Below are 53280 nucleotides of genomic sequence, written 5' to 3' on the forward strand. Positions count from 1 at the left end.
TCTCCGTAGGGCGCGTGGGCAGAATCGCCATAGAACAGGAAATGCTCGTTCGGCATTGCCTGCACCAGCTCCTTCAGCACGCTGATGCCGCCTACGCCCGAGTCGAATACGCCAATGTAGTTATCGAATTCTTTCATGGTTCAGTATCCTACCGCACCTCCTGCGCAAGCGTTTGGGTTGCGTGGCTCTGACACGAAAATTGCGTCTTGCGCAGGGCGTACGGTTGCAGTTTGTTGTCGTTGGCCCTGATGTTTGGCCATTGCACTATAATACGTACCAGCTTGATGAAGCGTTTGTTCCCAAGAAAAGGGGGTTTGCCATGGCAAATGTGAGTGAGGGTTTCAAGAACGTTTTTCTAGCTGGCATTGGCGCGATGGCCATTACGGGCGAAAAGGCTAAGGAAATGGTCGACGTCATGATCGCCAAGGGGGAAATCACCGTCGAACAGGGCAAAGACATCAATTACGAACTGAAGCGCAAGGCTGCGAATGGCGCGGCTCAGGCGCGTGATGCCGCTCTTGAAGCGCGCATGTCGTTCATGAACGAAGAAGAGCGTGCTGCGTTCGTTGCCAAGGCCGCCGAGGTCGCCGAAAAGCTCAACGCCAAGGATGCCCAGGCTCAGGCGAACGAAGTCGTCGAAGTCGAAGTAGAGGCAAGCGAAGACAAGGCCGAAGGCGCCGAATAGCCTTTCCGCTGGTAAGGTACTCCGGTGCCCGACAACACGCTTCTCAAATACATCTTTAAATCGGGGTCCGAAATGGACCCCGAGCATAAGTTCGACCTTTCCCGCAAGGCGCGTACGAAGCGTCTTCGCGAGATATACAGTCTGGTGCGCAAGCATCGCTTCTTTTCGGGGATTACGCCCGAAGAATTTCGCGCCATGCTCGAGGACCTGGGTCCGAGCTTCGTGAAGATTGGCCAGACTCTCTCCACGCGCTCTGAGATCCTCCCCAAGGTCTATTGCGAAGAGCTGGAAAAGCTGCAGGCTGAATGCGACCCGCTGTCGTATGAGCAAATGCGTCAGGCGCTCGAAGACGAATTCGGTGCCGAGCGCATGAACGAGTTGTTCGATGCCATCGACCCCGAGCCCTTGGGGTCGGCTTCGCTTGCCCAGGTTCACAAGGCCCGCCTTGTCAGCGGGGAAGTGGTGGCGGTAAAGATTCAGCGTCCGGGCGTGCGCGTGAAGATGGCCCAGGATATCGCCATTATGCGTACGCTTGCCCGCAGGGCTACGCGCATGGTAAAGGGCGACCAGATGCTCAATCTGAACGATGTCGTTGAAGAGCTGTGGTCCACGTTTCTGGAGGAAACCGACTTTCTTATCGAGGCGGATAACCTGGAGGAGTTCGCGCGTTTGAACAAGGACGTGCGCTTCATCACGTGTCCGAAGGTCTATCGTGAGCTCTGCAGCGAATCGGTCCTGGTCATGGAATACATCGAAGGCATTTCCATAGCCAATGTGTCCGAGTTGGAAAAGCAGGGCTACGAGTTGCAGGAAATTGGCGAGAAGCTGCTCGACAACTACGCAACGCAGATTTTGGACCATGGATTCTTCCATGCCGACCCGCATCCTGGCAACATTCTTGTTCGCGATGGGCAAATCGTCTACATCGACCTGGGCATCATGGGCCGTCTTTCGCCACGCGATCGAAAGGGGTTCGGCGATATCATCCATGCCGTAGGCGTGCAGAGCTCTTCCGAGCTGAAGGACGCATTGCTATCCTTTGCCGTCCAGCGCGACAATTCCGCGATAGACCATGCGCGTTTTCTGGCCGACCTCGACATCATGCTTTCCGATTACGGTTCCACGGAAGTGGCCGACTTGGATATTGGCTTGTTCCTGAGCGATGTCTTTGCGCTCACGCGCTCATCTAAGGTTACGTTGCCTGCGTCCATCACCAGCGTTTCCCGCGGCATCGTTACCATGGAGGGAACCATTTCCCCGTTCATTCAGAGTGGCAACATCATCGCCATAATCAACAACCATTTAAAGAACGCCCAGGATCCGCTTGCCACTGCCCGTGATGCGCTTGAGGATGCCGCGCTCGACATGCGTCGTGCGGCGAAGGGGCTTTCGGGTGCGGCCGCCTATTCGGGCGAAGCGCTGCGCATGCTCACGCGTGGGCAGCTTAAGGTGAACATGGAGGTGCTTGGCTCCGAAGCGCCCATGACGCACCTTTCGAAGATCATCAATCGCCTGAGCTTGGCCATTATCGTGGCGAGCCTGTTCATCGGCTCGAGTCTCATGGTGTTCGTGGGTACGTCCGTGACCATCATAGGTGTGCCCGCACTGTCGTTTTTTGGCTATCTGGGAGCCTTCGTGCTGTCCGCGTTCGTAGTTGTTGATATTATCAGGCGCGGATAAAACACGTTCTTAGGGGCGCTCATGAAAATCGGTATTATCGGCGCGATGGAAATCGAAGTCGAAACGCTTATCGGCCAGCTTTCCTCGTGCACGCGTACGCAACATGCGGGCATGGAGTTTTGCGAGGGCATGCTGGAAGGAGTGGCGTGCGTTATCGTTCGCAGTGGCGTTGGCAAGGTGAATGCCGCATTGTGTGCGCAGCTGCTCGTTAGCGTTTATGGCGTTACGCACGTCATCAACACCGGCGCCGCCGGCTCTCTTGATGCGAGCATCAACATTGGCGACATCGTGGTTTCCACCGATTGCGTGCAGCACGACGTCGATGCGACGATATTCGGGTACGAACTTGGCCAGGTGCCTGGTATGCCCGTATCGTACGAGTCGAGCGAGCCCATGGCCGAGCATATCGTTGCCTCGGCGCATCATGCTGCAACCGATATTGGCGTTCATCGCGGTCGCATTGCCTCGGGCGATCAGTTCGTGGGCAATTCGGATGCGAAGGAACGCATCATTCGCGATTTCGAGGCGCGGTGCTGCGACATGGAAGGCGCTTCCATTGCCCAGGCTTGCGCGCTCAACGGCGTTCCCTTTGTGGTTGTTCGCTCTATTTCCGACAAGGCCGATGGCAGCGATTTCGTGTCGTACGATCAGTTCGAGCGCAAGGCGGCGCGTGATAGCGCGCATATCGTGCGCGAGGCTCTTGCGGCTCTGTCTCGCGAGGCCTAGCGATTCTCTAATAGACGAGCGCCCCTTCGCCTGTATGTGGCGAAGGGGCGCTTTGCGTTGCGCTATAGCGTTTTCCGTTGGTATAGTCCGTTGTCGGCGAATCCTCGTTTGCGGTAATACTCGCGTGTTCCGATGGCGCTGATTACGTTAATGCGATCGTAGCCTTCGGCTGCTGCGATGCGGCATGCTTCCTCGATGAGCTTCTTTCCCAAGCCCAGGTGCTGCGCCGTGCCGTCGTGCCCGCTAATGTGCGCGGCGTTTCCGTATACGTGCACTTCCCTGATCATGGCTTCGTTTGGATGTGTGGGCAGGTCGTCGTTACGATACGTTTCAAATGCGCTTTCGCGGGGGAGTGAGAGGCGCAAAAAGCCTGCGATGCGTCCATCGGGGAGCGTCCATTGCAGGAAGCGCTCGCTCGTGGCGTTCGTTTCGTATCGGTATTCGTCTAGCATGAGCTTCTTCGGGTCGATATCGCTTCCCGCAATTTCTCGATAGCGAATCTCGCGGACTTCGGCATTTCGGTCTTGTAGCTCGTTTTCGACCATCTGCCGCAGGTTGGTTTTCTTGTTGCCCGCCATGATGTCGTTCGACGAGAAATCGCGGATCATGCGCGATATGCGCACGAAGGGCGGCGTGTTTACCACGTCCTGCGCCAGGACGTTTACAAGCGTCTTTTCGTCATATGGTTTCCAGGCGCCTTCTAGATAGAGTTGCTCTAACCTGGCTCCGGCAATGAGAGCGGTGGGGTAGAGCTTCACCTCGTCGGGTTGGTAGGGAGCGTCCGACACGAACGATCGATAGTCGTTGATGTCGCCTTCGGGCGTGGCCCCTACGAGGTTCACCATGAAGTGGGCGTGGATCTTGAATCCAAAGAGGCGTAGCAGGTCGAACGCGCGCGCAATCGACGAGGGCGTGAGGTTGCGATTGTTCGTTTTGAGTATGCCGGGCTGCAGGCTCTGCACGCCAATCTGCACTTTGGTGCACCCGTATGCGCGGAGCTTGCGCAACGAGTCTGTCGTAATGGCGTCGGGGCGCGTCTCTACTACCAGGCCCACCACGCGGTGCTTGGCGGTTTCGTTGCGCACGTGCTCGCGTTCGAGCTCCTGGTAGGTTGCCGTTTGCCAGCTTGCGACGCTTTGCCAGTTGGCGCCTTTCTTGTATAGCTGCGTGGCGGCTTCGTTGAAGCTCGTCTGCCGTGCGTTGATGCTGGCTTGCGCCTCTTGCGTCTGGGCGGCAAGCTCGTCGTCATCCCGGGCGATTCCCGCGTTTTGGTAGGCGCTACGACGGCTTTCCCATGCCTCGATTTCGATAGCGTGCTCGTTGAGCGCCCTAAACGCTTCCTTGATGAACCAGGTTTGGTATTCGCTTGGGTAGTCGGTAAACGTGCCTCCCAGCACGATGAGCTCTACCTTATCGGTGGCGTGGCCCATTTGCACGAGGGCCCGCAGGCGTGCACCTACCTGCAGATATGGGTCGAAATAGGCGCGTTCGGCGCGTTGGCATGCGGGTTCGGCATGCAGGTAGCTCTTCGGCATGCGAATGTCGTTGGGGCAGTAGATGCAATCGGAACCGCACGTCCAGGGCTTTGTGATCACCGTGATGGTTGCCACGCCCGAAGCGCTTCGGCGCGGCTTCATGCGCAGCGCGGCGAAGAGCGCCGTTTCCTCCTGCGGAGTAACATGCCAGGACTCCCAGAGCGCGGGCTGCGTGTTCTTTACGCCAAGGTAGTACGGGAGGATCTTCTTCTTTGCGTAGGTGCGTGATTGTTCGTGTGTGCGTGCGTTGAAGCTGCGCAGGAGGGCATCGAGTGGCTTTTGCTCCAGGCTTCCCGTTGTGCGCAGCAGGGCGAGTATTTCCGTAAAGAGTTCTTCCATGCAACGAGTATATGCGCTAATGACGCTGGGGCGTCATGGCATGCCGCCAAACCAAAGAATGTATTGACTTGTGCATGCACGCGTTCTATTCTGATGTCATAACGTATGAACAGATGTGCATATGTAGTAAGGATGAACATGGAAAACGATACCGTAAACGAATGCCCTCTGGCCGAAGGTGAAGTTCCCAGCGAGGAAATGCTCTACGACCTTGCGGACCTTTTCAAGGTTTTCGCCGACACCACGCGCATTCGCATTCTCTACGTCCTCATGGAGCGTGAGCGTTGCGTTGCCGACATCGCCGAAGCGGTTGGCGTGTCGCAAAGCGCCGTTTCTCATCAGCTGCGCATTCTGAAGCAATCCCATCTGGTGCGTTTCCGCAAGGAAGGGAAGCAGATCATCTACGCGCTTTCCGATGACCATGTGTACACCATGTTGTCTCAGGGTATGTCTCATATTTGCGAATAGCGAAAGGAATAAGCATGCGTAAGGTAATTAAGCTCGACGGGGAACTTTGCTCGCATTGCGCGGGGAAGATCCAGAATCGCATCGAAAAGATCGACGGGGTGTCGAAGGCTAGCGTGAACGCCATGACCCTGAAGTTCACCCTCGATGCAGACGACGCCAAGTTTCAGGAGATTCTTGGTCAATCTGTCAAGATTTTCAATGATATTGAGCCCGATTGCGAAGTGCTAGTCTAGGCTCGGGATACTGTACATGGCAAAGAATCTGACCAAGAAACAAACGAAGCTTCTAAAGCGTATCATTGTTGCATTTTCCCTTTTCGTGGTGCTCGAGGTGCTATCCGTTGGGTTCCACGTGTTCGACGCTATGCCGTATGGGCTGTGGGTCCAGTTTGTTTTGTTCCTCGTGCCGTATCTCATTGCCGGCTACGACGTGCTTGCGGGGGCATGGCATGGCATCACTCATGGCCAGCCGCTCGACGAGAACTTGCTTATGGTCATCGCCACCATTGGCGCCTTTGCGCTCGTCTTCTTTCCCGATGCGGAGCCTCACATGGCCGAGGGCGCGGCAGTCATGCTGTTCTTCCAGGTGGGCGAGTTGTTCGAAAGCTATGCCGTGGGCAAGACGCGTCGTTCCATCGCCGACATGATGGATATCGCCCCCGAATTCGCCAATCTAAAGAAAGATGGTCAGGTCGTTGAGGTTGACCCTGATACCGTCGAGGTTGGATCGCTTATCGTAGTTAAGCCGGGCGAGCGCGTACCCTTGGATGGCGTTGTGGAAGAGGGTTCCTCGCAGCTGGATACCAGTGCGCTTACCGGTGAGAGCGTGCCGCGCGTAGTCCAGGCGGGATCTGCCGTCATTAGCGGCTGCGTGAACATGACGGGGCTCATCACCGTCCGCACCACGAGCGTGTATGGCGAAAGCACCGTGCAGCGCATTCTGGAGCTGGTTGAAAATGCCAGCGAGAAGAAGGCACGCACCGAGAACTTCATCACGCGATTCGCCCGTTACTACACGCCTATCGTCGTTGGCCTTGCGGCCGTAATTGCGGTTGCCGGCCCGCTCCTCTTCGGCGAAAGCTGGAGCGCGAGCGTGCAGAGCGCCTTGGTCTTCCTGGTCGTGAGTTGTCCGTGTGCGCTTGTCATCAGCGTTCCCCTGTCGTTCTTTGGGGGTATTGGCGCAGCGTCGCGCAACGGCGTGCTCGTAAAGGGCTCTAGCTACCTCGAGGCGCTTGGAGATGTGGGCATCGTCGCGTTCGACAAGACGGGTACGCTTACCAATGGCACGTTTGGCGTGGTTGCTGTGCATACGCCCGAGGGCGTCGACCCGGAATACGTTCTTTCGTATGCCGCGCATGCCGAAGCCAACTCGAATCATCCCATTGCCATTTCGCTGCGCGAGAGCTATGCAGGCGTGGTGGATGAGAGCTGCATCGAGCATGTGGAAGAACATGGTGGCAAGGGTGTCTATGCGCTCGTTTCCGCTCATAAGGTGCTCGTGGGCAATGATCGCCTTATGGACGAGGCGCGCATCGAGTACCCGAATTGCGAGCTCGTTGGCACGATTCTCCACGTGGCCATCGACGGCGAATACGTGGGTCACATCGTTATCGCTGACGTCGTGAAGGAAGATGCGAAGGACGCCATCGCGGCGTTGCATGCCTCGGGTGCGAAGCGCACCGTCATGCTCACGGGCGATCGCGAGGAGGTTGCGGCCGCCGTTGCCGATGAGCTTGGCGTTGCCGAATATCGTGCGCAGCTGCTTCCGCAAGACAAGGTGTCCATTATCGAAGAGCTTCTTGCGCAGGTCGAGGGCAAGGACAAGGTTGCCTTCGTGGGCGATGGCGTGAACGATGCCCCCGTTCTCATGCGTGCCGATATCGGCATCGCAATGGGCGCCATGGGCAGTGATGCTGCTATCGAGGCAGCCGACATCGTGCTCATGGACGACCGCCCTGCGAAGATCGCCTATGCCATACGCGTTGCGCGTAAGACGATGGGCATCGTTCGTCAGAATATCGTGTTCGCCATTGGCGTGAAGGTCCTCATCATGATTCTCGCGCTGCCGTTTATTGGCATTGCTAATATGTGGCTTGCCGTGTTTGGCGATGTGGGCGTAAGCGTGCTCGCCATCCTCAACGCCATGAGGACGCTGCGCATGAAGCAGTAGCGCAGCTGCTTTTCGCACGTGAAACGCGGGGTGTGCATTTGCATGCCCCGCGTTTTGTTTTTCGGTCTGCATAAGGTCACATATTGGTGTCAATCAGCGGCCATGCTGCGAGCGCATCTTCTTTCCCACTAGTATCTTGATGCCAATCGGTCTCAACGAAAGCGTTTGTGTGCGTTCCCTTAAGTATCTAAAGCCCTATCTTGGCATTGCCGTCCTCATCGTCGTCCTTCTGGGCGTCCAGGCGGCGTGCGACCTTGCCATTCCAAACTTCACGTCGCTCATTGTCGACGTGGGCATTCAGCAATCAGGCATCGAGGCGTCGTCTCCCCAAGAGGCGGCCGAGCTGCTTGCGGAATACCAGGCGCAAGGCGTCGATACGCTTGCCATGCAGCAGGGTTACATCATTCGCATTGGCCTCCAGATGCTCGGCGTTACCCTCTTGGGCATTGCCGCTGCCGTGGGCATTTCCTTCCTGGCTGGTCGGGCTTCCGCTTCGGTGGGGCGCGATTTGCGCGAGCGTCTTTTTGCTAAAGTCGTTGGCTTTTCCAACGCCGAGGTGCAGTCGTTTTCCGTGGCTTCGCTCATTACGCGTGCCACAAACGATATCCAGCGCATTCAAATGGTTAGCTACATGTTGCTCCGTGTCGTTATCTACGCTCCCATCTTGGCCGTGGGCGGCATCGTGATGGTGTTGCAGACGAATGCCTCTATGACGTGGATTATCGGGTTGGGCGTGCTCGTGGTCGTTGTGGTTATCGGCGTGCTCATGGTGGCTACGATGCCGCGTTTCCGTCGCATGCAGAAACTCATCGACAAGGTGAATCTCATTTCCCGCGAAATGCTCACGGGCATTCCCGTCATTCGCGCCTTCAATCGTCAAGGCCGCGAGGAGGAACGCTTCTCCCAGGCAAGCGGAGACTTGCGTGATACGCAGCTGTTCGTCAACCGTGCGATGTCGTTCATGCGACCGGGGATGATGCTCGTCATGAATGCCATGGCCGTGCTTATCGTGTGGGTCGGCGCGGGTGCCATCGACGTGGGCAATATGCAAACGGGCGACGTCATGGCTTTCGTCACGTATTCTATGGCCATCGTCTCGAGCTTCATGATGCTTTCGATGCTTGCCATTCTCCTGCCGCGCGCCGAGGTGTCTGCCAAGCGCATCGACGAGGTGCTCGAAGCGGACATCGCGATTTCCGATCCCGGACGACCGCGTGATGACGAGCGCTCTTTGCAGCCTGGTGCCGAAATTGAGTTTCGTGACGTTACGTTCGCCTACGATGGCAGCGACGAGCCCGTGCTCTCTCATGTGAGCTTTAAGGTTCCCGCGAGCGGCTACGTGGCGCTTGTTGGTCCGACGGGGTCGGGCAAATCGACGGTCTTCAAGCTCCTCATGCGAGATTGCGATCCCCAATCCGGGTCCATTCTTGTGGATGGGGTAGAGGCGCAATCGCTTTCGCTTGCTGCGCTGCGCGGTACGTTTGGCTACGTTCCGCAAACGTCGTTCCTGTTCAGCGGCTCTATCGCGTCCAATATCTCGTATGGGTTGGACGATGTGGACGAAGCGGCTAATCGTTGGGCTGCCTCCATTGCCCAGGCTGATTCATTTGTTCAGTCGTTACCCGAAGGGTATGATTCCGACGTTTCCCAGGGTGGCACGAACCTTTCGGGTGGCCAACGCCAACGTTTGGCCATTGCGCGCGCCCTTGCGGTCAAGCCGCGTTGCTTCCTTTTCGACGACAGCATGAGCGCTCTCGATTACGCAACCGAGCTCGAGCTTCGACGGGCGCTTCAGCGCGAAATGGGATTGGCCACGCGCATCGTGGTCTCTTCCCGCGTTGCCACCGTTTCCGATGCTGACTGCATCGTCGTGTTCGACGAAGGAAAGGTTGTGGGGCTGGGAACGCATGACGAGCTTCTTGCTTCCTGCGCTACGTATGCCGACATCGCCCGTTCTCAGCTTGCGCCGCAGGACGAGGAGGCTACTGTGCCTGCATCCTCTTCCCTGGAAGGGGGTGAGTAGCATGGCCTCTCGCGGTGAAGACTTGAAGCGTAGCGCCGAACGTCGACGCATGCCGCGCGGCCCGCGTGGCATGAACGTCGAGAAGCCTCGTAACGCTCGCGTGGCTTTCTCTCACGTTCTTGGATTGCTTGCTCCCTATAAGGTGCGCCTTGCGTTTGTGTTCGTTGCTGCCATTGCCTCGACGGCGTTTGCCGTGGCGGGCCCCAAGGTGCTTTCCCAGGCCACCACATTGCTCTACGAGGGTTCAGTTGCGCGCGTTGCCGGAACGGGTTCGATCGACTTCGCGGGCATAGCCGCAGTGCTCTTGGCGGCCCTCGCGCTCTATCTCTTTTCTGCGTTCGCCTCGTTCCTGCAGGGCTGGATCATGTCCTACGTAACGCAGGATGCGTGCTTCCGCCTGCGTGAGCGCATCAGCGAAAAGATTAATCGCATACCCATGGGCTATTTCGAAAGCGCCTCCACGGGCGATGTGCTTTCGCGCATTACCAACGACGTCGATACGCTTGCTCAGAGCCTCAATTCCAGTCTAACGACGCTCGTCACGTCAGTGGTCACCATCGTGGGCGTGGTTGGCGTCATGCTCTGGATCTCGCCCCTTATGGCCCTGGCGGTCTTTCTTACCCTGCCCGTATCGGCCCTGCTCCTTGGCGTGGTCATGAAGCGTGGGCAAAAGTACTTCCGCCAGCAGCAGAACGCTCTTGGCGAGATAAACGGCCTGTTAGAAGAAACATTCTCGGGGCACGAGGTTGTGAAGGCCTTCGGGCGCGAGCGCATGGTCGGGGCTTCGTTTGCCGCCGCGAACGAGCGGCTGTACGAGGCGGGCTGGAAATCGCGCTTCGTGAGTGGTCTCATGATGCCCGTAATGAGCGTCGTTACCAACCTGGGATATATCGTCGTCGCCGTATTGGGCGCGTATTTGGTCGTTGCCTCCGCCATTGCCGTGGGCGATATCCAGGCATTTATTGTGTACGTGAAGGACTTCACGCAGCCCGTTCAGCAGATTACCCAGGTCGCCAACGAATTGCAGTCCATGGCTGCGGCTGCGGAGCGCATATTCGAGTTTCTGGATGCAGACGAGGAAGTCGAATCGGGCTCCGTGGAGCTTTCGCGGGTTGCGGGCGACGTCGTCTTCGATCACGTGCGCTTCGGGTACGACGAAAGCGTGCCCGTGATTCGCGATTTCTCCGCGCACGTGCGGGCGGGGCAGACCGTTGCCTTGGTTGGCGCCACGGGGGCGGGGAAGACCACGCTCGTGAAATTGCTGATGCGCTTCTATGACGTGAATGAGGGGTCCATTTCCATCGATGGCACGCCCATCACCTCTATCGATCGGGGCAGCCTGCGTGCGCACATCGCTATGGTGCTGCAGGAGACGTGGCTGTTCAATGGCACGATTCGCGAGAATATTCGCTACGGAAATCTAACGGCTACCGACGAAGAGGTCGAGCAGGCGGCGAAAGCGGCCTATGCTCATCATTTCATCATGTCGCAGCCGGGTGGCTATGACATGGTAATCACCGAAGACGCTTCTAATATCAGTGCGGGGCAGCGCCAGCTCATTACCATTGCGCGGGCCATACTCGCGAATCGTTCGATGCTCATTCTGGACGAGGCAACCAGTTCGGTGGATACGCGCACGGAGGGCCAGATTCAGCTCGCCATGGAAAACCTCATGCACGGACGCACGAGCTTTGTCATCGCGCATAGGCTTTCCACCATCCGCGATGCCGATCTCATCCTGTGCATCGACAAGGGCGACATTGTGGAACAGGGCTCTCACGAGGAGCTTTTGCGTCTCGATGGCTACTATGCGCGGCTTTACAACGCTCAGTTCGCGAATATGGCGTAGGTCTGCCTTGCGCCGTATTCCGCGAACGCTATAATACTTCATTCGAGTATTAAACGACTATCGTGGAAGTTGGAGCATGGAAGACACGGCAACGGTTTCGCCTACGCCAGTTGAGCTGGTGCTTTATGATTTCGACGGAACCTGCATCCGCGGTAATTCCCCGGTGCTCCTGGTGCGCTACTTGTTGCTCCGCCGCAAGCTCAACTTCTTCAGGGCGTTGGGCATTGGTCTGTGGGCCGTTGCGTACAAGCTGCGCCTGCCGCAGAACGAGAGCTGGGTGCGCTCTCAGGTCTTCACGGCGTTCGTGGGCCAAAAGGCCAGTGAGGTCGATGACTACCTCATGAGCTTTTACGACGAAGTGATTGCCGAGCGCGTACGCGAAAGCGCTATAGCCAGTATGGAGGAGCATCACGCAGCGGGTCGCGTTGTCGTCATCGTTTCAGCCACGTGGGAAGCCATCGTACGTCGTGCCATGGATTTTCTGCCCATCGACCATGCTGTCTGTACGTGCATGGAAATCGACGATGCCCAGTGCTACACCCGTATTGTGAAGGGTTTGCCTGTTGAAGGTGCCGAAAAGGTGTCAGCCTTGCGGCGATATGCCGATGATGCTTTTGGAAAGGGTACTTGGATGGTATCGTATGCCTATGGCGATCATCATTCCGATGTTCCTATGCTCGAAATGGCGCAGCATCCTGTAGCGGTGACACCAGATTCCACGCTCACCCGGGAGGCTCGCCGCAACGAGTGGCAGATTGCCCACTGGCAAGACTAAGGAGATGGTGGTGTGTTTGGTAGAACCCCCAGCTCGGGAAATACATCAGGTCATGATAACGAAACGAGCAGCGCGCAGGATCTTCTGCGCATGGCCGGCCGCGCCTACGACGACGACCGCCTTTCGCAGGCTGCTCATCTGTACATAGCCGCGTTCGATTCGGCAAACCAGGTTTCCGGCGACGTCGAGCCCCAGTATGTGGAGGGCTTGCGCCGTGCGTGGAACGTTGCGTGCAAGCTGAAGGAACGCGCTCTCGCCGAGTACGTCTTCGAGAAGCTCGAGCCCTATGCCACGGGCGAGGAGACGGCACGCAATGCCGAGGCCCTGCAGAGCATGGCGCTCGAAAAGCTCGAGGAATTCGGCTTTTCGCACGACGAGGTTCAGGATATGTCGGAGCTGCTGGGCGTCGAACCATCTTCTGATGACGATTCCTCTGCTCCCGAAGCGGAGTCGTTCACCTATGCCGACCTCATCGGCTACGACAAGACAATCAAGAGGATGCGCGAGCGCGGAATCGGCATGGGCGATGATGGTGAGTTCTCCGAGTTCATGGAGATGCTGCACAAGCGTCATGGTCTCGAGTCCATTCCATCGGTCGAGACGATCCTCTTCCGCTCCAAAGCGCGCGAAGATGCCAATCGCTTCATGGTTGCCACGGCTGGCGAGCTTGGCTTGCCCGTGGTGCGTATGTTCATGGACGAAAGTCCCCAGGGATATCCGGTCCTCTGCATCATGACGTCGCGTGAGTTCCGTGGTAAGGCGCGCTTTTCGCGCCTTGGGTTCCAAGGCCCTGCTGTGCTCATGCTCGAGAACATTGATTTGTGGGGCGCGCCGGTTTCCGTCGACTCCGAAGATGGCGAAGCATCGTTCACTCAGCAGCTTACGCGCGGTGCTCGCGAGGCCGTGAATTTCATTCGCGCTTCGGTAGAACACCCCGATGTGTGGGTTCTTGCTTCATGTAGCGAAGAAAAGGACCTAGAAGCCTTTTTCTATGATATTCTCGACCCCGTTGATATCGTTCAGATCGATACTCCGGGAAAGCGCGAGCGTGCTGCGATATGGCAACATGCATGTGCGTTGTTCCCCTCGCTCCGTTTCCTGGATCGAGATGAGCTCATATCCTATTCGAAGCACATGACGCGATTCGATATGTACACGGCTGCACGCCATGCCGTCGAGCAGGCGTACAACGAGAGCATTCGCAAGCGTGTGTACGTTCCGGTTACGCGTGAGAACCTGTACGAGAAGATTGCGTCATATCAGCCGCTCGAATCCAAGGAATATCGTGCCTTGGAAGATACGCTGGTTGATGCGCTTCGGGTAGAACTAGACAAGAAAGAATCCGACTTTTTGGGTAAGGGTGGAAAATAATGGAGTTAACACGTCGTTGCGATTATGCGTGCCGAATTCTTCGTGCTGCGTATAACCACAGAGACCAGTATGTTTCCATTGCCGAGATTGCCGAGGAGGAAGATATTCCCTACGCCTTCGCGCGTACCATTCAGCACGATTTGGCAAAAGCTGGCTATGTGCATACGACGCGCGGCTCGCGTGGCGGCCTGAAGCTCGCCCTCGATCCGAACAAGGTCACCATTCTCGATGTCCTCTGTGCTCTGCAGGGTCCGGTAACCATCTCCAATTGCGCTGCCGATCCCGAAACGTGCACGCGTAGTGGTCGCTGCGCGTTCAATAAGGTGTGGCAGGCAGCCGACGAGGTGCTGAACGCCCTGTTCGCCTCTATCACGCTGCAGCAGGTGTTCGATGGTGGCACGAAGGACGATTTCCTTCGTTACGTGCATGCGAATGTTGCCAACGCCGTTGGCCTCGACCTGAAGGCTCTTGCGGCTGACGGCGTCAAGCAGCCCGAGGATTTCATGGGCATTCGAAGTCTTGCCGAAGACCAGATGGCCCATCCTGGTAAGTTCAGCAATAACTAGCATTTCGCATTTCATTGCTCTCTATAGCCGAATTCCAGGATCGCGTATACGAAGCGGGTCGTCTCTACGAACGAGAAGGCTTGCCGTGGCGTTACATCGACGATCCCTATGCGGTGTATCTTTCCGAGGTCATGCTCCAACAAACGCAGGTCAAGCGCGTGCTGGAGTATTGGCCTCGTTTTTTGGACGCATTTCCCACAGTGGAATCCCTCGCCTTGGCCGAACCTGCCGCCGTGCTGGGGCTTTGGCAGGGGCTTGGCTATAACCGCCGCGCGCTTTCGCTCCTGAAATGCGCGAAGGAATGCGTCGAACGCTTCGATAGCGCGTTGCCCACGCAGGAGCGTGACCTGCTTTCGCTTCCGGGTATTGGCCCATCTACGGCTGCGGGCATTATTTCGTTTGCCCATAACAGACCATCCGTCTATATTGAGACGAACGTGCGCACGGTCTTCATCGACCAGTTCTTTCCCGAAGAAGACGAGGTTCACGATAAGCAGATCGAGCCCCTGGTGCGCGAATCGTGCCCGCAAGACGATGCGCGCAGGTGGTACTATGCGCTGCTCGACTGGGGTGCGCATATCAAGCAAACGAAGGGCAATGCTTCCCGTCGTTCGAAATCGTACACGCGTCAGAGCAGGTTTGAGGGGTCTCGAAGGCAGAAGCGCGCATTTGTAGTGCGTGAACTCCTATCTCACCAGGGCATTCCTGCTGAGCATATGAAGAATTCTCTTGATGCCTTCGAAGTTGCTGCAGGTAGAGAAGCCACGACGCAAGAGCTCTTCGATGGTATCGTGAGCGACTTGCAGCGCGAGGGGTTTCTGCGCGTAGAGGGCGGAAGGCTCTTTTCCTAGGCTACGGGGTAGCAGCCTAGTACCTTCACCTCGCGCAGCTTCAAACGCAGGCAGGAAAGGGCCGTTTGCACGTCGGGCTCGTAGATTGAGCCATCGATGTTCACGAAGAACATGTAGTCACCTAGGCCCTGCTTGGTGGGGCGCGACTGAATCATGGAAAGGTCGATGCCCGCGTAGGCGAACTCCGAGAGAATCATGTGCAGCGTACCCGCCTTGTTCGCGTTGAGGAACAGGGCAAGCGACGTCTTGAACTTCGTGCCCTGGAATACTGGTTGCGTCCCACGACGGCCGATGAGCGCGAAGCACGTCTGATTGCCGTAATGGTCTTCGATTTCCCGTTCCAGAATCTCGGCGCCATGCAGCTGAGCTGCGAATTCGTTGCCAATGCCTGCAACGCCTTCCGTGCTTGCCGCCACCCGGGCGCTTTCGGCGGTGGAGGACGTCGCGATGGTCTGGCAGTTGGGAAGGTGCGCATTCAGGTAGCGACGGCATTGCGCCAATCCCTGAGGGTGCGAGTATACCGTTTTGATGTCGGCCATGGTGGTGCCGGGTGAAACGAGCAGGCAGTGGTGAATCGAGAGCACTTCCTCGCCCAGAATCACGCAGTCGCTGTTGAAGGCGAAGTTGTCGAGCGTGCTGGTAACCGATCCTTCGAGCGAGTTCTCGGTGGGTACTACGCCGTAATCGCATTTTCCCTGGTCAACGTATTCAAATACCGTATTGAAGGAGGGGAGTGCCACGAATTCCGCTTCGACTCCTAGTCGCTTTGCAAATGCGTGGGCTGCCTCGTCGGAATAGGTTCCGGCGGGTCCGAGAAACGCGATGGTTACAGATTGAGACATCGTTGACGCTCCTTGCTCGCTTGCATTATTCTGCATAATCTTCCTTAAAGTAGAGTGTATCTAAATCTCCAGGTCATCCTATGTATTCTAAATTGCAATACATCGTATGCACCATCTATGCACCGTTTTGCATTCGTTCGACGGCGTTTAATAACTGTTGGTCATCGTCATGAACGTAGACCAGCGCCATGGATATATCCTTCCACCCTGCCCAGCGCATGAGGTCATGTGCGCCCATGTGGCGTGCCATGCGCGATAGATTCGAATGACGTAATCCATGTGGCGTTATGTCGCCGCATCCCCATTTGTCCCGATGCGCCCACCACCACGACTCGAGAGACCTCTGGCTTAGCGGTTGCCCATCTGGGTGTACGAGCAGGGCGCCACTAGCTCCGATTTCGCCGCGCCATTCGATCCATTCTTCCAGAACTCGCGACATTCGCTTCGTCAACGGTATACGCCGCCCTCTTCCAGCTGCCGTCTTTGATTCGCCGACGATGAGAAAACCGTCGCTGACGCAGCCTACTTCGAGCTTGCGGCATTCGATGCAGCGCAGGCCGCAATCTATCATCAGCAAAAAGGCGATGCGCTGGGGACTCCCATCGTCAACCATTTCGATATTCGTCCACAACTCATCAAGCGCGGCAGGCTCTAGCGCTCTTCTCTCTGTTGGCCTCCACCGTGGACGATCTACCCCCGATAAGGGGTTCTTTGCTATAAGCCCGTCAATCACTGCTGACTTCATGGCCACGGATAGCATAATCATGTATTGGTATACCGTGCGTTTGCTCCGTCCATCGAGCAACGCTGGAATGACTTTGCGAATATGTGAGCTGTTGAGCTCTTCCATCTTGATCTCGCCAATGAGCGGGCGCCACACGTTGAACGCGCTCACGTAATTCATCAGCGTCTGATGAGATACTGATGTGGCTTTCCATTTCAACCATCCATCGAGGTAGTCGGAGACGGTCTCGTCATTTTCCACGATGCCAGACACTTTTGCCTTGAGCTCATCAAGCGCGGCTTGTGCATCTCTCTTGCCGCCGTGCACGACGCGAGTGAACTGCCTGCGCTTCCCATCGTCATCCACGGCTCTCGCTATTACCTGCCATTTTCGGCATCGACCTTTTTCCAAGGGGCGAATGCTGCCCATTCCGCTTAGTCTCATGACTTACCACCACCATGCGACCGACAACCCTCTAGGCTGTCAGTTGCGTATCACTTCCATCCCGCGAGCCTCCATCCTCCTCCGAAGAGAACGCCTTTGCGATACCGCTCACGGCGCCCAGCGCGGCTTCCTTGCCAGCTTCTGACAGGTCGAGATAGCAGTACATGATCTGGGACGCTCTAGGGTCGCATTCGATGCCGGCAATCTCGTCTATGGAGCAGTTGAGTATCTTCGCGCACTCGCAAGCGGTCTCAAGTGATATTGGAACCGTCCCGCGCTCCCATGTCCGGTACGTTGGCAGCTTGGCGCCGAGCGCCTGCGCCATATCCTCTTGCGTTAGGCCGCGCGTCTTGCGAATCTCTTTCAATCTCAATTCCATAGCGCTCACCTCCTTCTGAGGTGAGTGTAATCAGCGTTATCACTTTTATCAACAAAAAGATAAAAAACATCTTGCCACTGATAACCAGAATAGCTATAGTTGCTACCAAGTGATAATCACAATTGCACTGAGAGGAGTGATTATGAAGACGGAAGAGGAGTTGGTCGTTGCCTTTGCGCAGAACCTGCGAGCAGAGCGCGCGCGGGTCGGACTCTCGCAGCAAGAGCTATCCGACAAGGCAGGCGTCGACCGTATGTCAATCAGCAAGTACGAGCGCGGCCACGCATTGCCGAATCTCAACAACGCAGCAGCGCTAGCGTGCGCGCTTGGTTGCTCGTTGGAATCCCTTGTCAGCTAGGTGATGACAATGGAATGCAGATTCGTCAGGCCAGCTGCGTTCGCGGAAATGCTGGGCATATCCGCCTCAATGGCCAGGAAGATGTGCAGGGATGGATCGGTCAGGGCATTCAAGCCAAAGGGAACCTCGACGTGGTTCGTCGACGTTCCGGAGACCATGAAGATGTGGAAGGAAGAAGAACTTAAATGCAGTCGGTAGAAAACGATAGGCAGCGCGCCCATTCCGCCAAGACCGAGCGCGCCACCGGGAGTATTGCAGGATACCTCCTGCAATCCGAAATGATAGCATGCGTCGCTGATTCCAGCGCGCGTGACTTCCTCGTCACGTTCCTCGTGGCGGCTGGCCTGTTCATCGGCACCCCGCTGGCGCTGTTCCTGATAGCTGGCTAGCAACGGGGAGATTCGCCCGCAGGGTGCGCGCCGTCCGATGGCCCTGCACCCCCATGCGTTCACTCCTTACGCGCGACCAACTTGGGCCATCGGGGCGATGCATGCCCCGCTCGCCGCTGGCAGAAGCGGCGCGCACCTCGCGGGCGAATCGAAGAAGCGAGGAGACTCTCAAATGAACGAAATCACGAACTACGGGCCGAACAGGCCCATGCTGGGGGCGTTCTACGCCGTCACCAGGGAGGTAGACGGGAAGGACATGCCCGTGGCCGTCTTCCCGGTCTACTCCGAGGCAGCGAAGGCGAAGAAGCTCTTCAACCTGGGCGGCCCCTACCTCGTGCCGGTGCTCGACATCAGCACGCGCAACGGCCTCGACCGCGCGAGGGGGCTGCTGCGATGACGATCTTGGAAGCTGAAATCGGCCAGGTCGATGGCGTGCGCATCTTCCTGGGCCGCTATGACAGCGGACGCTGGTACGCGAGGGCGTACCTGCCGCACGCGAGGGGCGAGGGCGCGAGCCGCAGGGTGCGCCACGCGCTGGGATTCGGCATGACGAGCCACGAGGCGGCGCGGCTGGCCCTGGAATGGGCAGAGACGCAGAGGGCCGCCTGGGGCGTCGCGGGAAGCTCGCGCACGGCCGACATGCTCGCCGCCTACATCGACCACCTGGGCGGCGTCGCGGGACGCGAGCCTGCTACCACGTCGACGTACCGCAGCCTGCTGCGCTGCCACATCGCGCCCGCCATCGGGGCCATCGAGGTGGCCGACGTGCGCCCTCACATGGTGCAGCGCATGTACCAGAAGATGGCATCGAGCGGGGCGCTGGCGCCGTCGAGCATCAAGCTCGTCCACGAGCTGCTCTCTGGCGCCTGGAAGTGGTTCCGCGAGCTTGGCGCGGTCGACCTGGACATCATGAGCGACGTGGCCACGCCGCGCAGCCGAAAGGCCGTCACCGGGTACTTTCCCGCGCATGAGGTCAAGGCGATACGCGAGGCCATAGCGCCCATCCTGGCCGACGATTCTGCGGGGCGCAACGTCAACGCGCGCAGCTTCGCCATGGCGGTCCTCATCGCCCTGGGGACGGGGCTTCGCGAGGGCGAGATCTGCGGGCTGATGCGACGCGACGTGCGCGACGGGCGGCTGTCCGTCCAGCGCAAGCTGACGGAATCCGCTGGGCGGCCCGAATACGGGATACCCAAGGACAGCAGCGTGCGCAACCTGACGCTGCCGCCCGAGCTGGACGAGGCGCTGCAGGCGCACTTCGCCTGGCAGGACACCTGGATGCGGCGCACGGGGCCGTCGACGCCCGTCATGTGCTCGCGCTGCGGGCAGCCCATCCGCCCGAGCGCCGTGAGCCGCTGGTTCACGCAGCTCGTGCGCTCGCTGGGCATCTCGCACGGCACGTTCCACACCCTGCGGCACACCCACGCCACTGGTCTGGTGGCTGGCAAGGGCAACCTGGCGGAGGTGGCTCGAAGGTTGGGACACGCGAGCGTGAACACGACCATCGGCAACTACGTTCACGCATCGCCGCGCGATGACGTGGAGCTCGCCATGCTGAGCGGCGAGGTCGCGAAGGGCGGCGAGTAGCCATGGGCGAGCGCTGGAAGTGGGCGCCAGGCTACGAGGGACTCTACCTCGTGTCCGACCAGGGCCACGTGATGAGCGCGCCGCACGAGTGCGCTGGCCGCTCGTACGCGGGGATGGAGCTATCGCCCAGCCGATGCGCCAATGGCTACATGCGCGTCTACCTCTCGCGCGACGGGGCCGTGAGCAACGTCCTGGTCCACAGGCTCGTCGCCGAGGCGTTCATTCCGTTCCATTCGGAGGGCGTCGAGGTCAACCACATCAACGGCGACAAGGCGGACAACCGCCTGGTGAACCTCGAATGGGTCACCCACGGAGAGAACGTGGCGCATGCGTGGCGGAACCTGCCCAGGAGGGCGCACGACCGCCACATAGGCCGCAAGCTCGACGCGGAGACCGCGAGGAGGATACGGGCGGCAACGGGGACGTACGCGCAGATCGGAAGCGAATTCGGAATCACCCCGACCATGGTCGGGTACATCAAGCAAGGAAAGAGATGGAGGATGGAAGATGTCGATTAACAAGGTGATTATCACGGGCAACCTCACAAGGGAGCCGGACCTGCGCCAGACGGCGTCTGGCATGGCGGTTCTCGGCTTCGGAGTCGCGGTGAACGAGCGCCGCAAGAACTCGCAGACTGGCGAGTGGGAAGACTTCCCGAACTACGTCGACTGCACCATGTTCGGCTCGCGCGCCCAGGGCATCGCGCCCTACCTCACGAAGGGCGGGAAGGTGGCCATCGAAGGACACCTGCGATGGAGTCAGTGGGAGCGCGACGGCCAGAAGCGCAGCAAGCTCGAAGTGCTCGTCGACGAAATCGAGCTAATGAGCCAGAGCCGTTCTAAGGCCGCTAACGCCCCGCAGGGCGGCACGGGTGCGGAAAGCGCCCAAACGGCACCCAGCGCGGCGGGAGAGCAGCCGCAAACGGCCTACGAAGCCGACATGTACGAATGCGATATTCCATTCTAGGGCGCATCCGAAGGGAAAGGAGGTAATCGGATGCTGCCAAGCAAGACGTACGTCGTCCAGCACGCCTGGATGGTCAACGACCTAGGCCTCTCTGGCGCCCGCCTGTCGGTTTACTCGATCATCTACGGGTTCTCGCAGGACGGCTGCTCCTGGTTCGAGGGCTCTCAGAGGTACCTGGCCGAATGGTGCGGCGCGTCGACGCGAACGATTCGCAGGGCGCTGTCGGACCTCAAGGACATGGGGCTCATCGAGGAGCGCGAGCAGGTCATCTCCGGCATCGTCCTCAAGTCCTACAGGGTCACCGCCCAGAGCCTCGGCATGCGCTCCGTAGGGGGTGGACAAAATGTCCAGGGGTGCGGACAAAATGTCCAGGGGGTGCGGACAAAATGTCCAGGGGGTGCGGACAAAATGTCCACCAATATATATAGGGATAATATAGGGGATAATAATAAACCCCCTATAGTCCCCCTAGAGCGCGGCGAAGCGGACGGGTACGACCCCATTCGAGACGTAATCGACCACCTGAACGCCCGCTCGGGCAAGTCCTTCAAGGCCGATACCAAGGCCACGCGCGGCATGGTGCACGCGCGCATGGAGGAGGGATACGGCGTCGACGTCATCAAGCGCGTGATCGACCTCAAGGTGGGACAGTGGTCCAAGTCGCCCAAGATGCGCGCGTTCATCCGCCCGTCCACCCTTTTCAGCAAGACGAACTTCGAGAACTACGTCAACGAGCTCGGCCCAATCTCCGACTACTCGAAATATGACGGCGTGGTCGACGAGGTAATCGGGGGTGGTATGTGATGGACATCGCGAACGCGATCACCCCGCCGCCCATCGAGTGCCCGTATTGCGGCCGCCCGCTCAAGCGCACCTCCGTCATGGTCGGGAACGTCTCGTACCATCCGACCTGCTGGGCATCCTGCGGCTGCGCCGAGTCGCGCAGGGTCTGGGAGAAGCCGCCCACGCGCGCCGACAAGGCCCTCGACCGGGCGCGCGTGCCCTCCCTGTTCCGCGGCATGGCGCACCCGGACGCCCCGCGCCTGGCGGATGCCATGGAGGAGGGCGAATGGGTCTACGTGCAGGGCAGCTACGGCACACGCAAGACCGAGCTGGCATGCTGCATCGTCGAGGAGCTGGTGAGCATCCGCCACGCGCATGCCATGTTCTCCACGGCCGCCGAGCTGGTCAAGGCGCGCATCGACGCGCCCGAGCTTTGGAACCGCGCGCGCTGCATCGACTTCCTGGCCATCGACGATTTGGGCAAGGAGGGCACCAGCGAGTACTCCGTGGCCGCCATGTGGGAGCTGGTCGACGCCCGCTATTCGGCGAGCAAGGCCACGGTCTTCACGGCCAACTACAGCCGCGGGGACCTGCTGGGGCTTTACGCCAGGCACGGCGAGGCCAAGACCGCGGAGGCCATAGCGAGCCGCCTGCAGCTGTGCCGCTGCATCACGACGACTGGCGAGGACGTGCGCCAGAGGGGAGGCGCGCGATGACCATGTCGACCCGTTCCGCCCACCACGCCCCTCACGCCAGGGCCGCACGGGAGCGTACCTGTGCCACGTGCCTGCACGCCTGCCGCGAGGGCTCCCGCCGCCGCGAGCGCTGCGAGCGAAACGGCAGCTGCGCGCAATGGGCGCGACGCCCCGCCGAGCGCTCGTGGAAGGACGAGATTCCCGCCTGGATGTTCTCGAACAGGGCCAGGAATCCCATCCTCGCGACGCGCCCCGACGGGCAATGGCGCGCCTGGAAGAGCGTCACGGAGGCCGCGGAGGCGCTCGGCGTGCCAGCGTGCCGCGTCACCTCCCTGGCCAGCAGGCACGGCGTGCTCGATGGCTGGCGAATCACGTATTTGAAGGAATCGGTAAACCGATAGATAGCAAAGGAGACTCAATGCAGATCAGGAACGTAAGGCTCGACGCCATAGTGGCCGACGAGAACAACCCCCGCCAGGACTTCGGCGACCTGGACGCGCTAGCCGCGTCGTTCGCCGGCAACGGCGGACAGCCGTGGAACCCGCCCATCGTGGTGGCCGACGGCTCCATCTTCCGCATCGTGGACGGCGAGCGCCGCATCCGCGCCATGCGCTCCCTGGGCGAGGGCGCGCCCGAGGAGGTCGCATGCGTCGTGTGCGAGGGCATGGACGAGCGCGATGCCGCCGTGGCCATGGTGGCCACCGACGACAAGCGCCGCCTGACCGACGAGGAGAAGAGCCGCGGCACGCAGCAGATGCTGCTGCTCGGCGTCGACGATGACGTAATCGATAAGGCCGCCCACCTCGCGCCTGGAAGCGCCCGACGCGCCCGGCGTGGCCGTTCCGTCGCGGGCGATGCGGGCGACCAGATGACGTTCGACCGCCTGTTCGCCATCGGCGAGTTCGCCGAGGCGGGAGACGACGAGGCCGCAGCTGCCGTCCTCGATGCGGAGGATGGGAAGTGGCGCTTCGTGGCCGATAGCCGCAAGCGCCTGTCTCGCAATCGCGCGACCGCCAGGGCGGCCATCGACGCGCTCGCCGGGGTGGGCATCGGGCTGGTGGGCGAGAGGCCCCTGGACATGACGCACGAGTACACGCTCAGCCCCTGGAAGAACATCCCGAAGGCCGTCGAATCGCATGACTGGCCCGAAGGCTGCGTCGCCTACGCCGAGGTGGACGATGGCATGGTGACCGTCTACGCCCCCTCATCCGACGCCGTGGATGCCGAGGCGGAGGAGCGCTCGATCGCCGCGCAGGCGAAGGCCGACGAGCTGGCGGCCGCGGTGGAGTCCGTGGAGGCGTTCGTCTACGAGTCCATCCTGTCAGGAGGGCCGCTGCCGAACGTGGGCCGCTGGGCGCTCGATCGCGTCTGGGCAACCGAGGGATATTCCGCGCCGCAGTTCGTCCGCCGCGCGAAGGAGGATGGCAGGGAGCTGCGCATGTCGAAGATGTTCGACTACGTGAGCGGCCTGCCCCTCGCCGTCGTCATCGGCAACCGAATGCCCACCCCGGCGAAGTTCGGCGTGAAGGCCCTCTTCCTTGGCGAACTTGGCGGCATGACCACCTACGAGCACGACAAGGCGGTGGACTGGGCTGCCGTGTATGCCGCCGCCCTCGCCGATGGATTCGAGCTCGACCCCGAGCTGCAGCCCGCCGTCGACGCGTATGTCGAGTGGGCCAGTTCTGATGACTGGAAGGGCGACGGCGAGGATGGTGATGAGTAATGGCGATGGACTTGCAGGACGTCGTGTCCGTTGCCCACGACTGGAACATCGCCGTCTCGGTCGATTCGGAGGCAATGTCCCATTACATCGAGGGCGCCCGCGTATCGGGATTCATTCCCGGCGCGCTGTCCCGCGTCACCATCGTACTCTACGCGGCGAATGTGGACGAGCTCCTGACCAAGCTGGGCGGGTTCGCTAACGAGTGCCGCGGCGTCGGGAAGCTTGAGGTGGTGGCCGATGGATACGAATAAGCTCGATCTGGTCATGACGCCAGATGGCGTCAAGCAGCGGGTCGTCACGCCCGATGACGAGATGCCCGATTCGATCGTGTATCAGGGGGTCGAATACTTCCGCCCCGTCGAATGCCGCCCGAGGCGGTACACCAACGCGAATAGGTCGTTGTATGAGCCGTACGAGAAGTGGGGATGTGGGGTATGTGGCAACATCCTCTCAACGTCCAGGCCCGATGACGGCCAGATATGCTCGAAGTGCCACGCGAAGGTGGTGTACGCAAAATGATAGTCAACATTGGTGAGGTGGCTACGTTTCCGAGCGCCGAGGCTAACAGGGAGCAGTCGGCCAAGGTCTTGGAGGAGGCCGCTGAGGTCTTCGCAGCCTGGCAGCAGTTTGATGCGAAGGGCCGCGCCATGTACAGGCAGCCGTTTCTCAAGAAGTTGCTGAGCGAGCTGGCGGACCTCGTCATGGCCTGCGAGAACATGCTCTCGGGCGTCAACCAGTACGGCCTGCGCGAGTGCGAATGCGAAGGGGTGGCGCTGACGAAGACGTACCTCCATGGCCTCCTGCTCGCCGCCGCCGAAGTTAGCGAGGCCGTGCGCATGTGGAATCTGTTCCCATCGGACCGCACCTTAGAAGACCTGCTGGGCACTGTCGAAGAACTCGAGCGGTATGCGTGCGGCGTCATCTCGGCGCTCGGCGTCGAGGACTTCACGCCATACATGCTGGCCTGCGAGAAGAGGAATCGTTGGAGGGGGCGCTATGAGTAATCTGGATTCGCGCGTCAGCCGCATAGTCGACTGCATCAACGAAGAGACGGCCGACCTCAGCTATTCGGACCGGACGATGGTCTGGCTGCTCGTGAGGGAGCTGGTGTCGGTGACTACGGAATCCCTCGTCTACGAATGCATGCGCGCTAGCCGCGAGCTGGCGCAGCACGAAGGGGGCGAGCGATGATGGAAATGGTAAATCAGGTGTTCTTCGCAATCCTATGCTCGGCGCTGGCCATCTCGTTCTTCTACGTCGCCCTCTGGATGACCGACACCATCAGGAAGCTGGAACGCGAGAAGAAGATGCTGCAGCTCGAATTGAGGCTATCAGACGCGCAGGTGCGAATCGCGGATGAGGAGATCGAGAAGCTCAAGCAACGGCAGGAAGATGGAGAGCGAGGTACGCGATGAGCAAGAAGATCGATTTTATAAAACTGGCTGGAAAGGCCAAGGAATGCAACATCGTATTCAAGATCAATGACCTCGGATTCATCGATTACTACTCAGAAGGCGTGGTGTATTGCACTGACACTGAGCCGGTGTCCGATGCTCGCTTGCTGTTTGCGAACTGCACTGCGGACTACGTGGCACGCAAGCTCATCGAGCTTGGCGAGGCGTTGAAGGAGGAGATGGCATGAGCGCAACCGAACGCCTACGCGAGATGCTGGACGAGCGCGGCATAGAATGGAGCGACCGCAGCCCCCACCCCGACGAAAGGCAATACATCACGGATTGGGACCGTGGCGGCTTTCTGCTCGCCGCCGTCGAAAGTCACGATGGCAAGCTGGAACTGATGTCCGACTACCATTGCCTGATAACGCCAGAGCAGGTCATCGAAGTGACGCTCGGATGTAGTGATGCGCGTGATGAGGCGCATATCGCACGGCTCAGTAATGGATTCCAATGCGACGGAAGCGTCTGGCGTTGTTGCAAATGCGGCGCGTTCTTTACGAATTACACGGATTTGACGACTCACCACAAGCCTCGATTCTGTCCCAACTGCGGCGCGAAGGCGGTGGAATAGAGATGTGCGAGGAATTGAAGCTGTGCCCATTCTGCGGCAACAAGAGCATTTGGCTCGAAGATATAGACGTTAGGGGTATGGATAGGTATTACGCGATTTGCGTGACATGTGGTGCAAAGAGCGGCTACGAAGATACGCCAGAGCAGGCCACGGAAAAATGGAACGCGCGAGCTGAATGCGAAGGAGCCGCCAGCGCCCTTGACGGCGATCGCGCTATCTGGATTCACACCCCGCGCGGAACTGGTAAGACTGCGAGATTGATAGAGCTGGCAGAGCGAGATGACCTGTACATCATCGTTTGCGACGAGGGCAGAAAAGCCATCATCCGAGACATGGCGAAGCGCATGGGCAAGAACATTCGCAATCCCATCACACCGCATGAGTTCATGTACGGCAGATGCGTTGGTGATGTCTACCTCATGACCCACAAGGGCGTGCTGGTAGATGATTCGCTCGACGTTCTTGAAATATTGCTAGGTGCCAAGGTCGTTGGCGCGGTCGCGAACGAGCCAGGTTGGGTGGTGGAGCGATGAGCGATGGCATCGTCGTCAAATGCCCCAGCTGTGGTCAGCACATCATGGTTAAGTCATTTCCCTCCGGGCTGTTCTACCTTGCGTGCCCGTTTTTCGAATGCGATTTCCCGTTCTACGTCATGGGGCCATCGATAGACGTCGTCGTGAGCGCATGGAACGAGGGCGTCTTAGAATACGCGCGCGCTAGGAATGGGGCGCGCCATGGCTAGCGGGAAGCGGCTGACCGTGGGCCAGGGTGCGGCGCTGGTGCTCGGATATGCTGCAACCATCGTCCTGGCCGTCATCGTCCTGCCCGTCACCATCGCATGCCTGCTCGTCGAGGCTCTTGTCGGGCGGGGCCGCTAGCCTAATTCAGCGATACGCATATCCATGGGAAAGGGGCGCGTAAGCGCCCCTTTCTCTATGCCGTGGCCCGATTCGGAAGCTGTGCAAAAACCGTGCAAAAACGGCCTTGTCCGCGTCTCGGACGGATTCGCGGCAATCCCAGGCCGCGGCTACATTTCTGGCGCTTCGAATCGCCCTAAAAGCAATTAACTAGCAATTAATTGTCATTTCCTAATAAGAGGGGCATTTGCGGGGAAGCGTTTGACCTGTTCGTTACATTGATTATGATGGTGAAAACGCTGCCAGCGTGCGTGCGGGCATCGAAAGGGGACGAAACGATGCCTGGGACGAATCGGTTTTACCTGTGCAATGGATCTGCGTGCGATTGGGGAGAAGAGGGAAAGTGTAGGCAAGAGTGCTACGTCAACGGCGGTAGCTGCCGCCACACCACGGACTGGAATTACGCCCGCAATGCGGGACGGCGCAAGGCATGGCGCGAGGCCCAGATAGACGGGCGCCGCTGCCTGATTGAGGTCGACGTGCCGCCTGCTCTCGTCGCGCTCGCGGCTGATGCCGAATGCTAGCCGAGCTGCGCGATGATTACGCGCGCTACCCGAACGCGGAGAGATTGTTCCGTTGCTGCCGCCGTGGGTCTTCGGAAGTCAAGGCGGCCCGTGCTCAGCTCGATGCATCCCGCGACATGATCCGAGCCGTCCGCTATGACGCCATGGGGGCCGCACCGGGCGGGCATTCCGACCCGGTTGCGCAGAGCGCGGAGCGGCTCATGGCCGTGGAGAAGAGATGCGCCGCAGCAATATCGCGCGTGGGCGAGCTGCACCAAATGGCCCTCGATGCCATCGACGAGATGGAGCGCGCGGGTGATGCCGCCGATGGCGATGCCGCCGTGCTGCGCATGTACTACCTCGCAGGCAAGAGCAACGGGGAGACGGCTAGCGCGCTTGGGTATTCGCCCGGGTACATCGCGAACAAGAAGGCCGTGGCCATGATGCACGTCGCGCCATTCGTGCCGCTCGACTGGGAGCACAGAATCTAGGATAACCGAGGGGTCGCCATGTGGCGGCCCCTTCTCTTTGCCCAAGGACCCCACGCAGCACTACACGCTCTCGTATGTACGGAGCAAGTACGGAGCAAATACGGAGTAGGTTCCAGTAGGCTCCAGTAGCAAGAAGCCCACGCCGGGCCTCTTCTCTTGCCCAAAGACCTTATGCAATGTGACCTAATGTGACTTAATCTTATGCATCCTCATGCGGGTCACCTCGTATCCTGTATCTCAGGTTCCCATGCCACATGGGACGCACGCACAGGCAAGGAGGGCCGTAGATGAGAATGTCCCGACGCTCATTCATCGAGTACACCGCACTCAGAGTCTCCTCGATGACAGACGAAGAATTCTCCTCCTTTGCGACCATTACCCTCACCGCGCTGGGCATTTGCAACCTCGACGGAACTCCCGCCGATGGAAGCGGATTCTCCGACACGGCCCTCCTCGTCCCCAAGGTAAACAAGGAGATCATCGACATGATTCCCGACCCCGAGGTGCGCGAGCTGATGCATGCCATCTGCGGCACCAACCAGGAAGACGATGGGCAGGCCTAGCCCGACGCCCGACCTGACGCGCGACTACGACCTGGCGCTTGCCGACAGGCTTGCGAGGGAGCGGCGCGAGCGCGGCGACGACCGACTGTTTTACATGCGCGCGCCATGGCGGCGCCTGCGCGAGGAGATCCTGCGCGAGAGCCATGGGGAATGCCATGACTGCCGCAAGCGCGGCGAGTTGTCCACCGTGCTCGACGAAGACGTGACGATGGTCGTGCACCACGTCCTTCCGGTCGAGGACTATCCAGGCTTCGCACTGTCACGATTCTGGTACGACACAGACGGCAAGCGACACGCGCAGCTCATCGCATTGTGCAACGAGTGCCATGAGAAGAGGCACGGTCGTGCCGCGGGGTGCACCAGGGACGGGCGCGAGCCCGTGACCGAGGAAAGATGGTGAAAAGGCCAGCTCATGCATAAATCGAGTCTCCATCCTCCGATTTATGCATAAATTGGCCGTTTTCGGCCCTCACGGCGCTCGATTTTCGCTGGGAAAATTCGAGCGCTGAAATTTTCAAGCGTTTGACCTGGGGATACACCCCCAGGGGGTAAACCCCGAAAAATCCGAAACGCCCACAAACCGACGCCCCTTGTGCGGAAGGGAGGAAGCCTCCCTTTTTCGGCCAGGGGCCATTTTCGTTTAGTCGCGAGGAGGCGATGCCAATGCCGGCGCTGCCGAATTCGGGGCGCAAGCCCATCCCCGTCGACGTCATCGTCGCGCGCGGCCAGACCCACCTTACGAAGGCGGAAATCGAGAAGCGGAGGGCCGCCGAGGTCCACCCGAAGAACGTCAAGATAGACCCGCCCGACTACATGGTCGACAGGGAGCTGCGCAAGCGCTTCCGCCGCATCGCCCGCGAGCTCGCCGCCATCGGCGTGTGGGCCGCAATCGACGCGGACGAGCTGGCGCGCTTCGTCGATGCCCAATGGGCGTACGAGCAGTTCACCACGCGAATGAAGGACGCGCTGGAATGCGGCGATGTCGGCAAGGCGATGGAGCTGCAGCGCGCCCAGGACCGCGCGTTCAAGCAGGCGCACGCCATTGCCACGGCGTTCGGCATGAACTGCACCGCGCGGTGCAAGATCGTGGTTCCGAAGCCGCCCGAGGCGAAGCCGAAGGCGGTGCTGTGATGTGGAATGGACCGCCATTTCGGGCGTCCCCGAGATCGACGAATGGGCGCGCCTGGTAGAGACCGGGGAGGTTCCCGCGTGCCAGGAGCACGCCCTCCTGATGGGCTATTTGCGGCGCGTCTTCGAGACCGAGAACGTGACCGTGGATGCGGAAAAGCTGGCCCGTTTCATGGGCTATAAGGACTTCTTTCCGTTCCCATTCGGCCCCGAGGAGGACTTCCTGACGGCCCTGTGGCTCTGTTGCTATGGCGAGAACGGCCTGCCCCGCTGGCCAGACCTGCTGTGCTACGTCGGGCGAGGGTTCGGCAAGACCGCGCTGATGACGTTCTGGGCGTTCTGCCTGCTGTCTCCCGCCAACGGCATCAGGCAGTACGACGTGGACGTTTGCGCGACCACCGAGGAGCAGGCGAAGTTGTCATTCGACGACATGTGGAACATGCTCGAGTCCGAGCCAGACTACTGGGAATCGGCGTTCACCTGGAACAAGCTCGAGATTTACAACCGCGAGACCCGCGCGAGGTTCAAGTATTGGTCGGGCAACAGCGGAAGCAAGGACGGCATGCGCTCGGGCTGCGTCATGTTCGACGAGATCCACGCCTACCGCGACAGCGCCTCCATGGAGGTGTTCACCGGCGGCCTGGGCAAGAAGGACGACCCGCGCCGCCTGTTCTGCACCACCGACGGCGACATCCGCGACGGCGTGCTTGACGAGAAGAAGGAGCTGGCGCAGGCCATCCTGTGTGATGGCGAGCCCGACAACGGCCTGCTGCCCTTTATCTGCAAGCTCGACAGCCGCGCCGAGATAGAGGACGAGGCCGTATGGCCGAAGGCGAACCCACGCCTGCTCATGCGCCCGCAGCTCTTCGATGAGTACAGGCGCGAGGTCGCCGAATGGCGGCGACACCCCGAGAAGCATACGGCTACCCCGACGAAGCGGTTCAACCTGCCCGAGGCGAGGACGGAGCTGCCCGTGGCGTCGTGGGAAGACCTCACGGCATGCCTCGCGGAGGTGCCCGACCTCCGCGGGGTGCCGTGCGTGGTCGGCATCGACTTCGCGAAGACCACGGACATGGTCTCCGTCTGCGCGCTGTGGCGCGTGGGCGACCAGTTCTACGCGAGGCACCACAGCTGGATTTGCGCGCAGTCGCGCGACATCCCGCTCATCAAGGCGCCCATCGCGCAGTGGGCCACGGTCGACGTCGTGGACGCCGCCGAGGTCGACGCGCGCGTCGTGGCCGACTGGATTGCCGACCTCAACATCGACAGCCTCGTCGAGGCGGTCGCTCTCGACGACTACCGGTACGCGCTCGTGAAGCGAGAGCTGGAGCTGATCGGATTCAGCGCCGACCCGCCCGAGCGCACGGTGCGCCTGGTGCGCCCGTCCGACATCATGCGCGCGCAGCCCGTCATCGACGCGGCCCTCGCGACGCACCGCATCGCCTGGGGCGATGACCCGTGCCTCCGTTGGATGGCTAACAACACGATGCTCGTCCCCGCGCCGAACGGGAACTACAAGTACGGCAAGATCGACCGCCGCTCGCGCAAGAACGACGGCTTCATGGCAATGGTCGCGGCGTTCACCATCGCCGACCGCGTGCCCGAATACGCGGAGGCCGTATACGCCGAACCGCTCATCATCTCCTAAGGAGGAAGCATGGCTGGAATCACCCAGCGCCTGTACGACTGGCTGGGCAACAGGCTCGACGCCACGAGCGCGTCCGAGGTAGTTGCCAAGGACTTCGCCAAGGCCGCCATGACCGAGGCGGCGTTCCGAATCGCCACCGGCTACATCAGCTCGATGGTGGCCAAGTGCCCCATCCGATTCTACGAGCGCGGAAGGCTCGTGGAGGATTCCCGCGACGCCTACTCATGGAACCTCTCGCCGAACGCGAACGAGAGCGGACCCGAGCTCATGGGGCGCATGGTCGACCGCATGCTCCACGAGAAGGAGGGCGCGCTGGTCGTCCCCTATCGCGGGAGCCTCTACCTTGCCGACAGCGCCGCGCCGTCGAAGCGGAACCACCTCGGCGAGGACGTGTACGAGCACGTCACCGTCGGTGGCGAGCAGATCAGGCGCTCGTATCGCGCCTCCGACGTGTTCCGCTTCCGCATGCCGAGCGACCTTCACGGCATCGTCGATGGAATGAACGGCTGGTACGACCGCGCGCTCGAGGCCGCCATGGGCGACTTCGCGAAGCGCTGCGGCCGAAAGTACAAGCTTAAGTCGCCGGCCATCCGCCCAGGCGACACGAAGGCGCAGCAGGAGTTCTCGAAGTACGTGAACGAATCGCTCAAGTCGTTCCTAGAGGCCGACTCCGCCGTGCTGCCAGAGTACGCGGGCACCGAGCTGTCCGAGGTTGGCACGTCGGCGACGGTAACCACCTCGTCTAACCTCGTCAACCTGCGCAAGGATTGCTTCGAGGCGGTCGCAGCCGCGGCGAAGATGCCGACCTCGATGCTCTACGGCAACGTTAACAACTTCGCGGAGGTCTTCCGCAGCTTCATGAGCTTCGCGGTCGACCCCGTCATCGACGTCACTCAGGCCGAACTGCAGCGCAAGACGTTCGACTATGACGGGTGGAGCGCTGGCGACCGCGTCGTCATCGACTCGACCCACCTCAAGTACACGGACCTATTCGATGCGGCCGATTCGGCCAGCAAGATCGTGTCCTCTGGCCTCCTCACGCCCGACGGCGTTGCCGAGCTGCTGGGTCTAGACCCAGCTGGCGAGGAATGGAGCGGGGCCTATTGGATGACCCGTAACTACGCCCCCGCGGGGGAAGTGTACGCGGGGGGAGGTGAATAGACGAATGAATCGCTACTACCAGATGGCGGTCGACGGAGACGTCGCGCACATCGACATCTACGGCGACATCACCTCCTGGGAATGGCTGGAATCCGACGTGTCGAGCTACACGCTCGCCAAGTCCCTGGCCACCCTGCCCGAAACGGTGAGCCTCATCGACGTGCACATCAACAGCTACGGCGGCGAGGTCTCCGAGGGCCTTGCAATCTACAACGCCCTCAAGGCGCATCCCGCGAAGGTGCGCACGGTCGTGGATGGCTTCGCGTGCTCCATCGCATCGGTGGTCTTCATGGCCGGCGACGAGCGCGTGATGAACGAGGCGTCCCTGCTGCTCATCCACAACGCGTGGACCAGCGCCACGGGCGACTCCGAGGCGCTCAAGAAGGCGGCCGCGGACCTCGAGACCATCACGGAGATGTCCAAGCGCATCTACCGCGCCACCGGCGACGTCGAGGAGGAGCGCCTGGATGAGCTCATGAACGCCGAGACCTGGCTTACCGCCGAGGAATGCGCCGAGATGGGATTCTGCACCGAGGTCGAGCCGATTGGCGAGACGGCGGCACCCGCGCAGAGCGCGCGAATGGCGCTCATGCGCTCCGTCATGGCGTGCCCGGGGCAGCCTGGCCAGGCCGACGCGCCGCTGAGCGTCACGGTCGACAGGGCCGTCGAGGCGATGAACGCCCTCGCCCTCGCCATCGGCACCAGCCAGCGCACGGAGCCAGCTCCCGTGGAGCCGTCCCAGCAGTCGGACCCGTCTCCCGTGGACCCCGAGCCCGCCGCCGACCCCGATGCGGCCGCCCAGGACGGCGACCCCGACGACGCGCAGCCCGAGCAGCGCGCCATGCCCATCGCGGCGTTCTTCGAGCTCATCGCCCGATAGCCGCACCAATCACAACCGAAAGGAAACGAAATGATCAAGCTCAACCAGGCCAAGAACGCCGCAGCCGCCATCGTGCAGGCCGTGCGCGATGGCGATGAGAAGGCCCAGGAGGCCGCCTTCGCCGGCTTCATGGAGGCAGTCGCCGCCGACGTCGCCGCGCAGTTCGAGGCAGCGCAGGCCAGCAACGACACCCGCGCGCTCGCCGACCGCGGATTCCGCCAGCTGACTGGCGAGGAGACGGCCTACTACCAGAAGGTCATCGAGGCCCTGAAGTCCTCCAACCCGAAGCAGGCCTTCGACAGCATCCCCGACGACGCCATGCCGACGACCATCTTCGAGGACGTCATGCGCGACCTCGAGCAGGAGCGCCCGCTGCTGGCGGCCGTCAAGCCCGTCTATACCAAGTACCTGACCGAATGGGTGCTCAACGACCACACCGCCCAGCGCTTCGCTTGGGGCGAGATCACGGACGCCATCACCAAGGAGATCACCTCCGCATTCAAGGTCGTGAGCGTCAAGCAATCCAAGCTCTCCGCCTTCGCGGTGGTCAGCCGCGGCATGCTCGACCTCGGCCCCGTGTTCCTCGACGGCTACGTGCGCACCTGCCTCTTCGAGGCATGGGGCGACGGCATGGAATACGGCATCGTCGCCGGCACGGGCATCAACAACGAGCCCATCGGCCTGCGCAAGGACATCCACGAGGGCGTGTCCATCGACACCTCCACTGGTTATCCGGACAAGACGGCCGTCCCCGTCACCGACTTCCTGCCCGCGAGCTATGGCCCGCTGGTCGCCTCCATCGCCGTCAACGAGCAGGGCAAGCGCAAGCGCGGCTCCGGCAACCTCTGCTTGCTCACGAACGCGAACACCTACCTCACCAAGGTCATGCCCGCCATCCGCATGCTGACCTCCTCGGGTGAGTACAGCGACGCGTTTCCCGTCGCCACCAAGCCCATCGAGACCGAGGCCCTGGCCGACAACGAGGGCATCCTTGCCCGTCTGGACGAGTACGGCCTGTTCGTGGGCGGCGACCGCGGCATCGATTCCAGCGACGAGGTCAAGTTCATCGAGGACCAGCGCGCGTTCAAGCTGGTCACCTATGCGAACGGCCGCGCCGTCGACAACACGTCGGCCATTCTGCTCGACCTCACGAACCTCGCCCCGCTGGCATTCCCCGTGCAGGGCAGCGTGACCACCACGGCCGCCGAAGCCGCCGCCGAAACCCCCGCCGAAACCCCCGCCGAGGGCTAGGTGACGCGCCATGGCCCACGACTACACCGATGAGCTGAAGCGTAAGCTGAACATCACGTGGGACGATGCGGCCACCGACGCGCGAATCGCAGACATCCTCGCCCAGGCGCCCGACATCATCGCCACGCGCCTGGGCCTGCCCATCCCCGAGGGCTCGACGGCATCCGATGCGATAGCCGCCGACCCCGAGGCGCATGCGCTGCTCATCAGCTACTGCTACTACGCGTGGAACCACGCCGAGGATGCGTTCTGGCAGAGCTACCTGATGGACGTGTACACGATCCAGAACAGGATTGCCGTCGACGCGTTCCTTGAAGGGGGCGGTTTCGATGCTCCCTAAGCCGCAGTTCGGCAGGTACAACGACGGCGTGGCCGAGGTGTATGCATCGACCGATGCGCGCCTCGTGCCCGGAGTCGACTTCTCGGGAACCGAGGGGCTATCCGAGGTGGCCGCGCTCGCGTTCGGCTCCGTGATGCTGCGAGAGTCCGACGTGGAGCTGGCCAGCGCCCAGGGCTTCGAGCTCACGCGCAAGGTGCGCACCAGGCAGTGCCCTGGCTTCGACGCGGGTTGCTGCGTGCTGGTCGGCGGGACCCTCTACGAGGTCCCATGGCTCGAGCGCACGGCAGACGGCCGAGAGGCCTATGCGCTGCTCTCCGAGCTGGCAACCGACGGCACCGTCGACCTGCAGGACAGGGCGGCGGGGCACGACGCCAACGGCAACCCATCGGCCACGTGGGTGACGGCAGTCACCGCCCACTGCCGCAAGTGCTCGCCATCGCAGCAGCGCTCCACGGGGGCGGGGGCCGACGTTCGCAAGCCCTCCATCACCGTGCGCTTGCGCGCCTGCGACTACGGCGCCGGGCATGCGCGAATCGTGCGCGATGGCATCCCCTACACGGTCGCGTCCGCCAAGGGCGCGGGCGAGTGGGTGGACGTCGTGGCCACGCGCGAGGGGGGAGACCGATGACGACGCCAGACGGCTTCTCCGAAGAGCTGGTCAACCTGGCGCGGTCGTTCGTTAACGAGGAGCAGGAGAAGGTCGTCGCCGCCGTGCGCAAGGGCGCGGACGTGACGAAGCAGCAGCTCGTTCAGACCTCGCCGTCCGATTCGGGTGATTACGCGGCTGGGTGGCGCCGTTCGAGCAAGGTGACCTTCGATCACATCGAGGCCAGCGTGTACCAGGCGAAGAAGCCTGGCCTGCCTCATCTGCTCGAAAAGGGCCACGGCGGACCGCATCCCGCGCCCGCCCATCCCCACATCGAATCAGCCTACGAGGTAGGCGTCGCGACAATAGAGAGCGAGCTGGGCACATGACGAACGAGGATGTCATCTCGATCCTGGAATCGACGGGCTATCCCGTCAGCTACGGCGTGCCCTCCGACGAGGAGTCGCTGCCCCGCATCGTCGTCTACGAGTCGGCGAGCAGCGACCTGCGCGCCGACCAGACCATCTACCAGCGCATCCGCTCCTTCACCGCTGAGCTGTGGACGGCTGGCAAGCAGCCGGCGCAGCAGCGCGCGCTCGAGGACGCCCTGCTGGCGGCTGGCCTCGTGCCCACGTGCATGGAGATGCCGCTTGCTGACGAGAAGCTAATTCGAACCGATTACGAGTTCAGCACCCTGCTGGACTAGACAAGAGAGGAGCCATAAGCATGGCCAACAAAGTTGAATTCGGCGTGAGCAACATGCACCACGCCAAGGTCACCGAGTCCGGTGGTGCCTACACCTTCGGCAACTACGTCGCCGACCCCGGCACGACCAACATCGAATGGGAGCCATCGGGCGGCCAGGAGGTGTTCCATGCCGACAACGGCTCGTACTACGTGACCTACACGAACAACGGCGGCACCATCACCATCGAGCAGGCGCTGCTCTCCGAGCAGTTCCTCATCGACACGGGATTCTACGAGCGCGACGTGAACGGCGCCATCGTGGAGGTGGCCGACAAGCAGCCGAACCCGCTTGCCATCGCGTTCGACGTCGACGGCGATGCCAAGGCGCGCCACAACGTCTTCTACTACTGCGTGCCGAGCATCCCCGGCGGCAGCGCGGCCACGACCGAGGACACCACCACGCCCTCGACATCGCAGATCGAGCTGACCTACACGCCCATCGTCATGGACGGCCGCAAGGTCTCCAAGCTGAGCCTGCAGCTCGACCCCGAGCACCCCACCGCATACAACGACTTCTTCAACGCGGTCTACACGCCCGTGTGGACGGAGACCGCCCAGGGCTAAGGAGGCACCATGAAGGTCAAGTTCACGCGCGCGTTCCGTGGCCTCAAGGAGGGCCGCCTTTTCGAGAACGAGACGGCCGAGATGACCGAGGCGCGCTTCAAGGAGGTGGTCGCCGCGTGCAAGGCGGCTGGCTACCCCGATGCGGACCTGCCCAAGCGCGTGCCAGCGCGCCGCGCGAAGAGGGCCTAGATGGTCCGCGAGATAGAGATCTACGGGAAGAGGGTCGCCGTCGCAGGCGGCCCTCTCGCCGTATGGGCGTACTGGCGCGAGTTCGAGAGCGACCTATGGGCCGACCTGCGCGCAGCGAACACCGACGACGGCCCCATCCTGGCCGTCTGGCTGCAGGTCGTCTGGGCAATGGCCAAGGCGGCCGACGAGGCCACGCCCGAATTCGGGAAGTGGCTCGGGGCGTTCGAGGAATTCGACCTGGGGGACGTCACTGCCGTGGCGGTGATGGACCAGGCATTCTACGCCGCCTTTTTTCGTCAGCGACAGGCCAGCGGAGCCGAGCGAGCCAGACGAGCCATCGGACGATGGCTGGAATCCATTGCGCAACGTCTATCTGGCGCTGCGGATGGGGATGTCGCTCGCTGACCTGCGCCAGCTGGACATGGCCGACTTCATAGCCATGACCGACATCATGGGCGAATCGCAGCGCGAGGAGCCAGAGAAGCGAAAGGCAACCCAGGCTGACATCGATGCCTTCCTGGGCTAATCGAATAGGAGAGGCGATGGCCAGCGAGTACAAGGGCCTGTTCGTAAAGTTCGAGGGCGACACCACGGGGCTCACGGCCGCGCTGTCGGCCATCGACAAGGAGTCCCGCGCGACGCAGCGCAACCTCACGTCCCTGAATCGCGCCCTCAAGTTCAGCCCGAAGAGCACCACGCTGCTCGCGCAGGCCATGCGCACCTATTCGACGCAGATCGACAACGCGCGCACCCGCCTGGCCGTGCTGCGCCAGGCCCAGGACGACCTGGGCAGCAGGGACGTGAACCCCGCGGCCTGGGACCGCCTGGAAATGGAAATCGCCCAGTGCGAGAGCCGCATCGAGCAGTACCGGGCGAAGCTGGTGGAGGTCACGGCCGCCCATTCGGCCCTGGGCCAGTTCGGCGCGAAGTGGACGGAGCTTGGCGAGAAGATTTCTGGCGTAGGCTCCAAGGTGTCCTCATTCGGGGACACCTGGACGCGCACCGTGTCCCTCGGCCTGGTGGCTGCGGGTGCCGCCGCCGTCAAGACGGCCGTGGACATGGACACCGCGCTCACGGGCGTCAAGAAGACGGTCGACGGCACCGAGGAACAGTACGAGCAGCTCAAGCAGGCCGCCATTGAGTTCTCGCAGACGAATCCCGTATCAGCCGCGACCATCATGGACCTTGAGGCCCTGGGCGCGCAGCTCGGATACGGCATAGACGAGCTAGGCGAGTTCTCGCGCGTCGCAAGTTCGCTCCAAATTTCGACCGACATGGACGCAGAGACGGCGGCCACCGAGATGGCCCAGTTCGCGAATATCACCAAAATGGCCCACGAGGAGTCGAGCAACTACGCGAGCGCCATCGTCGAGCTGGGCAACAACATGGCCACGACCGAATCGAAGATCTCCGCCATGGCGCAGCGCACGGCCGCGGCTGGCACGCAGGCGGGAATGACACAGGCCGAAATCCTCGGCTGGTCGGCGGCGATGTCATCTTTGGGCGTCGAAGCCGAGGCTGGCGGCACCGCATTTTCGCAGACCATCTCAGAGATCGACAAGGTGGTGGCGACGGGCGGCGAATCGCTCGACGCCTACGCGAAGATGGCGGGGATGAGCGCGGAGGAATTCCAGCAGGCATGGGGCGAGAACGCCACGGCGGCGTTCGAGAGCATGCTCGAGGGCATCGCCAACGGCGAGAACATGGCCAAGGCGCTCGAGGAGATCGACGTCAACGGCGTGCGCGCCTCCGACGTGCTCAAGCGCATGGCCGGCAACACCGACCTGGTGAAGAGCGCGATCGACCACGCGAACAAGGGCTGGAGCGAGAACACCGCCCTATCCAAGGAGGTCGCGAACAGGAACGAGTCGCTTGCCGCCAAGTTCGAAATCCTGAAGAACAAGGTCGCGGCCGTCGCCGAGAAGTTCGGCGGCCCACTCGCCGATGCGCTGCTAGACGCCGTGGATGCGGCCGAGCCGCTGTTCCAGGCCATCGCCGATGGGGCGCAGGCGTTCAGCGAGATGGACGAGGAGCAGCAGCAGGCAATCATCCGCACCGTGGCCCTCGTGGCCGCATTCGGCCCGCTGCTGTCCGCGCTGGGCCGCGTGACGACAGGCATCGGAAACGCGGTCTCCTCCATAGGCAATGCGGCGACGTGGTTGTCGAAGCTGAACGCGGCAAGCGCCGAGGGCACGAGCGGCATCGCCAAGCTAGCGGGCAAGGTCGGCCTATCGGCTGGCCAGTTCGGACTCGCCGCTGGCGGTGCCACCATTCTGGCTGGCGCAATCGCGGCGTTCGCCGTGCCCATCGCCCAGGCGGCCGCCTCGAGCGACCGATTCGACAAGGCGCTGGGGAACATGAACTCGACCCTGGCGAACGGCATCTCGAGCGCCAATGGCGCAGCCGATGCCATTGGGCAGGTGGGCGATGCCGCCGATACAAGCTCGTCATCCTTCGAGGGGACCATCGGCTTCCTCGACAGCCTCTCCGCTGGCATGGAGCGCCTGACCTCGGCGGCGAACGAGCGCTACACGAGCGCCCAGGGCGAGGTGGCGCTGCTCGACTCGTACGGCAAGACCATCGACGAGCTGGGCGGCAGGAGCGACCTCACCGAGACCGAGGTGGCGGAGCTGAACAACGCCATCGACCACGTGAACCAGACATGCGGCACGAGCTACGAGCTCGACGAGCACTACAACGTCGTGGAGCACGTCGGCGACGCGTACGAGGACGCCGCGGGCAAGGTCGACCTCTACATCCAGAAGCAGCAGGCGCTCATCAGGGCGCAGGCGTACGAGGGAACGCTATCCGACCTGTACAACCAGCAGATTGCCCAGCAGGATGCCGTCAAGCAGAAGACTGACGAGCTGACCGCTGCTCGTGCGAAGCTCACCGAGGTCACGAACACCACCTACGACTCCGACGAAGCCTGGGCCGCCGCCGTCAGGACCCAGCAGGACGTGGTCGACGGCGCGCAGCGGAATCTGGACAGCGCCAACGCCGCGCTCGACGAGACGAACAGGCAGATCGAGCGCACCACGGGCCTGATTGCCGATAACCAGGCGGCAGCCCAGGAGGGCGCGAGCGCGTGGGCCGTCTTCAAGGCGAACCTTCCAGACCTGGAAAGCGTCATGAACGAGGAGCAGTTCAACAAGCTCTCCGAGGCCATGTCCACGTTCGGGGTCTCCATGGACTCCCTGGGCGACCTCGACGCGAATCAGCTCAAGACGGTGTTCGACACGCTGTCCGAGGGGCCTGACGCGACCATCGGGGCACTGCGCGAGATGGGCGTGGAGGTCGACCTGTCGAAGCAGCAGATCGAGGGCCTGAACGCCGTGCAGATCGGCGACAAGACCTACTGGGTCTCGGACAATGGCTCCGTCTACGACCAGCAGGGCCAGCTCGCAGAGCTGGGCGCCGTGGAAATCGAGGGCAAGCACTACTACGTCACCTCCGACGGCACCATCTACGACGAGCGCGGCCAAATCGCAGGACTCAACAACAACGTGAGAGTCAACGACAAGATCTACCGCGTGAGCAACAACGGCACCGTGTCCGCGGAATCGTCTTCGGTGAGCAACCTGTCGGGCAAGATCGACTCCATCCCCGACGGCAGCTACCGCATCACCGGCTCTGCCGACACCAGCCCCATCACGAACGTCCGCAACGCCCTGCAGGGCCTGACCGGCAAGGTCTGGAACTACACGGTCAAGGCCATCACGGGCAATGCCGCTGGCGGCATGATGCGCGGCGTGGCCTACCATGCCGCGGGCGGCTACATCGCGCACCGACCGACCGTGGTTGGGCGCACTGGCCCCATCACGCACATCGCGGGAGAGGCTGGCGACGAATGGGTCGAGCCGCACGCTGGCGGCATCGTGCCGCTGTCGAACACGCGCTACGTGCGCCCATTTGCCAGGGCAGTGGCGAGCGAGATGCAGATGCCGTCCGGCGGCGACACCAACGTGACCATGAACGTGACCGTCAGCGGCAACGTCGACCCAGAGACCTACGTGCGCAGCGCCATGCGCGCGGCTAACCGAATCAAGCGAAGCGAGGGAAGGTAGCATGGGCTACTACGAGCACGTCCTGACCCGCATCCTCGGGCCGAACTTCAAGTGCAGCTGGAAGGCGTCCTATTCCGGCAATCCCAAGACCGTTTGGCAGTACCACACGAACGGCCACAACATCCGAGACGGGCGCGACACGGTCATCATCTGGAGTCCGAAGAAGGCCCAGAAGGCGCCAGCGTCGACGTCTGGCAGCGTAGGCTCGGACGCCCTGCCAAACACGGTCATCGACGGGAGCAAGTTCTGGCCGCACACCAATTGGGTCTGCCCGTCGGTCAACATGCAGCTCGGCCTGGACGCCGTGGGACACTCGGTGGCCTGGTGGCGAGCGGAGACGCCTGCGGCTCCCGTCATCGCGCTCACCCAGAGCGATTCGAACAGAACGCAGACGTGGGAGATTGACTCGGACCCCAAGACCGTGCGCCAGAAGAACAACAACTACTGGACCCATTGCCGGTACTGGGCGCAGGTCGCCCAGCACGGCGAGCGCTGGGCGGACGTTCCCGACTGGGCCACGACGGGCTGGACGCAGCAGTTCGAGCCCAGCGACTCGGAATCCAGCAGGACCTGGGCGCACACCGCCGCGGACCCCGCGCCCGAGACGCCGTACGCCGTGCGCGTCGTGGCGCGCAACGAGGGGCCTGCTGGCGAGAGCGCCATCGCATACGGAGCCGAGCACGTCTTCGCGCGGCCGAACCAGCCGACGCTCGCCGCCACCGTGAGGGACGGCAGCAAGGTCACCCTCGCGGTGACCCCGAACTCGGACTGGTGGCACCCCGTCGACCACGTGACCGTGGAGCGGCAGGTCGCGCCCGTGCTCAATCCCGCGGGCAGCTGGTCGGAGGTCTACGACGAGGACGTCTCCACCGATAGCCTGCGCGCCTGCATCGACGCCGATGCGGACAGGCTCCAGGGCCTGTCCGAGGACGAGGCTGCATGGTATCGCGTGCGCGTCTGGCACGACTTCGAGGCGAACAGCGCCCAGGCGTACGCGGTGCGCGCCGTGCTCGTGGGCAAGCCGTCGGCCCCGTCGGTGACGGCGGAGTACCAGGACGCCACGAACACCATCGCCGCAGAAGTAGAGGTCAACAGCGAGATGTCAGTCGAGACGTGGCTGCGCGTCATGGCTGGCACCGACGTGGTGGTCGATTGGATGAAATGGTCGCCCACGTCGGAGACGGCGGAGACCATCTGCGCGCCCGACGGCACGCCAATTGAGTTCAATCCGACGCTCACCTACCGCGTCCACGTGCAGAACCGCACGGTGGGCAAGACGCTCGCCAGCGGCGAGGTCGTGGACTACGGCGACGAGCTGCGAAGCGACGAGGCCACGAGCGGCCGCGTTTCCAGCGAGTCCCAGGCGCAGGTCATCGGCGCGAGCCTCAGCGCCGTGACCATCGACTCCGTGACCCTCAACGCAGACGGCACGGGCGTCACCATCGCCTACCACTGGGGCACCGATGACCTGGGCAACGTCGAGGTGACCGACATCGGCACCTCAATCGAATGGACCGACGCATCGGGCGGCTGGATCTCCACCACGGAGCCATCACAGCACAAGGCGGCGGACGGCTCCGGCAAGTCGGGCATAGTCTCCGTCGACGGCCTGACCGAGGGAACCCTGTACCACATTCGCCTGCGCAGGTACGTGACCGTAGACTCGCAGGATGGCTACGGGCCAGAGGCGGAGGTGACCGTCGTGCCGCAGTCCACGCCCAGCCAACCCGTGCTCACCGCGCCTGGCTCGGTCAAGGCTGGCGCTGGCATCGCCTACGCCTGGACGTTCGTCGACTCTGGCGATTCGGCCCAGACGGCCGCCGAGCTCATGGTGGGCGATGACGTCTATCCGATTTCCGGCGCGCAGGGCGCATACGTCCTGCAGACCACCGAGGCGCAGGCTGGCGCCACCGTCTCCGCGCGGGTGCGCGTGAGCACCGGCGGAGGCTGGTCCGAATGGTCGGATGCGCGCGTCACGTCAATCGCCGCCCCGCCCACGTGCACGGCGGCCCTGGCTGGCGCAATCGTGACCACGGCAAGCACCACGCAGGAATTCGAGGGGGACGGAGAGGCCGCGTCCTTCGAGCTCGCCTGCCCGGTCATCTCCGTGACCTCCGTAACGGTCGATGGCGCGGCTGCCACCTGGACTCTGTCCGACCAGGTCGTCACGCTCGCCTCGGCCCCCGCCGATGGGGCCGTCGTGGCAATCGAATACGAGCACGCGCCCAGCGCCCATGGCGGCGCCATCCTCTCCGCAATGCCCCTGTCACTCGACCTGGGCGGCACGGGCGACCTCTGGCGCGTGAGCGTCACCTGCGCGCATCAGGCGCGCCAGGTCGAGCCAGGAGGCTCCACGACGCACGCCCAGGGGGATGCCATCGCCCACATCGAGATGGGCGGCTCTGGCGTCGTTCCCTGCCAGCCCATCATGGGCGGCGGCTACGACGTGGAGGTCGTCTGCGTCGACACCTCCACGGGACTCGAGAGCGAGCCCGTTACGCTTGGATTCGCGGCCATGTGGGCCAGCCCCGCGGTTGCCCCGACCGCCACCGTCGAGATAGTCGACGGGCAGGCGGTCATCACGCCCGCGAGCGCGTCGCACGCGGAGGGCGAGACGTGCAGGATCTGGCGCTCCACGGCAGACGGCGCGGCGCTGTGCCGCGAGGATGCCGAATGGGGCCTTCCCTACGTTGACCGGGTGCCGCCCTATGGCGATGCCTGCGCTTACGTCGTCGAGGCCGTCACGGCAGACGGTGATCATGCGTGGTCCGATGTGGCCTACGAGCTTCCAGGCGCGCAGGTCACCATCGACTGGGCCACGGGCTCCGTCGAGCTGCCATACAACGTGGAGCTGCGCAGCAATTGGGAGAAGGGCTTCGAGCGACGCGAGCACATGGACGGCTCGCGCACGGGATTCTGGCTGCGCGGGTTCGACCGCGATTACACTGTCTCGGTCGACGTGGTGCGCAGCGATGCGGCGACGCTCGCCGCGCTCTCCGAGCTGGCGCGCCACGACGGAATCTGCTTCGTTCGCGCACGGGGCTGCGTGGCGTTCCCCGCGCAGGTGGACGTATCCATGTCCACCTCTTTTGACAAGATGGCGGTGCCGGTCGACCTCTCCATCTCGGAGGTGGACGACGACGGCACCTGGACGCTTACCGCCGAAAGCGAGGAGGTGGTCTGATGGACTGGGCCGCAGGCTATGCCTCCGCATTCCGCCTGATGTCCGTCGACCACGTCACGTGGGCCGATGCTGGGCAGGTGGCGGGGCTGTCGGGCCTATCCGCCGCCGCATCCGTCGACGGCGATGCCCCCGCCATCGACTCCGCCGATGCCACGCTCGACCGCTCGCTCGGCGGCGATGGCTACGTGCGCGCCTGGATGGATGCGGAGCAGGACGGCGAGGTCGTGCGCGTGGGCATCGGCACGTACCTGGCGCAGGCCAACATGGCCGACGGCGAGCCGACCGAGACGGCCCGCGTGGAGCTGTACTCGGTATTGCAGCCGGCGGCCGAGCGGCTGCTTGCGGCTGGCTGGTACGCGCCAGCTGGCTCGCATGGCCCCACGGTCGCGGGCGAGCTGCTGGCCGCCGCGCTCGACGCCCCCGTGAGCGTGTCGAGCGGTGAGGGCGGCGAGCTGGCCGAGAACATGGTGAGCGCCGGCGAGAGCTACCTGTCCATGGCCTGGGCGCTCTGCGGGGATGCTTGGGAGATCGTGACGGATGGGCTGGGCAACGCGACCGTGAGGCCGCGCCCAACGTCCGCGACGCCCATCCCAGAGCGCTCCATCATCGGCGGTGGCATCTCGACCAGCTGGGACCTCGCGGGCGTGCCGAACGTGGTCATCGCGACCGACGGCACGACGACCGCCGAGGCCGTCAACGACGACCCGGCGAGCCCCACGTCCACGGTCTCGCGCGGCCGTCGCATCGAGGCAAGCGCCTCGGGCACGCGCCTGGCCGACGAGACGCTGCAGGCGTTCGCCGAGCGCAGCTTGAAGGAGATGTCGACGGCCGCCGAGACGGCCGAATACGAGCGGGAATGGGTCGATGGCGTGCGCGTGGGCAGCCGCGTGACGCTGCCGGGCCACGAGGGCTCATGGCGCGTCGTGGCGCAGCAGGTGAGCACGGGATGCGGCGCGACGGTCCAGGAGACGGCGACGAGGGAGATGACCACATATGCTTAGCGTGACGGAGCTTCGCGGCATGCTCGGCTCTGGCGGCCAGGCCGCCACGGGCGCCGGCACGTTCTCAGCCGTCGTCACCCGCGTGGACGCAGATGGCACCACGTGGTGCCAGGTCGACGGGTCGACGACGCCCACGCCGTGCGCGACGGACATGGCGTGCTCCGTGGGCGACGTGGTGACCGTGCGCATCGCGGACCACCGCGCTACGGTTACCGGCAACGCAACCAGCCCCGCGACTGATGACTCTACGGCCCTCGTTGCGCAGTCCACCGCCGACGTGGCCCAGGGCACGGCCAAGGCCGCGGGAAGCGATGCGAGCGCCGCGCGCCGTGCCGCGAGCGCTGCGGCAAGGCAGGCTAGCGCCGCGAACGCGGCAGCCTCCGAGGCCAGCGCCCTGGCAAGCGCCACGAACCAGCACTTTTGGCAGGATTCGGACGGCGCGAGCGTCACGGAGCAGACGCAGGACGAGTACGCGCAGCAGCCCACGGGCTGGCGCAAGCTGCTCAAGTCCACTGGCGAGATGCTGACGCATGCGGTAGACGGCGTGGAGCGCATCTTCCGAAGCGACACGGCAAGCGGCACGTTGTTTTTCGACGGCGAGTGCGCGCCCGATTCGGATGACCTCGACAACCACATCGTCGCCAGCTTTACCGCAGGCGGCGCTCAAATAGGCGCGCCAGGAGGAAGCGTTGTCAACATAAGCCGACAAGCTATGACGTTGGTAAACGAGCTGGGCGATCGGTCCATGTTTGTCGGGAATACGAACAGCGACTCATGGGTGACGGGGACGAATACGTACGCGCCTAACGATTCGGCGGGCACGGTCGCCCGGCTGGATCCCGACACTGGCACGGCGAGCACCTACGTCTTGTTCGATTTGGATTATCCAGACGGTGCGATTCTCCACTTTGACGAGAACGATCGCGTAAGCCCTCTTACCGTCGAGGTGGATGGCGTCGAGCTGTCATCGGGTAGGTATTTCACCGGATTCAGCATGAGCGACATATTCAGCGGCGCATATCAGGTAGCCATCGAGGATAGTGCCATCGAGGCGTCAAGTCAGATAGTACTCACGTTCGAATATGCGACAAACGTTTCGAACTTCCTCATCTTCGGACTTGATAGCACGGCGTCTGGCGACTTCTCAGTGGCGACGGGATACCATACGGTGGCGACTGGAATGTATTCCAGCGCCGAGGGATATTACTCGGAGGCAACTGCCGATGGAGCCCATGCCGAGGGTGGCTTCACCGAAAGAAGCGGGACCTTCGACATGGGCAGCGATGGCGGGAAGGCAAGCGGGAAGGGCTCTCACGCAGAAGGGGGAGGGACGCGCGCCAGCGGAAAATTCTCGCATGCCGAGGGTATCGCTTGCGACGCTACCGCAGATTGCGCCCATGCCGAGGGCGGGGTCACGAAGGCAAGCGGCGCGGGCAGCCATTCCGAGGGCATGTCCACGGAAGCGACGGGGGCATACGCGCATGCCGAGGGGAATAGCACAGACGCAACTGCCAATGGCGCCCATGCCGAGGGCTGGAACACGAAAGCGGCATCTAGCTACCAGCACGTGCAGGGGAAATACAACATAGAAGACACCAATGGTGTTTACGCCGACATTATCGGCAATGGGACGAGCGGCAGCGCCCGTTCCAACTGCCACGCCACCAAATGGGATGGAACGCAGGAAGTCTGCGGCGAGACCGACCTCCCCATCTTCAAGTACTCGTCGCTGCCGGCGGAATCGTCGCTGCCATTAAAGCCCTGCATCGTCGTGCTCACGTCGGGCGCAGTGTACCTAGCATCGTAAGAAAGGAACCAAATGCAAACGAGAACGTACGCCAGCGAGCCGCCGAAGGCGCAGCGCGCTGGCATGACGGTCTACCTGCTCGACGACATCCAGCAGACGGATGACGGATGGACGGCCAACGTCTACGAGCTGGGCATGCAGACCGTGCTCACCATGGATGAGGTTCTGGCTGACTTCGACGCGCTGCTCGCGAAGGCGAAGCGCGCGGAGATGACGGTCGAGGAGCGCATGGCCGCCGACCTGGCTGCCATCCAGTCGCAGGTGGAGTACACGGCAATCATGACCGACACGGCGCTGGGGGGTGACTAGCCATGGACGTTGTGGCAACGGCGCGCAAGTGGTACCAGGCGGGGCGGTGGTCGAAGGCCGACCTCGAGCGCCTGGTGAAGGCTGGCAAGCTCACCCAGGAGCAGTACGAATCCATCGTCGCGGAGGTGGATGGTGAGCCGGGGAACTAAGACCGCGGTCGCCGCGCTCGCCGTGTTCGGCGCGACCATGACGCTGCTCGTGTCCATCGGGGGCAACCCGATGGAGGGCGAGTACCTGCAGAAGATAGCCATAGCCATCGCCCCTACGGCGGTGACGCTCTGCGGTGGCTGGATCGCTTCCATCACCAAGAGGATGGAGGAAGAGGAGCGCAGGCGCGAGGAACGGGCAGAGGAAGAGGAGCGTAGGCGCGAGGAACGGGCGGAGAAGGAGGCGGAGAAGCGCGAGGCGGAGCGCATGGCGCTGCGCGCGCTCCTGAGAAACGAACTCGTGCGGATGCACCGCGAGTGGGTGGAGCAGAAGGGCTACATCACGCTAGAGGCGCTTGAATACGCCCGACAGACATACGAGGCCTACCACGCCATCGGCGGAAATGGCACGGGCACCAAGCTCTTCGAGGACATGGAAGCACTGCAAATCAAAGAGGAAAGGAACTAGCCATGGAAATCAACAAGGAGACCGCAAAGGCCGTTATCTCGGCGCTGGTGCTCGTCCTGGTGGACGTGCTCGCGGCAGTCGGAATCGCGGCAGACCCGAGCACGGTGGCGTCCGCCGTGTACCTGGTGCTGCTCATCGCGGCAACGCTCTACGGCTGCTGGAAGAACCACAACTTCACGCAGGCCGCGCAGGAAGCACAGAAGAAGCTCGACGAGCTCAAGGACAAATAGCGAGGCGGTTGCCATGGACGAAGAGGAAAAGACCGAAGACCAGAGGGGCGAGCAGCCCACCGAGGAAGAGCTGACACAGTTCGAGGCCCAGGAGCCCCATGAGAACTGGTCGGACTACGAATCGACCCACTGAAAGGAGGCGCGATGGCCACACGCTGGGACATGATAGCCGCGGGCCGCGAGGCCGTTGCCCGTGGCGTGAAATACATCTACGGGGCCAAGCCCAGGAACGGCGAGTTCGTCACGTATAGCGCCGCCCAGATTGACGCTCTCCGCGACCAATACGGCAGCGATTGCGTCTGGTGGTCTGACGATTCGAAGGCGGGCCAGCTCTGCTGCGACTGCAGCGGCCTCATCACCAAGGGCTGCGGCGTGCTGCGCGGCAGCTCGGGGTTCCGCGTTAGCGCAACGGAGGACCTTCCCGTGTCCAAGGTTTGGGACAACTGGGAATACTACATCGGCTGGGCATTCTGGATGCCGGGCCATATCGGCATCGTGAGCGAGGTCGAGGGCTACTACTACGCCCTGGACGGCTCCGCCCGAAACTCCGTGCACTATGCCATGCCGCGCCAGGGATGGACGCGGCTGCTCAAATTGTTCGACGTCGATTACGACGATGAATCCCACGAGGAAGAGGAGGACGAAGTGACCCCAGAGGAAATCACGCAGGCGGTGTTCGCCGGCATAAACATGCAGGACTTCGTGGCGCGCTGCATGAACGCGGCACCCATCGCAGCCGTGAGCAACGACGGCGGCGATGTGTACCGAATGTACGAGCCCAAGAGCGGTGACCACCTGTTCTGCCAGGCAGAGGAGCGAGACGCCCTCATCTCGTCCGGTTGGAAGGCGGAGGGCGTGGCATGGGTCGCGCCAGCTGGCGGCACGGTGCCCGTCTACCGCATGTACAACGGCCGCACGGGCGACCACCTGCTCACCGCCTCCCTGGATGAGGCGAACACGCTCTACAAGGCAGGTTGGACGTACGAGGGCGTGCCGTTCTTCACCGCGCCCGAAGGTGCGGATGTGCACCGCCTGTACAACCCCAACGGCGGGGACCACATGTTCACCGCCAATGATGGCGAGAAGGATTCCCTTATCTCCGCAGGCTGGCAGTACGAGGGCGTGGCCTTCCACGCGTAAGGAGGCAAGAATGACCTACCTCGTAATTCGATTCGGGGGGGGGTCGCTGAATGGCCCTCACTCTCCTGAACCCAGGCAGCGTCCTGGAGTCGCACGACTTCGGCAACGGCTGGACCGCGTACAAGCAGGGGAAGATGGTGACCATCGTCGGCTCCTCGACCGTGGCCTCGTCGGCCCCGAATCCCGTAATCGGCACGCTCCCCAGCGGATGGGCTCCGCCTGCGCTCGTAATCGCGCCCATCTACATCAACAAGGCATACTCGACCGACTGGGCGCCGTACATGCGCGTCACCACGGCGGGTGCCGTGCAGATTTTCTCGCAGGGTTACTCTGCGGCCGCGTACGGCAGCATCTCGTATGCGATAGCGTAATTTCCTCGCGGGGGGGGGGGTGCTGAATGAGCTACACCCTGCTCAGCCAGCCCTCCGCCGTGGCATCGCAAGAGCTCGCGCCGGGCGTGTACTTCTCTCGCTACGGGAAACTGTGCATCGTGTCGCTCTGGTACCAGGCCACGCTGGCGAAGTGGAGCAACACCCAAATAGCCACCTTGCCATCGGATGCCATTCCCGCCATGACGTGCACGGGCTGCATCGAATCCATCCCAGCTCACGACTTGTGGATACAGGCGACGACCGAGGGGACCGTGCTCATTGGGTCGAATTCCACCGCCATCACCGACCAATACGTTTGGGGGCAGTTCGTCTACGTTGCGAGCTAGGCGCGGGGGGGGGGTGCTGAATGAGCTACACCCTGCTCAACGAGCCTCCTGCGCTACCGAGCGTAAGCGGCTGGTACTACGCAATGGCCGTCGGCGGATGGGCCTTAATCGTCATGCTGCCCTCGTCCCGCACGCCGTCGAGCGTGACGGTCGGAAGCTCGCCGCGCGTGTACAGCAGCGCGGGGGGGTGGCAAGCCCTGTCCTACGCCAGCTGGTCTATGGTGGGTGGAAACGTGCTCGTGCAATTCTCCTACCCCTCGCCGAACAACCTGCAGGAGGGCTGCTGCTACCTCGTGGACGTGGAGATCGCGTTGGCATAGGCCACGATGCGAACGGGGTGGTGGCATGAGCTACACCCTCCTCAATCCATGTCCGGCAATCCTGGGTTCGTTGCTCACGGCAACTTCGAGCGGTCAGTCGACCGCCGCTGGCATTGACACGGAGACGCTCGGAGCTCACCTGACACTCGCCGCGGGCACGTGGCTGCTGTGGGGCAGCGCGACGCTTGGGAGCGTGGGCGCGTCCGACTCGAACAACCAGATCTCGTTCGGCACGGCGTCTGGCGGCTGGTCTGGGTCGCATCAGCGCATCTGGCATGCCAAGTCGTGGTGGACTCAGCTGACGTCGAGCTACATCGTGGCCCTCGACGCGTCGACCGAGGTGTACGTGCGATACTCGAGCTCCGTCGCGCGCTCGGGCTGCAGCTCGCAGCTCCGCGCGATTCGTCTCGCCTAGGTGAAAAACAAAGAGGAGCCTCCCCGTCATTGGGGGGAGGCTCCTCTTGCGTTTGGTGGGCTATTCGTCCACGATGTCGAAGAAGCGCATTACGATGTCGAGGCCGAAGTCGCCGATGCTGCTAAAATTCGTGGGCTGGTTGCAGAGCTTGACGTATTTGATTCCGTGCCGCTCACGGTGGGTGCTGCGCAGATAGAACTTGCGGCCCCGGTTGATCATATGGCCTTCCAGGTTTACGGTCTCACGCGCAATTGCTACCTTCATTCGAATCAACTCCCCTTAGGTCTTGCGGAGGCCCCTTGCCTCCGTCGATGTACCCATTATATCACGTCACCAATGGTGACACAAGGGGCAAATCGAAATCAATTAGTCCCCGGGCTGGAAATCCGCGCCCATGGCCGCAAGTCCCTGGAAGCCGAAGCTCACATCGATGCCCTGCCATTCGAGTACGGCGGCTATCATGCGCGAGTTGGCGTTCGCCATCTGCCAGCCCGAGCCATCCCCGCCATGCCCCTGCGCGTAGTGGGCTGCGTCGCGCCAGTAGGTCAGGCTGATTTCGTCAGCTCCGCTGTCGAGCGCCTTAGATACTGCCGCGTCGACCACCTGCGCCTGCATCTCGCATGCCTCGTCGATGACGTCCCAGGCGTCCTCGGGCGGCTGCCAGGGATACGTGGGATTCTCCCAGCGCTTCACGGATCGCAGCGCCACGCCCAGCTTGTCGGCCAGCATCTGCTGGCTCATGCCCACCATCTCGCGCCGTGCGCGGAATTCCGCCTTGTTTCCTTCCATGCTATTCCTCCATCCTTACGAAGAACAAACCGCAACCGCCCTGAAATGCGGTCATGCCATCGGGGCAAGCCCTTTCGGCCTGTGCCGAATTGGCATAGCTTGCGCCAGAGCAGGCAGAGCAGTGCCAGCAAAAGCCATCCTGCTCTTTCTGCTGCTGGCAATACGCGACCATATCGTAGTAGGTTGCAATATCCTTGCGCTCGATGCGCTTGGACATTTTTTCATTGAGAATGCCAAGCAAGCGCCAGCGCTCCTGCCTGTTTTCGATTTCCCTTGCGTTCATGATTCCTCCTGACGTGGGGAGGGGCCGAAGCCCCTCCTCGTCTCTACAGTGCCTAGTCAATCCTGAACTCTTCGTCGAAGCGTTCCTTATGACGCCTGCAGTATTCCTCGTAGAAGTCCTGCGGCTCGCAAGGGGCAAGCTCGAAGTGCAGGTCCTCGGCCAAGTCGCGGTCCATGTAGTGGGCGATGGTGTCCATGTCGAGCACCTGCCCCTGGTACGTCCATACGCGGTGGAGGATGTGCGAGATGTCAACGGGCTCGACCTTAAGCTCGACGTCGTCACCGTATTCGTCGATGCCCCACTCTTCGAGAGTGCAAGGCGTGTCGCATGCGCGCACGCGCGCCACTTCGTCGCGCGACGTGTTGTTGAGGTAATCGACGACCTCTTCCAGCGTATCGAAATCAACGCTGTCAAACCAGTTGCCGTGGTCGCGGTGGAGGTAGTACTTCGTGGTAGTCATTCGAATCAACTCCCTTGGGTCTTGCGGAGGCCCCTTGCCTCCGTCGATGGCTTAATTATATCACGTCACCAACGGTGACACAAGAGGGAAACGGAAAAGTTGTCATGCACCATTCGTGCACCGTTTTGCAAAATCCCGAACAGGATTTACCCAGATGGCGATTGCGTATATGACGCGACGAAGCGTATATTGCCGCATGTGACGAAATTTCTTATAATTCTGCATATTACTATAAGGGCAGGTGGGTGCACGTAAGAGAAGGGAATGCACATGGAATTGAAGGGGTCTCAGACCGAAAAGAACCTCATGACCGCCTTTGCCGGCGAATCGCAGGCTCACACCAAGTATCAGTATTACGCCAGCCAGGCGAAGAAGGACGGCTACGTCCAGATTCAGAACATCTTCCTCGAGACGTCCAAGAACGAGAAAGAGCACGCCAAGCTCTGGTTCAAGGCGCTTCACGATGGCGGCGTGCCCGATACGCTCACCAACCTGGCCGACGCTGCCGATGGCGAAAACTACGAGTGGACCGACATGTACGCCGAATTCGCCGAGACGGCCCGTGCCGAGGGCTTCGATTCCCTGGCCGAGCTTTTCGACGGCGTGGGCGCCATTGAAAAGGAGCATGAAGAGCGCTATCGCAAGCTCATTGAGCGCATCAATGCGGGCGAGGTCTTCGAGCGCGATGGCCTCTATGCGTGGAAGTGCAACAACTGCGGACATATCCACATTGGCAAGAATCCGCCCGATGTTTGCCCCGTCTGCAATCATCCGAAGGCGTACTTCGAGCTTCGTTCCATGAATTACTAGAATCTCTCTTTAGCGATTCGGGGCCAGTCCAGTAGGGCTGGCCCTTTTGCCGTCTATCTGTTTTCTTCTTCGTATATTCTTCGCGCGTCGTAGAATACCCCTCGTGCGCTTATTCGAATGTGCGTGCGGTGTTCTGCGCCCGCATGCTTCGGTAGCTTCGAATATTCTGCTGTTTCAGATGCAATCCCTCCATACCCGTAGCAATTGTT

71 protein-coding genes (1 of these 71 only partly in view) are annotated in these 53280 nt (G+C 61.9%); 61 read left to right on the plus strand and 10 right to left on the minus strand.

What is annotated here, in order from left to right; translation table 11 throughout:
* Positions 1–137: the 5' end (the start) of a glutamate racemase gene (gene murI / locus AAY81_RS04740; RefSeq protein ID WP_066662026.1), read on the minus strand. The gene continues 640 nt to the left of window position 1, outside the view; 137 of the gene's 777 nt are visible here — the first part of the coding sequence; it begins with the start codon at positions 135–137; its stop codon lies off the left edge, out of view.
* A gap of 182 nt (positions 138–319) precedes the next feature.
* Here murI and AAY81_RS04745 point away from each other — a divergent pair, with 182 nt between their 5' ends.
* From AAY81_RS04745 to AAY81_RS04755, 3 genes are read left to right on the plus strand one after another with little or no spacing between them, the layout of a single operon-like run.
* Positions 320–685 carry a hypothetical protein gene (locus tag AAY81_RS04745; RefSeq protein ID WP_066662031.1) on the plus strand — a complete coding sequence of 122 codons (366 nt, stop codon included), beginning with the start codon at positions 320–322 and terminating at the stop codon, positions 683–685.
* Positions 686–709: 24 nt separating this feature from the next.
* Entirely contained in the window at positions 710–2365 is a 1656-nt protein-coding gene (locus tag AAY81_RS04750) for an ABC1 kinase family protein (protein ID WP_066662032.1), read from the plus strand.
* Between the two features lie 21 nt (positions 2366–2386).
* Complete coding sequence (locus AAY81_RS04755; RefSeq protein ID WP_066662036.1) at positions 2387–3091, plus strand: 5'-methylthioadenosine/adenosylhomocysteine nucleosidase; 705 nt, start codon at positions 2387–2389, stop codon at positions 3089–3091.
* Between the two features lie 62 nt (positions 3092–3153).
* Here AAY81_RS04755 and AAY81_RS04760 read toward each other — a convergent pair whose 3' ends face one another.
* On the minus strand, positions 3154–4965 hold the full coding sequence (locus tag AAY81_RS04760) for an elongator complex protein 3 (protein ID WP_066662041.1): 1812 nt from the start codon (positions 4963–4965) through the stop codon (positions 3154–3156).
* A 132-nt stretch (positions 4966–5097) separates the two neighbouring features.
* Here AAY81_RS04760 and AAY81_RS04765 point away from each other — a divergent pair, with 132 nt between their 5' ends.
* From AAY81_RS04765 to AAY81_RS04805, 9 genes are all read left to right on the plus strand, one after another.
* The gene (locus AAY81_RS04765; protein WP_420838409.1) at positions 5098–5433 is read left to right on the plus strand and encodes an ArsR/SmtB family transcription factor; all 336 of its coding nucleotides are present in this window, start codon (positions 5098–5100) and stop codon (positions 5431–5433) included.
* Between the two features lie 14 nt (positions 5434–5447).
* A complete protein-coding gene (locus AAY81_RS04770; RefSeq protein WP_066662045.1) occupies positions 5448–5666 on the plus strand; it encodes a heavy-metal-associated domain-containing protein in 219 nt (72 codons plus the stop codon).
* A 16-nt stretch (positions 5667–5682) separates the two neighbouring features.
* On the plus strand, positions 5683–7602 hold the full coding sequence (locus AAY81_RS04775) for a heavy metal translocating P-type ATPase (protein WP_240480623.1): 1920 nt from the start codon (positions 5683–5685) through the stop codon (positions 7600–7602).
* 169 nt (positions 7603–7771) lie between these two features.
* On the plus strand, positions 7772–9625 hold the full coding sequence (locus tag AAY81_RS04780) for an ABC transporter ATP-binding protein (protein ID WP_066662046.1): 1854 nt from the start codon (positions 7772–7774) through the stop codon (positions 9623–9625).
* A gap of 1 nt (position 9626) precedes the next feature.
* A complete protein-coding gene (locus AAY81_RS04785) occupies positions 9627–11474 on the plus strand; it encodes an ABC transporter ATP-binding protein (RefSeq protein WP_066662050.1) in 1848 nt (615 codons plus the stop codon).
* Positions 11475–11550: 76 nt separating this feature from the next.
* Positions 11551–12249 carry an HAD family hydrolase gene (locus tag AAY81_RS04790; protein ID WP_066662055.1) on the plus strand — a complete coding sequence of 233 codons (699 nt, stop codon included), beginning with the start codon at positions 11551–11553 and terminating at the stop codon, positions 12247–12249.
* A gap of 12 nt (positions 12250–12261) precedes the next feature.
* Positions 12262–13620, plus strand: coding sequence for a hypothetical protein (locus AAY81_RS04795; protein WP_066662058.1), 1359 nt, complete (start codon positions 12262–12264; stop codon positions 13618–13620).
* Positions 13620–14186 carry an RrF2 family transcriptional regulator gene (locus tag AAY81_RS04800; protein WP_066662060.1) on the plus strand — a complete coding sequence of 189 codons (567 nt, stop codon included), beginning with the start codon at positions 13620–13622 and terminating at the stop codon, positions 14184–14186. The genes AAY81_RS04795 and AAY81_RS04800 overlap by 1 nt, the downstream gene beginning before the upstream one ends.
* A gap of 14 nt (positions 14187–14200) precedes the next feature.
* Positions 14201–15037, plus strand: coding sequence for an HhH-GPD family protein (locus tag AAY81_RS04805; protein WP_240480624.1), 837 nt, complete (start codon positions 14201–14203; stop codon positions 15035–15037).
* Here the strand turns inward: AAY81_RS04805 and pheA are convergent.
* The 3 genes from pheA to AAY81_RS04820 all read right to left on the minus strand — a co-directional run bounded on the left by pheA (position 15034) and on the right by AAY81_RS04820 (position 17426).
* On the minus strand, positions 15034–15879 hold the full coding sequence (pheA, locus tag AAY81_RS04810; RefSeq protein ID WP_066662069.1) for a prephenate dehydratase: 846 nt from the start codon (positions 15877–15879) through the stop codon (positions 15034–15036). The genes AAY81_RS04805 and pheA overlap by 4 nt on opposite strands.
* Positions 15880–15994: 115 nt before the next feature.
* Positions 15995–17032 carry a site-specific integrase gene (locus AAY81_RS04815; RefSeq protein ID WP_169815796.1) on the minus strand — a complete coding sequence of 346 codons (1038 nt, stop codon included), beginning with the start codon at positions 17030–17032 and terminating at the stop codon, positions 15995–15997.
* A 46-nt stretch (positions 17033–17078) separates the two neighbouring features.
* Complete coding sequence (locus AAY81_RS04820) at positions 17079–17426, minus strand: helix-turn-helix transcriptional regulator (RefSeq protein WP_066662072.1); 348 nt, start codon at positions 17424–17426, stop codon at positions 17079–17081.
* Between the two features lie 142 nt (positions 17427–17568).
* On the opposite strand from AAY81_RS04820, the gene AAY81_RS04825 reads away from it, so the two are divergent.
* The gene (locus tag AAY81_RS04825) at positions 17569–17784 is read left to right on the plus strand and encodes a helix-turn-helix domain-containing protein (protein ID WP_066662074.1); all 216 of its coding nucleotides are present in this window, start codon (positions 17569–17571) and stop codon (positions 17782–17784) included.
* On the opposite strand, the gene AAY81_RS10435 is transcribed toward AAY81_RS04825, so the two are convergent.
* Positions 17781–17942, minus strand: coding sequence for a hypothetical protein (locus AAY81_RS10435; RefSeq protein WP_156501496.1), 162 nt, complete (start codon positions 17940–17942; stop codon positions 17781–17783). The genes AAY81_RS04825 and AAY81_RS10435 overlap by 4 nt on opposite strands.
* Before the next feature lie 403 nt (positions 17943–18345).
* On the opposite strand from AAY81_RS10435, the gene AAY81_RS04835 reads away from it, so the two are divergent.
* The 47 genes from AAY81_RS04835 to AAY81_RS05055 all read left to right on the plus strand — a co-directional run bounded on the left by AAY81_RS04835 (position 18346) and on the right by AAY81_RS05055 (position 50729).
* A complete protein-coding gene (locus tag AAY81_RS04835; protein WP_066660185.1) occupies positions 18346–18570 on the plus strand; it encodes a hypothetical protein in 225 nt (74 codons plus the stop codon).
* A complete protein-coding gene (locus AAY81_RS04840; RefSeq protein ID WP_066662078.1) occupies positions 18567–19760 on the plus strand; it encodes a site-specific integrase in 1194 nt (397 codons plus the stop codon). Before AAY81_RS04835 ends, AAY81_RS04840 begins: the two co-directional genes overlap by 4 nt.
* A gap of 2 nt (positions 19761–19762) precedes the next feature.
* Entirely contained in the window at positions 19763–20278 is a 516-nt protein-coding gene (locus AAY81_RS04845) for an NUMOD4 motif-containing HNH endonuclease (protein WP_066662085.1), read from the plus strand.
* Positions 20268–20726: a single-stranded DNA-binding protein gene (locus AAY81_RS04850; RefSeq protein ID WP_066662088.1), complete on the plus strand. Its 459-nt coding sequence runs from the start codon at positions 20268–20270 to the stop codon at positions 20724–20726. The genes AAY81_RS04845 and AAY81_RS04850 overlap by 11 nt, the downstream gene beginning before the upstream one ends.
* Positions 20727–20756: 30 nt before the next feature.
* A complete protein-coding gene (locus AAY81_RS04855) occupies positions 20757–21530 on the plus strand; it encodes a conserved phage C-terminal domain-containing protein (protein ID WP_066662090.1) in 774 nt (257 codons plus the stop codon).
* A gap of 215 nt (positions 21531–21745) precedes the next feature.
* On the plus strand, positions 21746–22225 hold the full coding sequence (locus AAY81_RS04860; protein WP_169815797.1) for an ATP-binding protein: 480 nt from the start codon (positions 21746–21748) through the stop codon (positions 22223–22225).
* Positions 22222–22605 (plus strand): hypothetical protein, encoded by a 384-nt coding sequence (locus AAY81_RS10540; RefSeq protein ID WP_066662095.1) that lies wholly within the window; start codon positions 22222–22224, stop codon positions 22603–22605. The genes AAY81_RS04860 and AAY81_RS10540 overlap by 4 nt, the downstream gene beginning before the upstream one ends.
* A 17-nt stretch (positions 22606–22622) precedes the next feature.
* Positions 22623–23927, plus strand: a complete 1305-nt coding sequence (locus AAY81_RS04870) for a ParB/RepB/Spo0J family partition protein (protein ID WP_066662098.1) — start codon at positions 22623–22625, stop codon at positions 23925–23927.
* Complete coding sequence (locus AAY81_RS04875; protein ID WP_066662101.1) at positions 23927–24178, plus strand: hypothetical protein; 252 nt, start codon at positions 23927–23929, stop codon at positions 24176–24178. The genes AAY81_RS04870 and AAY81_RS04875 overlap by 1 nt, the downstream gene beginning before the upstream one ends.
* On the plus strand, positions 24165–24446 hold the full coding sequence (locus tag AAY81_RS04880) for a hypothetical protein (protein ID WP_066662103.1): 282 nt from the start codon (positions 24165–24167) through the stop codon (positions 24444–24446). The genes AAY81_RS04875 and AAY81_RS04880 overlap by 14 nt, the downstream gene beginning before the upstream one ends.
* Entirely contained in the window at positions 24443–24931 is a 489-nt protein-coding gene (locus tag AAY81_RS04885) for a hypothetical protein (protein WP_066662105.1), read from the plus strand. The genes AAY81_RS04880 and AAY81_RS04885 overlap by 4 nt, the downstream gene beginning before the upstream one ends.
* Positions 24924–25118: a hypothetical protein gene (locus tag AAY81_RS04890; protein ID WP_066662112.1), complete on the plus strand. Its 195-nt coding sequence runs from the start codon at positions 24924–24926 to the stop codon at positions 25116–25118. The genes AAY81_RS04885 and AAY81_RS04890 overlap by 8 nt, the downstream gene beginning before the upstream one ends.
* Positions 25115–25342 (plus strand): hypothetical protein, encoded by a 228-nt coding sequence (locus AAY81_RS04895; protein ID WP_066662115.1) that lies wholly within the window; start codon positions 25115–25117, stop codon positions 25340–25342. The genes AAY81_RS04890 and AAY81_RS04895 overlap by 4 nt, the downstream gene beginning before the upstream one ends.
* A complete protein-coding gene (locus AAY81_RS04900) occupies positions 25339–25569 on the plus strand; it encodes a hypothetical protein (protein WP_066662118.1) in 231 nt (76 codons plus the stop codon). Before AAY81_RS04895 ends, AAY81_RS04900 begins: the two co-directional genes overlap by 4 nt.
* Entirely contained in the window at positions 25566–25955 is a 390-nt protein-coding gene (locus AAY81_RS10545; RefSeq protein ID WP_066662121.1) for a hypothetical protein, read from the plus strand. The genes AAY81_RS04900 and AAY81_RS10545 overlap by 4 nt, the downstream gene beginning before the upstream one ends.
* A gap of 2 nt (positions 25956–25957) precedes the next feature.
* The gene (locus tag AAY81_RS04910) at positions 25958–26488 is read left to right on the plus strand and encodes a Lar family restriction alleviation protein (RefSeq protein WP_066662123.1); all 531 of its coding nucleotides are present in this window, start codon (positions 25958–25960) and stop codon (positions 26486–26488) included.
* 201 nt (positions 26489–26689) lie between these two features.
* The gene (locus tag AAY81_RS10440) at positions 26690–26833 is read left to right on the plus strand and encodes a hypothetical protein (RefSeq protein ID WP_156501497.1); all 144 of its coding nucleotides are present in this window, start codon (positions 26690–26692) and stop codon (positions 26831–26833) included.
* Between the two features lie 317 nt (positions 26834–27150).
* Positions 27151–27396, plus strand: coding sequence for a hypothetical protein (locus tag AAY81_RS04920; protein ID WP_066660223.1), 246 nt, complete (start codon positions 27151–27153; stop codon positions 27394–27396).
* Positions 27390–27866, plus strand: coding sequence for a hypothetical protein (locus AAY81_RS04925; protein WP_156501473.1), 477 nt, complete (start codon positions 27390–27392; stop codon positions 27864–27866). The genes AAY81_RS04920 and AAY81_RS04925 overlap by 7 nt, the downstream gene beginning before the upstream one ends.
* A 341-nt stretch (positions 27867–28207) precedes the next feature.
* Positions 28208–28429, plus strand: a complete 222-nt coding sequence (locus AAY81_RS04930) for a hypothetical protein (protein ID WP_066660225.1) — start codon at positions 28208–28210, stop codon at positions 28427–28429.
* Positions 28416–28829 (plus strand): HNH endonuclease, encoded by a 414-nt coding sequence (locus tag AAY81_RS04935; protein WP_066660233.1) that lies wholly within the window; start codon positions 28416–28418, stop codon positions 28827–28829. The genes AAY81_RS04930 and AAY81_RS04935 overlap by 14 nt, the downstream gene beginning before the upstream one ends.
* Before the next feature lie 263 nt (positions 28830–29092).
* On the plus strand, positions 29093–29560 hold the full coding sequence (locus tag AAY81_RS04940; protein ID WP_066660237.1) for a P27 family phage terminase small subunit: 468 nt from the start codon (positions 29093–29095) through the stop codon (positions 29558–29560).
* A gap of 1 nt (position 29561) precedes the next feature.
* Positions 29562–31205: a terminase TerL endonuclease subunit gene (locus AAY81_RS04945; protein WP_082867774.1), complete on the plus strand. Its 1644-nt coding sequence runs from the start codon at positions 29562–29564 to the stop codon at positions 31203–31205.
* A 9-nt stretch (positions 31206–31214) separates the two neighbouring features.
* Complete coding sequence (locus AAY81_RS04950; RefSeq protein WP_066660240.1) at positions 31215–32366, plus strand: phage portal protein; 1152 nt, start codon at positions 31215–31217, stop codon at positions 32364–32366.
* Between the two features lie 4 nt (positions 32367–32370).
* Positions 32371–33246, plus strand: a complete 876-nt coding sequence (locus AAY81_RS04955; protein WP_066660243.1) for a head maturation protease, ClpP-related — start codon at positions 32371–32373, stop codon at positions 33244–33246.
* A 30-nt stretch (positions 33247–33276) separates the two neighbouring features.
* Positions 33277–34497, plus strand: a complete 1221-nt coding sequence (locus AAY81_RS04960; protein ID WP_066660246.1) for a phage major capsid protein — start codon at positions 33277–33279, stop codon at positions 34495–34497.
* A 10-nt stretch (positions 34498–34507) separates the two neighbouring features.
* A complete protein-coding gene (locus tag AAY81_RS04965) occupies positions 34508–34837 on the plus strand; it encodes a hypothetical protein (protein ID WP_066660249.1) in 330 nt (109 codons plus the stop codon).
* Complete coding sequence (locus AAY81_RS04970; protein WP_066660252.1) at positions 34827–35465, plus strand: head-tail adaptor protein; 639 nt, start codon at positions 34827–34829, stop codon at positions 35463–35465. The genes AAY81_RS04965 and AAY81_RS04970 overlap by 11 nt, the downstream gene beginning before the upstream one ends.
* The gene (locus tag AAY81_RS04975) at positions 35462–35812 is read left to right on the plus strand and encodes an HK97 gp10 family phage protein (RefSeq protein ID WP_066660255.1); all 351 of its coding nucleotides are present in this window, start codon (positions 35462–35464) and stop codon (positions 35810–35812) included. Before AAY81_RS04970 ends, AAY81_RS04975 begins: the two co-directional genes overlap by 4 nt.
* Positions 35809–36129: a hypothetical protein gene (locus AAY81_RS04980; protein ID WP_066660258.1), complete on the plus strand. Its 321-nt coding sequence runs from the start codon at positions 35809–35811 to the stop codon at positions 36127–36129. Before AAY81_RS04975 ends, AAY81_RS04980 begins: the two co-directional genes overlap by 4 nt.
* Positions 36130–36149: 20 nt before the next feature.
* On the plus strand, positions 36150–36734 hold the full coding sequence (locus AAY81_RS04985; protein ID WP_066660261.1) for a major tail protein: 585 nt from the start codon (positions 36150–36152) through the stop codon (positions 36732–36734).
* Positions 36735–36743: 9 nt separating this feature from the next.
* A complete protein-coding gene (locus AAY81_RS04990; protein WP_066660263.1) occupies positions 36744–36923 on the plus strand; it encodes a hypothetical protein in 180 nt (59 codons plus the stop codon).
* Positions 36924–37328: a hypothetical protein gene (locus AAY81_RS04995; protein ID WP_066660266.1), complete on the plus strand. Its 405-nt coding sequence runs from the start codon at positions 36924–36926 to the stop codon at positions 37326–37328. It begins immediately after the preceding gene.
* Positions 37315–37449, plus strand: a complete 135-nt coding sequence (locus AAY81_RS10785) for a hypothetical protein (protein ID WP_276203455.1) — start codon at positions 37315–37317, stop codon at positions 37447–37449. The genes AAY81_RS04995 and AAY81_RS10785 overlap by 14 nt, the downstream gene beginning before the upstream one ends.
* Before the next feature lie 16 nt (positions 37450–37465).
* Entirely contained in the window at positions 37466–40990 is a 3525-nt protein-coding gene (locus AAY81_RS05000; protein WP_066660269.1) for a phage tail tape measure protein, read from the plus strand.
* Between the two features lies 1 nt (position 40991).
* Positions 40992–44174: a hypothetical protein gene (locus AAY81_RS05005; RefSeq protein ID WP_066662131.1), complete on the plus strand. Its 3183-nt coding sequence runs from the start codon at positions 40992–40994 to the stop codon at positions 44172–44174.
* A complete protein-coding gene (locus AAY81_RS05010; protein ID WP_066660275.1) occupies positions 44174–45175 on the plus strand; it encodes a hypothetical protein in 1002 nt (333 codons plus the stop codon). The genes AAY81_RS05005 and AAY81_RS05010 overlap by 1 nt, the downstream gene beginning before the upstream one ends.
* Positions 45168–46982 carry a hypothetical protein gene (locus AAY81_RS05015; RefSeq protein WP_066662134.1) on the plus strand — a complete coding sequence of 605 codons (1815 nt, stop codon included), beginning with the start codon at positions 45168–45170 and terminating at the stop codon, positions 46980–46982. The genes AAY81_RS05010 and AAY81_RS05015 overlap by 8 nt, the downstream gene beginning before the upstream one ends.
* Positions 46983–46994: 12 nt before the next feature.
* Positions 46995–47291 carry a hypothetical protein gene (locus AAY81_RS05020; protein ID WP_066662137.1) on the plus strand — a complete coding sequence of 99 codons (297 nt, stop codon included), beginning with the start codon at positions 46995–46997 and terminating at the stop codon, positions 47289–47291.
* Between the two features lie 2 nt (positions 47292–47293).
* The gene (locus tag AAY81_RS10155) at positions 47294–47440 is read left to right on the plus strand and encodes an XkdX family protein (protein WP_082867877.1); all 147 of its coding nucleotides are present in this window, start codon (positions 47294–47296) and stop codon (positions 47438–47440) included.
* The gene (locus AAY81_RS05025) at positions 47424–47906 is read left to right on the plus strand and encodes a hypothetical protein (protein ID WP_066662140.1); all 483 of its coding nucleotides are present in this window, start codon (positions 47424–47426) and stop codon (positions 47904–47906) included. Before AAY81_RS10155 ends, AAY81_RS05025 begins: the two co-directional genes overlap by 17 nt.
* 2 nt (positions 47907–47908) lie before the next feature.
* Positions 47909–48136, plus strand: coding sequence for a phage holin (locus AAY81_RS05030; protein WP_066662143.1), 228 nt, complete (start codon positions 47909–47911; stop codon positions 48134–48136).
* 144 nt (positions 48137–48280) lie between these two features.
* Complete coding sequence (locus AAY81_RS05035; RefSeq protein ID WP_066662146.1) at positions 48281–49276, plus strand: hypothetical protein; 996 nt, start codon at positions 48281–48283, stop codon at positions 49274–49276.
* A 50-nt stretch (positions 49277–49326) separates the two neighbouring features.
* Positions 49327–49647, plus strand: a complete 321-nt coding sequence (locus AAY81_RS05040) for a hypothetical protein (protein WP_066662157.1) — start codon at positions 49327–49329, stop codon at positions 49645–49647.
* 26 nt (positions 49648–49673) lie between these two features.
* Positions 49674–49994: a hypothetical protein gene (locus AAY81_RS05045; protein ID WP_066662178.1), complete on the plus strand. Its 321-nt coding sequence runs from the start codon at positions 49674–49676 to the stop codon at positions 49992–49994.
* 20 nt (positions 49995–50014) lie between these two features.
* Positions 50015–50314, plus strand: coding sequence for a hypothetical protein (locus AAY81_RS05050; RefSeq protein WP_066662182.1), 300 nt, complete (start codon positions 50015–50017; stop codon positions 50312–50314).
* 25 nt (positions 50315–50339) lie between these two features.
* A complete protein-coding gene (locus AAY81_RS05055) occupies positions 50340–50729 on the plus strand; it encodes a hypothetical protein (protein WP_066662184.1) in 390 nt (129 codons plus the stop codon).
* A 60-nt stretch (positions 50730–50789) separates the two neighbouring features.
* Here AAY81_RS05055 and AAY81_RS05060 read toward each other — a convergent pair whose 3' ends face one another.
* The 4 genes from AAY81_RS05060 to AAY81_RS05075 form a co-directional block, all read right to left on the minus strand.
* A complete protein-coding gene (locus tag AAY81_RS05060) occupies positions 50790–50993 on the minus strand; it encodes a hypothetical protein (RefSeq protein ID WP_066662186.1) in 204 nt (67 codons plus the stop codon).
* 102 nt (positions 50994–51095) lie between these two features.
* Entirely contained in the window at positions 51096–51518 is a 423-nt protein-coding gene (locus AAY81_RS05065) for a helix-turn-helix domain-containing protein (RefSeq protein ID WP_066662189.1), read from the minus strand.
* A gap of 1 nt (position 51519) precedes the next feature.
* Positions 51520–51801, minus strand: a complete 282-nt coding sequence (locus AAY81_RS05070; protein WP_066662191.1) for a hypothetical protein — start codon at positions 51799–51801, stop codon at positions 51520–51522.
* 52 nt (positions 51802–51853) lie between these two features.
* On the minus strand, positions 51854–52261 hold the full coding sequence (locus tag AAY81_RS05075; RefSeq protein ID WP_066662193.1) for a hypothetical protein: 408 nt from the start codon (positions 52259–52261) through the stop codon (positions 51854–51856).
* Between the two features lie 270 nt (positions 52262–52531).
* Between AAY81_RS05075 and rbr the strand changes: the two genes are divergently transcribed.
* The gene (gene rbr / locus AAY81_RS05080; protein ID WP_066662195.1) at positions 52532–53071 is read left to right on the plus strand and encodes a rubrerythrin; all 540 of its coding nucleotides are present in this window, start codon (positions 52532–52534) and stop codon (positions 53069–53071) included.
* The last annotated feature ends 209 nt before the right edge of the window (positions 53072–53280 follow it).

It is taken from the genome of Denitrobacterium detoxificans, assembly GCF_001643775.1.
GTDB lineage: Bacteria > Actinomycetota > Coriobacteriia > Coriobacteriales > Eggerthellaceae > Denitrobacterium > Denitrobacterium detoxificans.

What these genes read in the sequence shown, in the direction of transcription:
- AAY81_RS05040 (WP_066662157.1), top strand. Translation starts at nt 49,327, where the DNA reads ATGGCCCTCACTCTCCTGAACCCAGGCAGCGTCCTGGAGTCGCACGAC.
- AAY81_RS04935 (WP_066660233.1), top strand. Translation starts at nt 28,416, where the DNA reads ATGGGCAGGCCTAGCCCGACGCCCGACCTGACGCGCGACTACGACCTG.
- AAY81_RS04825 (WP_066662074.1), top strand. Translation starts at nt 17,569, where the DNA reads ATGAAGACGGAAGAGGAGTTGGTCGTTGCCTTTGCGCAGAACCTGCGA.
- AAY81_RS04800 (WP_066662060.1), top strand. Translation starts at nt 13,620, where the DNA reads ATGGAGTTAACACGTCGTTGCGATTATGCGTGCCGAATTCTTCGTGCT.
- AAY81_RS04855 (WP_066662090.1), top strand. Translation starts at nt 20,757, where the DNA reads ATGCTGCCAAGCAAGACGTACGTCGTCCAGCACGCCTGGATGGTCAAC.
- AAY81_RS04885 (WP_066662105.1), top strand. Translation starts at nt 24,443, where the DNA reads ATGATAGTCAACATTGGTGAGGTGGCTACGTTTCCGAGCGCCGAGGCT.
- pheA (WP_066662069.1), bottom strand. Translation starts at nt 15,879, where the DNA reads ATGTCTCAATCTGTAACCATCGCGTTTCTCGGACCCGCCGGAACCTAT.
- AAY81_RS04890 (WP_066662112.1), top strand. Translation starts at nt 24,924, where the DNA reads ATGAGTAATCTGGATTCGCGCGTCAGCCGCATAGTCGACTGCATCAAC.
- AAY81_RS04745 (WP_066662031.1), top strand. Translation starts at nt 320, where the DNA reads ATGGCAAATGTGAGTGAGGGTTTCAAGAACGTTTTTCTAGCTGGCATT.
- AAY81_RS04755 (WP_066662036.1), top strand. Translation starts at nt 2,387, where the DNA reads ATGAAAATCGGTATTATCGGCGCGATGGAAATCGAAGTCGAAACGCTT.
- AAY81_RS05055 (WP_066662184.1), top strand. Translation starts at nt 50,340, where the DNA reads ATGAGCTACACCCTCCTCAATCCATGTCCGGCAATCCTGGGTTCGTTG.
- AAY81_RS04995 (WP_066660266.1), top strand. Translation starts at nt 36,924, where the DNA reads ATGGTCCGCGAGATAGAGATCTACGGGAAGAGGGTCGCCGTCGCAGGC.
- AAY81_RS04875 (WP_066662101.1), top strand. Translation starts at nt 23,927, where the DNA reads ATGGCGATGGACTTGCAGGACGTCGTGTCCGTTGCCCACGACTGGAAC.
- AAY81_RS10440 (WP_156501497.1), top strand. Translation starts at nt 26,690, where the DNA reads ATGGCTAGCGGGAAGCGGCTGACCGTGGGCCAGGGTGCGGCGCTGGTG.
- AAY81_RS04770 (WP_066662045.1), top strand. Translation starts at nt 5,448, where the DNA reads ATGCGTAAGGTAATTAAGCTCGACGGGGAACTTTGCTCGCATTGCGCG.
- AAY81_RS05030 (WP_066662143.1), top strand. Translation starts at nt 47,909, where the DNA reads ATGGAAATCAACAAGGAGACCGCAAAGGCCGTTATCTCGGCGCTGGTG.
- AAY81_RS04920 (WP_066660223.1), top strand. Translation starts at nt 27,151, where the DNA reads ATGCCTGGGACGAATCGGTTTTACCTGTGCAATGGATCTGCGTGCGAT.
- AAY81_RS10155 (WP_082867877.1), top strand. Translation starts at nt 47,294, where the DNA reads ATGGACGTTGTGGCAACGGCGCGCAAGTGGTACCAGGCGGGGCGGTGG.
- AAY81_RS04775 (WP_240480623.1), top strand. Translation starts at nt 5,683, where the DNA reads ATGGCAAAGAATCTGACCAAGAAACAAACGAAGCTTCTAAAGCGTATC.
- AAY81_RS04990 (WP_066660263.1), top strand. Translation starts at nt 36,744, where the DNA reads ATGAAGGTCAAGTTCACGCGCGCGTTCCGTGGCCTCAAGGAGGGCCGC.
- AAY81_RS05045 (WP_066662178.1), top strand. Translation starts at nt 49,674, where the DNA reads ATGAGCTACACCCTGCTCAGCCAGCCCTCCGCCGTGGCATCGCAAGAG.
- AAY81_RS10435 (WP_156501496.1), bottom strand. Translation starts at nt 17,942, where the DNA reads ATGGTCTCCGGAACGTCGACGAACCACGTCGAGGTTCCCTTTGGCTTG.
- AAY81_RS05060 (WP_066662186.1), bottom strand. Translation starts at nt 50,993, where the DNA reads ATGAAGGTAGCAATTGCGCGTGAGACCGTAAACCTGGAAGGCCATATG.
- AAY81_RS04870 (WP_066662098.1), top strand. Translation starts at nt 22,623, where the DNA reads ATGCAGATCAGGAACGTAAGGCTCGACGCCATAGTGGCCGACGAGAAC.
- AAY81_RS04965 (WP_066660249.1), top strand. Translation starts at nt 34,508, where the DNA reads ATGGCCCACGACTACACCGATGAGCTGAAGCGTAAGCTGAACATCACG.
- AAY81_RS04970 (WP_066660252.1), top strand. Translation starts at nt 34,827, where the DNA reads ATGCTCCCTAAGCCGCAGTTCGGCAGGTACAACGACGGCGTGGCCGAG.
- AAY81_RS04820 (WP_066662072.1), bottom strand. Translation starts at nt 17,426, where the DNA reads ATGGAATTGAGATTGAAAGAGATTCGCAAGACGCGCGGCCTAACGCAA.
- AAY81_RS04880 (WP_066662103.1), top strand. Translation starts at nt 24,165, where the DNA reads ATGGATACGAATAAGCTCGATCTGGTCATGACGCCAGATGGCGTCAAG.
- AAY81_RS05010 (WP_066660275.1), top strand. Translation starts at nt 44,174, where the DNA reads ATGGACTGGGCCGCAGGCTATGCCTCCGCATTCCGCCTGATGTCCGTC.
- AAY81_RS04985 (WP_066660261.1), top strand. Translation starts at nt 36,150, where the DNA reads ATGGCCAACAAAGTTGAATTCGGCGTGAGCAACATGCACCACGCCAAG.
- rbr (WP_066662195.1), top strand. Translation starts at nt 52,532, where the DNA reads ATGGAATTGAAGGGGTCTCAGACCGAAAAGAACCTCATGACCGCCTTT.
- AAY81_RS04955 (WP_066660243.1), top strand. Translation starts at nt 32,371, where the DNA reads ATGAATCGCTACTACCAGATGGCGGTCGACGGAGACGTCGCGCACATC.
- AAY81_RS05035 (WP_066662146.1), top strand. Translation starts at nt 48,281, where the DNA reads ATGGCCACACGCTGGGACATGATAGCCGCGGGCCGCGAGGCCGTTGCC.
- AAY81_RS05020 (WP_066662137.1), top strand. Translation starts at nt 46,995, where the DNA reads ATGCAAACGAGAACGTACGCCAGCGAGCCGCCGAAGGCGCAGCGCGCT.
- AAY81_RS04980 (WP_066660258.1), top strand. Translation starts at nt 35,809, where the DNA reads ATGACGAACGAGGATGTCATCTCGATCCTGGAATCGACGGGCTATCCC.
- AAY81_RS04975 (WP_066660255.1), top strand. Translation starts at nt 35,462, where the DNA reads ATGACGACGCCAGACGGCTTCTCCGAAGAGCTGGTCAACCTGGCGCGG.
- AAY81_RS04930 (WP_066660225.1), top strand. Translation starts at nt 28,208, where the DNA reads ATGACAGACGAAGAATTCTCCTCCTTTGCGACCATTACCCTCACCGCG.
- AAY81_RS04860 (WP_169815797.1), top strand. Translation starts at nt 21,746, where the DNA reads ATGGCGCACCCGGACGCCCCGCGCCTGGCGGATGCCATGGAGGAGGGC.
- AAY81_RS04940 (WP_066660237.1), top strand. Translation starts at nt 29,093, where the DNA reads ATGCCGGCGCTGCCGAATTCGGGGCGCAAGCCCATCCCCGTCGACGTC.
- AAY81_RS04790 (WP_066662055.1), top strand. Translation starts at nt 11,551, where the DNA reads ATGGAAGACACGGCAACGGTTTCGCCTACGCCAGTTGAGCTGGTGCTT.
- AAY81_RS04815 (WP_169815796.1), bottom strand. Translation starts at nt 17,032, where the DNA reads ATGGGCAGCATTCGCCCCTTGGAAAAAGGTCGATGCCGAAAATGGCAG.
- AAY81_RS05065 (WP_066662189.1), bottom strand. Translation starts at nt 51,518, where the DNA reads ATGGAAGGAAACAAGGCGGAATTCCGCGCACGGCGCGAGATGGTGGGC.
- AAY81_RS04960 (WP_066660246.1), top strand. Translation starts at nt 33,277, where the DNA reads ATGATCAAGCTCAACCAGGCCAAGAACGCCGCAGCCGCCATCGTGCAG.
- AAY81_RS05050 (WP_066662182.1), top strand. Translation starts at nt 50,015, where the DNA reads ATGAGCTACACCCTGCTCAACGAGCCTCCTGCGCTACCGAGCGTAAGC.
- AAY81_RS04850 (WP_066662088.1), top strand. Translation starts at nt 20,268, where the DNA reads ATGTCGATTAACAAGGTGATTATCACGGGCAACCTCACAAGGGAGCCG.
- AAY81_RS10545 (WP_066662121.1), top strand. Translation starts at nt 25,566, where the DNA reads ATGAGCGCAACCGAACGCCTACGCGAGATGCTGGACGAGCGCGGCATA.
- AAY81_RS05075 (WP_066662193.1), bottom strand. Translation starts at nt 52,261, where the DNA reads ATGACTACCACGAAGTACTACCTCCACCGCGACCACGGCAACTGGTTT.
- AAY81_RS04900 (WP_066662118.1), top strand. Translation starts at nt 25,339, where the DNA reads ATGAGCAAGAAGATCGATTTTATAAAACTGGCTGGAAAGGCCAAGGAA.
- AAY81_RS10540 (WP_066662095.1), top strand. Translation starts at nt 22,222, where the DNA reads ATGACCATGTCGACCCGTTCCGCCCACCACGCCCCTCACGCCAGGGCC.
- AAY81_RS04910 (WP_066662123.1), top strand. Translation starts at nt 25,958, where the DNA reads ATGTGCGAGGAATTGAAGCTGTGCCCATTCTGCGGCAACAAGAGCATT.
- AAY81_RS04895 (WP_066662115.1), top strand. Translation starts at nt 25,115, where the DNA reads ATGATGGAAATGGTAAATCAGGTGTTCTTCGCAATCCTATGCTCGGCG.
- AAY81_RS04765 (WP_420838409.1), top strand. Translation starts at nt 5,098, where the DNA reads ATGAACATGGAAAACGATACCGTAAACGAATGCCCTCTGGCCGAAGGT.
- AAY81_RS10785 (WP_276203455.1), top strand. Translation starts at nt 37,315, where the DNA reads ATGTCGCTCGCTGACCTGCGCCAGCTGGACATGGCCGACTTCATAGCC.
- AAY81_RS04845 (WP_066662085.1), top strand. Translation starts at nt 19,763, where the DNA reads ATGGGCGAGCGCTGGAAGTGGGCGCCAGGCTACGAGGGACTCTACCTC.
- AAY81_RS05015 (WP_066662134.1), top strand. Translation starts at nt 45,168, where the DNA reads ATGCTTAGCGTGACGGAGCTTCGCGGCATGCTCGGCTCTGGCGGCCAG.
- AAY81_RS05070 (WP_066662191.1), bottom strand. Translation starts at nt 51,801, where the DNA reads ATGAACGCAAGGGAAATCGAAAACAGGCAGGAGCGCTGGCGCTTGCTT.
- AAY81_RS04925 (WP_156501473.1), top strand. Translation starts at nt 27,390, where the DNA reads ATGCTAGCCGAGCTGCGCGATGATTACGCGCGCTACCCGAACGCGGAG.
- AAY81_RS04760 (WP_066662041.1), bottom strand. Translation starts at nt 4,965, where the DNA reads ATGGAAGAACTCTTTACGGAAATACTCGCCCTGCTGCGCACAACGGGA.
- AAY81_RS04785 (WP_066662050.1), top strand. Translation starts at nt 9,627, where the DNA reads ATGGCCTCTCGCGGTGAAGACTTGAAGCGTAGCGCCGAACGTCGACGC.
- AAY81_RS04835 (WP_066660185.1), top strand. Translation starts at nt 18,346, where the DNA reads ATGAACGAAATCACGAACTACGGGCCGAACAGGCCCATGCTGGGGGCG.
- AAY81_RS04840 (WP_066662078.1), top strand. Translation starts at nt 18,567, where the DNA reads ATGACGATCTTGGAAGCTGAAATCGGCCAGGTCGATGGCGTGCGCATC.
- AAY81_RS05000 (WP_066660269.1), top strand. Translation starts at nt 37,466, where the DNA reads ATGGCCAGCGAGTACAAGGGCCTGTTCGTAAAGTTCGAGGGCGACACC.
- AAY81_RS04950 (WP_066660240.1), top strand. Translation starts at nt 31,215, where the DNA reads ATGGCTGGAATCACCCAGCGCCTGTACGACTGGCTGGGCAACAGGCTC.
- AAY81_RS05005 (WP_066662131.1), top strand. Translation starts at nt 40,992, where the DNA reads ATGGGCTACTACGAGCACGTCCTGACCCGCATCCTCGGGCCGAACTTC.